Origin of the sequence: Polynucleobacter bastaniensis, from assembly GCF_018882205.1 — a bacterium.
In the GTDB taxonomy this organism is placed as follows: domain Bacteria; phylum Pseudomonadota; class Gammaproteobacteria; order Burkholderiales; family Burkholderiaceae; genus Polynucleobacter; species Polynucleobacter bastaniensis.
Window position 1 is genome coordinate 1 of record NZ_JACVOU010000005.1, and the last position, 57,671, is coordinate 57,671.

At 44.3% G+C, this 57,671-nt stretch carries 55 protein-coding genes and 2 tRNA genes (1 of these 57 running past the window's edge); 21 read left to right on the forward strand and 36 right to left on the reverse strand.

What is annotated here, in order from left to right; translation table 11 throughout:
* Window positions 1-75: 75 nt before the first annotated feature.
* The 3 genes from ICN22_RS09345 (at window position 76) to ICN22_RS09355 (ending at window position 2,113) form a co-directional block, all read left to right on the forward strand.
* Window positions 76-1,217, forward strand: a protein-coding gene (locus ICN22_RS09345) for an IS3 family transposase (protein ID WP_216169371.1) whose coding sequence is annotated in 2 segments (ribosomal slippage) — window positions 76-343 and window positions 343-1,217 — 1,143 coding nt in all. Because the reading frame shifts where the segments join, the coding sequence is not laid out codon by codon here.
* Between the two features lie 38 nt (window positions 1,218-1,255).
* Complete coding sequence (locus tag ICN22_RS09350; protein ID WP_216170492.1) at window positions 1,256-1,693, forward strand: hypothetical protein; 438 nt, start codon at window positions 1,256-1,258, stop codon at window positions 1,691-1,693.
* Window positions 1,694-1,846: 153 nt separating this feature from the next.
* Window positions 1,847-2,113, forward strand: a complete 267-nt coding sequence (locus tag ICN22_RS09355) for a hypothetical protein (RefSeq protein WP_216170493.1) — start codon at window positions 1,847-1,849, stop codon at window positions 2,111-2,113.
* Between the two features lie 357 nt (window positions 2,114-2,470).
* On the opposite strand, the gene ICN22_RS09360 is transcribed toward ICN22_RS09355, so the two are convergent.
* Window positions 2,471-3,580, reverse strand: a complete 1,110-nt coding sequence (locus ICN22_RS09360; protein ID WP_216170495.1) for an acyltransferase family protein — start codon at window positions 3,578-3,580, stop codon at window positions 2,471-2,473.
* A gap of 376 nt (window positions 3,581-3,956) precedes the next feature.
* Window positions 3,957-4,033 (reverse strand) — tRNA-Arg (locus ICN22_RS09365).
* A gap of 80 nt (window positions 4,034-4,113) precedes the next feature.
* Between ICN22_RS09365 and ICN22_RS09370 the strand changes: the two genes are divergently transcribed.
* Window positions 4,114-5,160, forward strand: a complete 1,047-nt coding sequence (locus tag ICN22_RS09370) for a site-specific integrase (protein WP_216170497.1) — start codon at window positions 4,114-4,116, stop codon at window positions 5,158-5,160.
* A gap of 175 nt (window positions 5,161-5,335) precedes the next feature.
* Here the strand turns inward: ICN22_RS09370 and ICN22_RS09375 are convergent, their stop codons facing one another.
* The 5 genes from ICN22_RS09375 to ICN22_RS09395 form a co-directional block, all read right to left on the reverse strand.
* The gene (locus ICN22_RS09375) at window positions 5,336-6,835 is read right to left on the reverse strand and encodes a hypothetical protein (protein WP_216170499.1); all 1,500 of its coding nucleotides are present in this window, start codon (window positions 6,833-6,835) and stop codon (window positions 5,336-5,338) included.
* 576 nt (window positions 6,836-7,411) lie between these two features.
* Window positions 7,412-10,399: a DEAD/DEAH box helicase gene (locus tag ICN22_RS09380; RefSeq protein ID WP_216170501.1), complete on the reverse strand. Its 2,988-nt coding sequence runs from the start codon at window positions 10,397-10,399 to the stop codon at window positions 7,412-7,414.
* 24 nt (window positions 10,400-10,423) lie between these two features.
* Complete coding sequence (locus tag ICN22_RS09385) at window positions 10,424-11,098, reverse strand: hypothetical protein (RefSeq protein WP_216170503.1); 675 nt, start codon at window positions 11,096-11,098, stop codon at window positions 10,424-10,426.
* Window positions 11,074-11,562: a high-potential iron-sulfur protein gene (locus tag ICN22_RS09390; RefSeq protein WP_216170505.1), complete on the reverse strand. Its 489-nt coding sequence runs from the start codon at window positions 11,560-11,562 to the stop codon at window positions 11,074-11,076. The genes ICN22_RS09385 and ICN22_RS09390 overlap by 25 nt, the downstream gene beginning before the upstream one ends.
* 15 nt (window positions 11,563-11,577) lie before the next feature.
* On the reverse strand, window positions 11,578-12,033 hold the full coding sequence (locus tag ICN22_RS09395; RefSeq protein WP_216170507.1) for a hypothetical protein: 456 nt from the start codon (window positions 12,031-12,033) through the stop codon (window positions 11,578-11,580).
* Window positions 12,034-12,221: 188 nt separating this feature from the next.
* On the opposite strand from ICN22_RS09395, the gene ICN22_RS09400 reads away from it, so the two are divergent.
* Window positions 12,222-12,578: a hypothetical protein gene (locus ICN22_RS09400; protein WP_216170509.1), complete on the forward strand. Its 357-nt coding sequence runs from the start codon at window positions 12,222-12,224 to the stop codon at window positions 12,576-12,578.
* Window positions 12,579-12,839: 261 nt separating this feature from the next.
* On the opposite strand, the gene ICN22_RS09405 is transcribed toward ICN22_RS09400, so the two are convergent.
* Window positions 12,840-12,916: transfer RNA gene (locus ICN22_RS09405), tRNA-Pro, on the reverse strand.
* Window positions 12,917-12,976: 60 nt separating this feature from the next.
* Between ICN22_RS09405 and ICN22_RS09410 the strand changes: the two genes are divergently transcribed.
* Both ICN22_RS09410 and ICN22_RS09415 read left to right on the forward strand, forming a co-directional pair.
* The gene (locus tag ICN22_RS09410) at window positions 12,977-13,342 is read left to right on the forward strand and encodes a hypothetical protein (protein ID WP_216170511.1); all 366 of its coding nucleotides are present in this window, start codon (window positions 12,977-12,979) and stop codon (window positions 13,340-13,342) included.
* A 90-nt stretch (window positions 13,343-13,432) separates the two neighbouring features.
* A complete protein-coding gene (locus tag ICN22_RS09415; RefSeq protein ID WP_216170513.1) occupies window positions 13,433-15,535 on the forward strand; it encodes a TonB-dependent receptor in 2,103 nt (700 codons plus the stop codon).
* A gap of 8 nt (window positions 15,536-15,543) precedes the next feature.
* Here ICN22_RS09415 and ICN22_RS09420 read toward each other — a convergent pair whose 3' ends face one another.
* The 5 genes from ICN22_RS09420 to ICN22_RS09440 form a co-directional block, all read right to left on the reverse strand.
* On the reverse strand, window positions 15,544-16,071 hold the full coding sequence (locus ICN22_RS09420) for a chromate transporter (protein ID WP_216170515.1): 528 nt from the start codon (window positions 16,069-16,071) through the stop codon (window positions 15,544-15,546).
* Window positions 16,068-16,640 (reverse strand): chromate transporter, encoded by a 573-nt coding sequence (locus ICN22_RS09425; RefSeq protein ID WP_216170517.1) that lies wholly within the window; start codon window positions 16,638-16,640, stop codon window positions 16,068-16,070. The genes ICN22_RS09420 and ICN22_RS09425 overlap by 4 nt, the downstream gene beginning before the upstream one ends.
* A complete protein-coding gene (locus ICN22_RS09430) occupies window positions 16,637-17,464 on the reverse strand; it encodes a CYTH domain-containing protein (protein WP_216170519.1) in 828 nt (275 codons plus the stop codon). The genes ICN22_RS09425 and ICN22_RS09430 overlap by 4 nt, the downstream gene beginning before the upstream one ends.
* A 58-nt stretch (window positions 17,465-17,522) precedes the next feature.
* Complete coding sequence (gene ppk2, locus ICN22_RS09435; RefSeq protein WP_216170521.1) at window positions 17,523-18,428, reverse strand: polyphosphate kinase 2; 906 nt, start codon at window positions 18,426-18,428, stop codon at window positions 17,523-17,525.
* A 65-nt stretch (window positions 18,429-18,493) separates the two neighbouring features.
* The gene (locus ICN22_RS09440; protein WP_216170523.1) at window positions 18,494-19,282 is read right to left on the reverse strand and encodes a lysophospholipid acyltransferase family protein; all 789 of its coding nucleotides are present in this window, start codon (window positions 19,280-19,282) and stop codon (window positions 18,494-18,496) included.
* Between the two features lie 84 nt (window positions 19,283-19,366).
* Here ICN22_RS09440 and ICN22_RS09445 point away from each other — a divergent pair, with 84 nt between their 5' ends.
* From ICN22_RS09445 to ICN22_RS09460, 4 genes are read left to right on the forward strand one after another with little or no spacing between them, the layout of a single operon-like run.
* Entirely contained in the window at window positions 19,367-20,176 is an 810-nt protein-coding gene (locus ICN22_RS09445; RefSeq protein WP_216170525.1) for a UDP-2,3-diacylglucosamine diphosphatase, read from the forward strand.
* Window positions 20,173-21,201, forward strand: a complete 1,029-nt coding sequence (locus tag ICN22_RS09450) for a glycosyltransferase family 4 protein (RefSeq protein WP_215306682.1) — start codon at window positions 20,173-20,175, stop codon at window positions 21,199-21,201. Before ICN22_RS09445 ends, ICN22_RS09450 begins: the two co-directional genes overlap by 4 nt.
* 9 nt (window positions 21,202-21,210) lie before the next feature.
* Window positions 21,211-21,612 (forward strand): diacylglycerol kinase, encoded by a 402-nt coding sequence (locus ICN22_RS09455; RefSeq protein WP_216170527.1) that lies wholly within the window; start codon window positions 21,211-21,213, stop codon window positions 21,610-21,612.
* Between the two features lie 20 nt (window positions 21,613-21,632).
* Complete coding sequence (locus tag ICN22_RS09460) at window positions 21,633-22,568, forward strand: GNAT family N-acetyltransferase (protein WP_255533923.1); 936 nt, start codon at window positions 21,633-21,635, stop codon at window positions 22,566-22,568.
* Window positions 22,569-22,571: 3 nt separating this feature from the next.
* Here ICN22_RS09460 and ppx read toward each other — a convergent pair whose 3' ends face one another.
* Window positions 22,572-24,083: an exopolyphosphatase gene (ppx, locus tag ICN22_RS09465; RefSeq protein ID WP_216170958.1), complete on the reverse strand. Its 1,512-nt coding sequence runs from the start codon at window positions 24,081-24,083 to the stop codon at window positions 22,572-22,574.
* Window positions 24,084-24,208: 125 nt separating this feature from the next.
* The gene (locus ICN22_RS11170) at window positions 24,209-24,421 is read right to left on the reverse strand and encodes a GDCCVxC domain-containing (seleno)protein (RefSeq protein ID WP_304610405.1); all 213 of its coding nucleotides are present in this window, start codon (window positions 24,419-24,421) and stop codon (window positions 24,209-24,211) included.
* Window positions 24,422-24,532: 111 nt separating this feature from the next.
* On the opposite strand from ICN22_RS11170, the gene ICN22_RS09470 reads away from it, so the two are divergent.
* Window positions 24,533-24,952 (forward strand): hypothetical protein, encoded by a 420-nt coding sequence (locus ICN22_RS09470; RefSeq protein WP_216170529.1) that lies wholly within the window; start codon window positions 24,533-24,535, stop codon window positions 24,950-24,952.
* Window positions 24,953-24,979: 27 nt separating this feature from the next.
* On the forward strand, window positions 24,980-25,948 hold the full coding sequence (locus ICN22_RS09475; RefSeq protein ID WP_216170531.1) for a hypothetical protein: 969 nt from the start codon (window positions 24,980-24,982) through the stop codon (window positions 25,946-25,948).
* 7 nt (window positions 25,949-25,955) lie between these two features.
* On the opposite strand, the gene ICN22_RS09480 is transcribed toward ICN22_RS09475, so the two are convergent.
* The 3 genes from ICN22_RS09480 to ICN22_RS09490 form a co-directional block, all read right to left on the reverse strand.
* Window positions 25,956-26,972: an alpha/beta fold hydrolase gene (locus ICN22_RS09480; RefSeq protein ID WP_216170533.1), complete on the reverse strand. Its 1,017-nt coding sequence runs from the start codon at window positions 26,970-26,972 to the stop codon at window positions 25,956-25,958.
* 162 nt (window positions 26,973-27,134) lie between these two features.
* Window positions 27,135-28,880: an alkaline phosphatase gene (locus ICN22_RS09485; protein ID WP_216170535.1), complete on the reverse strand. Its 1,746-nt coding sequence runs from the start codon at window positions 28,878-28,880 to the stop codon at window positions 27,135-27,137.
* A 131-nt stretch (window positions 28,881-29,011) separates the two neighbouring features.
* Complete coding sequence (locus ICN22_RS09490; protein ID WP_216170537.1) at window positions 29,012-29,509, reverse strand: arsenate reductase ArsC; 498 nt, start codon at window positions 29,507-29,509, stop codon at window positions 29,012-29,014.
* 349 nt (window positions 29,510-29,858) lie between these two features.
* Here ICN22_RS09490 and ICN22_RS09495 point away from each other — a divergent pair, with 349 nt between their 5' ends.
* The 3 genes from ICN22_RS09495 (at window position 29,859) to ICN22_RS09505 (ending at window position 32,314) form a co-directional block, all read left to right on the forward strand.
* Window positions 29,859-30,689: a hypothetical protein gene (locus ICN22_RS09495; RefSeq protein ID WP_216170539.1), complete on the forward strand. Its 831-nt coding sequence runs from the start codon at window positions 29,859-29,861 to the stop codon at window positions 30,687-30,689.
* Window positions 30,690-30,896: 207 nt separating this feature from the next.
* The gene (locus tag ICN22_RS09500) at window positions 30,897-31,907 is read left to right on the forward strand and encodes a CorA family divalent cation transporter (protein ID WP_255533924.1); all 1,011 of its coding nucleotides are present in this window, start codon (window positions 30,897-30,899) and stop codon (window positions 31,905-31,907) included.
* A 182-nt stretch (window positions 31,908-32,089) separates the two neighbouring features.
* Complete coding sequence (locus ICN22_RS09505) at window positions 32,090-32,314, forward strand: hypothetical protein (protein ID WP_216170541.1); 225 nt, start codon at window positions 32,090-32,092, stop codon at window positions 32,312-32,314.
* 15 nt (window positions 32,315-32,329) lie between these two features.
* Here ICN22_RS09505 and phoR read toward each other — a convergent pair whose 3' ends face one another.
* The 11 genes from phoR to ICN22_RS09560 form a co-directional block, all read right to left on the reverse strand.
* The gene (gene phoR / locus ICN22_RS09510) at window positions 32,330-33,577 is read right to left on the reverse strand and encodes a phosphate regulon sensor histidine kinase PhoR (protein WP_255533925.1); all 1,248 of its coding nucleotides are present in this window, start codon (window positions 33,575-33,577) and stop codon (window positions 32,330-32,332) included.
* Between the two features lie 112 nt (window positions 33,578-33,689).
* Window positions 33,690-34,403 carry a phosphate regulon transcriptional regulator PhoB gene (gene phoB / locus ICN22_RS09515; protein WP_216170545.1) on the reverse strand — a complete coding sequence of 238 codons (714 nt, stop codon included), beginning with the start codon at window positions 34,401-34,403 and terminating at the stop codon, window positions 33,690-33,692.
* A 21-nt stretch (window positions 34,404-34,424) separates the two neighbouring features.
* Window positions 34,425-35,132 (reverse strand): phosphate signaling complex protein PhoU, encoded by a 708-nt coding sequence (gene phoU, locus ICN22_RS09520; RefSeq protein ID WP_216170547.1) that lies wholly within the window; start codon window positions 35,130-35,132, stop codon window positions 34,425-34,427.
* Between the two features lie 12 nt (window positions 35,133-35,144).
* Entirely contained in the window at window positions 35,145-35,936 is a 792-nt protein-coding gene (gene pstB, locus ICN22_RS09525) for a phosphate ABC transporter ATP-binding protein PstB (protein WP_216170964.1), read from the reverse strand.
* Between the two features lie 56 nt (window positions 35,937-35,992).
* Complete coding sequence (gene pstA, locus ICN22_RS09530) at window positions 35,993-36,859, reverse strand: phosphate ABC transporter permease PstA (protein WP_216170549.1); 867 nt, start codon at window positions 36,857-36,859, stop codon at window positions 35,993-35,995.
* Window positions 36,856-37,845, reverse strand: a complete 990-nt coding sequence (pstC, locus tag ICN22_RS09535) for a phosphate ABC transporter permease subunit PstC (RefSeq protein WP_216170551.1) — start codon at window positions 37,843-37,845, stop codon at window positions 36,856-36,858. The genes pstA and pstC overlap by 4 nt, the downstream gene beginning before the upstream one ends.
* Window positions 37,846-37,931: 86 nt before the next feature.
* Complete coding sequence (pstS, locus tag ICN22_RS09540) at window positions 37,932-38,954, reverse strand: phosphate ABC transporter substrate-binding protein PstS (protein WP_216170553.1); 1,023 nt, start codon at window positions 38,952-38,954, stop codon at window positions 37,932-37,934.
* Between the two features lie 115 nt (window positions 38,955-39,069).
* On the reverse strand, window positions 39,070-40,413 hold the full coding sequence (glmM, locus tag ICN22_RS09545) for a phosphoglucosamine mutase (protein WP_216170555.1): 1,344 nt from the start codon (window positions 40,411-40,413) through the stop codon (window positions 39,070-39,072).
* 52 nt (window positions 40,414-40,465) lie between these two features.
* Window positions 40,466-41,338, reverse strand: coding sequence for a dihydropteroate synthase (gene folP / locus ICN22_RS09550; protein ID WP_369411588.1), 873 nt, complete (start codon window positions 41,336-41,338; stop codon window positions 40,466-40,468).
* Window positions 41,339-41,342: 4 nt separating this feature from the next.
* The gene (ftsH, locus tag ICN22_RS09555) at window positions 41,343-43,220 is read right to left on the reverse strand and encodes an ATP-dependent zinc metalloprotease FtsH (protein WP_216170557.1); all 1,878 of its coding nucleotides are present in this window, start codon (window positions 43,218-43,220) and stop codon (window positions 41,343-41,345) included.
* 127 nt (window positions 43,221-43,347) lie between these two features.
* Window positions 43,348-44,022 (reverse strand): RlmE family RNA methyltransferase, encoded by a 675-nt coding sequence (locus ICN22_RS09560; protein ID WP_216170558.1) that lies wholly within the window; start codon window positions 44,020-44,022, stop codon window positions 43,348-43,350.
* Between the two features lie 138 nt (window positions 44,023-44,160).
* Between ICN22_RS09560 and ICN22_RS09565 the strand changes: the two genes are divergently transcribed.
* A complete protein-coding gene (locus ICN22_RS09565; RefSeq protein ID WP_216170560.1) occupies window positions 44,161-44,787 on the forward strand; it encodes a YhbY family RNA-binding protein in 627 nt (208 codons plus the stop codon).
* 107 nt (window positions 44,788-44,894) lie between these two features.
* On the opposite strand, the gene ICN22_RS09570 is transcribed toward ICN22_RS09565, so the two are convergent.
* The 7 genes from ICN22_RS09570 to gloB all read right to left on the reverse strand — a co-directional run bounded on the left by ICN22_RS09570 (window position 44,895) and on the right by gloB (window position 54,723).
* Window positions 44,895-45,380 carry a DUF4149 domain-containing protein gene (locus ICN22_RS09570; protein WP_216170562.1) on the reverse strand — a complete coding sequence of 162 codons (486 nt, stop codon included), beginning with the start codon at window positions 45,378-45,380 and terminating at the stop codon, window positions 44,895-44,897.
* A gap of 17 nt (window positions 45,381-45,397) precedes the next feature.
* A complete protein-coding gene (gene greA, locus ICN22_RS09575; protein WP_215306640.1) occupies window positions 45,398-45,874 on the reverse strand; it encodes a transcription elongation factor GreA in 477 nt (158 codons plus the stop codon).
* Window positions 45,875-45,893: 19 nt separating this feature from the next.
* Window positions 45,894-49,157, reverse strand: coding sequence for a carbamoyl-phosphate synthase large subunit (gene carB, locus ICN22_RS09580; RefSeq protein WP_216170564.1), 3,264 nt, complete (start codon window positions 49,155-49,157; stop codon window positions 45,894-45,896).
* Window positions 49,157-50,350 (reverse strand): glutamine-hydrolyzing carbamoyl-phosphate synthase small subunit, encoded by a 1,194-nt coding sequence (gene carA / locus ICN22_RS09585; RefSeq protein WP_216170968.1) that lies wholly within the window; start codon window positions 50,348-50,350, stop codon window positions 49,157-49,159. The genes carB and carA overlap by 1 nt, the downstream gene beginning before the upstream one ends.
* 244 nt (window positions 50,351-50,594) lie before the next feature.
* Complete coding sequence (locus ICN22_RS09590) at window positions 50,595-52,478, reverse strand: propionate--CoA ligase (RefSeq protein ID WP_216170566.1); 1,884 nt, start codon at window positions 52,476-52,478, stop codon at window positions 50,595-50,597.
* A gap of 35 nt (window positions 52,479-52,513) precedes the next feature.
* On the reverse strand, window positions 52,514-53,914 hold the full coding sequence (locus ICN22_RS09595; protein ID WP_216170568.1) for a transglycosylase SLT domain-containing protein: 1,401 nt from the start codon (window positions 53,912-53,914) through the stop codon (window positions 52,514-52,516).
* A complete protein-coding gene (gene gloB, locus ICN22_RS09600; RefSeq protein WP_216170970.1) occupies window positions 53,914-54,723 on the reverse strand; it encodes a hydroxyacylglutathione hydrolase in 810 nt (269 codons plus the stop codon). The genes ICN22_RS09595 and gloB overlap by 1 nt, the downstream gene beginning before the upstream one ends.
* A 35-nt stretch (window positions 54,724-54,758) precedes the next feature.
* Between gloB and ICN22_RS09605 the strand changes: the two genes are divergently transcribed.
* The 4 genes from ICN22_RS09605 to ICN22_RS09620 form a co-directional block, all read left to right on the forward strand.
* Window positions 54,759-55,544 (forward strand): class I SAM-dependent methyltransferase, encoded by a 786-nt coding sequence (locus ICN22_RS09605; protein WP_255533926.1) that lies wholly within the window; start codon window positions 54,759-54,761, stop codon window positions 55,542-55,544.
* A gap of 4 nt (window positions 55,545-55,548) precedes the next feature.
* On the forward strand, window positions 55,549-56,004 hold the full coding sequence (gene rnhA / locus ICN22_RS09610; protein ID WP_216170572.1) for a ribonuclease HI: 456 nt from the start codon (window positions 55,549-55,551) through the stop codon (window positions 56,002-56,004).
* A 120-nt stretch (window positions 56,005-56,124) separates the two neighbouring features.
* Complete coding sequence (locus ICN22_RS09615) at window positions 56,125-57,486, forward strand: efflux RND transporter periplasmic adaptor subunit (protein ID WP_216170574.1); 1,362 nt, start codon at window positions 56,125-56,127, stop codon at window positions 57,484-57,486.
* A protein-coding gene (locus ICN22_RS09620) for an efflux RND transporter permease subunit (RefSeq protein ID WP_216170576.1) crosses the window boundary here: on the forward strand, window positions 57,483-57,671 show its 5' portion. The gene runs 2,910 nt beyond the window's last position; 189 of the gene's 3,099 nt are visible here — the first part of the coding sequence; the start codon lies at window positions 57,483-57,485; its stop codon lies beyond the right edge, outside the window. The genes ICN22_RS09615 and ICN22_RS09620 overlap by 4 nt, the downstream gene beginning before the upstream one ends.

Consider the following 57,671-nt stretch of genomic DNA (forward strand, 5'->3'; position numbering starts at 1 on the left):
TGAACTGACCTGATTTTTAGTACCACCCTAGAAGAGAGGATTTTTGATAATCTTCACCTTAAAGGAGTGCTAAATATGGCAAAAGGTCAGCGTCTTAAACCCGAGCAAATCGTCACCTTATTGCGTCAAATCGATGTTTTAACCACCAATGGCAAAACCCTAGCCCAGGCTTGTAAAGAAGTGGGTACGGTTGAGCAAAGCTATTACCGTTGGCGCAAGATCTACGGCGGTATGAAAGTCGATCAGGCTCGTAAGTACAAAGATCTAGAGCTAGAAAATACCCGCTTAAAGAAGCTTGTTGCCGATCTCTCCTTGCGCGAGGTCATGCTTAAGGAAGTCATTAAGGGAAACTTCTAAGCCCTGCTAAACGCAAAACAGCTGCTCAGGTGTTGATGAATAAATACTCAACATCAGAGCGCTTAGCTTGTGAATTAGTGGGGCTATCCAGAGCAGCTTATCGTTATATGCCACTGCCTAAAGATGACGAAGAGCCCCTACGGGCTGAAGTCATCCGTATGGCGAGCACCTATGGCCGATATGGTTATCGATTTATTGCTGGGATGATGCGTAATGCCGGCTGGGGACAAGCTACGACAAGCAAGGTAGCTCGTATCTGGCGGCAAGAGGGTCTGAAGATCCCACAAAAGCAACCTCCTAGAGGTAGGCTCTGGTTTAACGATGGCAGTTGTATGCGGCTTCGAGCCAACTATCCCAATCATGTTTGGAGTTATGACTTTGTGTTCATTAGAGATGCGTATGGTGGCAAGATCCGGATGCTCACCCTGATTGATGAGTTCACTAGAAAGTGTTTAACGATCCACTGCGCTAGAAGAATTGGATCGATCCAGGTGATTGAACAACTGGCCAACGCCATGATTGACAACGGTATCCCGCAATATATTCGATCGGACAATGGCCCAGAATTTATTGCTAAAGAGCTACGTAGTTGGTTATCTGGGGTTGGAGTGAAAACCGCTTACATTGAACCGGGTAGTCCTTGGGAGAATGGCTTTTGTGAAAGCTTTAATGGCACCTTCAGAGACAATTTATTAGATGGAGAAATCTTCTATAGCCTAAAAGAAGCCCAGATCATCGTGGGGGAGTGGGTCAAGCACTATAACCAAGTCAGGCCTCATAGCGCTTTAGGTTACAGACCACCAGCACCTCAAACCCAAGTGCCCAAAATAATCCAGAATCAACCCATGTTGCTGCAATGATTTACTATAGAAAAACTCTCTTTGGTATTGGACCTAAATTGACAGCAGTTCACGCTGATGATGATGGAAAGCGAATTCTTAAAATGAATAAACGAAGGGTTGAGCTAACCTTCAATGAAATCTACTTCCAAAGTGTTACTCATAGCAAGTTGGCAATTGATGAGTTTGGAGACGAGGTTTCTCTTGATTACAGATATGTGACCCCTATGCGTTCAGACTACGGAACAAGAATTGCCCAAAAAATGAAACCTCTTGAGGCGGAGGTCATGAAGGCTATAAATAAGCTGGAATGGCCGTCAAAAAATGAGATACAAAATGAGATGGGTGGTAAATCCACCAAACTTAAAACGGTTATAGATTCGTTGATTACAAGAGGTGATTTAGAAGAAGCCCATCTTCCGCCAACAGAAAAAAGGAAAGGTAGAAAAACTTATATAGCAATTAAATCGGATGATATGGGAGCTTCCAATGATTGAGAATATTGAGTCAACTTACTGGATTCTCTTAGAGAAAATTCTAGTAATCCAGAAAGAATACTTTCTTCCTTCTTTCTGTCATGGAAGTGGATTGAAACCCAATAATCCAGTTTGCACTAGTAATCCAGAACTAACATTTGGGGAGCATTCAGCATGACTCGCACAAAAGAATCCCCTATACAACAAGCACCCATAACGATAGTTGAGGATGCTACCCCTCGTATTAATCTTGCAACTAGCGATGATGTCAGGCGTGAAATGGCAAAAGTCTATAGGGAGTCTAGGGTTGGAAAAATAGCCACTTCAGAAGCGACTCGATTAGTTTATATGCTCACACAGATACTTAAAGCCCATGAGGTATATGTTTTAGAGCAGAAGCTCCTAGCCCTCGAATTAGCCCATCTGGAGGTAAATAGATGACCCTTAAAAGTCGACTACAAAAGCTGTCCGATAAGCTAAAGCCTGTAACAACCAAAATCTTCTATATGGGTTGGGCAGACTGCACATGGACTCAATCTGAAGGCCTTGTTAGGCAGGCTAACGAATCTAAAGAAGACTTCTGCAACAGGGTCTACCAAACTACTAAGAAACAGTACCTTTGGTTTGATTAGGCCCAAAGAAATATCATCGCAGCATTCATCCGGATGTAATCATCTTATTCTGTTCAGTCCAATAAGATAATCTACAAATTTTTGCTTCAATAAAAAATTAAGAGCGTCTCTTGCAAAAAAAATTAATTGATATAAAACTACCACATAGTTTTCTTAGCATTTCGTTCTAAAATTTAAATTTCAGAAAATATCTTTCAAAGATTTTGAAGCTTATTGGGGCGATTGCCAATGAAATTGAAAGATATGCCAGCAAGGTAATCTCATCCGAAATTTTAAAAAATATGCTATTCAATTTAGCTAGTATTGAATGCCAAACATAAATTCCATAACAATAAAATCCGGACCAACTAAAGAATGAAAAACATCTAGCTAAATTACTGGACCCCCCTTTTTCATCAAGGCCCAGTAAAGTCAAAACAATTAGCATTGCCACTACAGAACCAATACCCATAGGAAGTACGATGCCAAACGAAGATGCAATTTTAGAGATAAAACCCCAGTCCCAGAAAAATCCTCCAGTAATACCATGGGTATCTAGTATTTTTCTTAATACGCCGCCAAAGCCTAGGTTTTGCATTTCCCAGACAATGAATATGAAAGAAAAAATAAGGGCTACTTTAACAATTGATGCATAACGAAACTTTAAAGGCTTAATAAAGGCCACAGAAAAACCAAAAATAAAAAGTCCAATATTGCTAAATAGTGTCCTTGGCTGTATGGCCATATCTCCTGATTTCATGGCCCACCAGCCACTAAATAAAAAAGCAAATATGAACAATGGCAATAGTAGAAATCTTGCTTTAAAGAAAATTATCGGCATTAAAAAAATTGCAAATAAATAAAAATGGAGTTCTGTAGCTACTGACCACAACGGTCCAGATAGAGACATGTCATTGAAGTGAGAAATAAATAAAAACTGCTTAATAACAGAGGTTGGAACATCTTCAGCAATAAAAGATGCAATTAAGCCAATAATGAGGGCTAAATAAGCTAATGGCAAAATCCTAAGTGCTCTATTAAGTAAAAATTTTACGTACCCTTTATAACTAGGAGAATAGTGTTGCTGTAGAAAGCTTTTGGCTATTAAATAGCCGCTGATAGAAAAGAAAATCCATACCCAAAAAGCACCATTTATGTAGATTGGTAAGCCACCTATCCTCAAAACTGTATTTTCAGATATTGAATGCCCCCAAATAACACCCAAACAAGCAATGCCACGCATGACATCTATTGAATTGCTGAGGCTAGGTGTAATAGCGTAAGTAGAATTATTCAAAAGATTCCAGCCAAATTAAAACAGGCAATAAGTGATAAGCAGACTTCTTATCTAAATTCTAACTAAAAATGCGATTTCGCCAGCCTCCCAAGGTGATAGCACCTCCTCGATATTTCATATCAACCCCTTCAGCACCCACTTAAAGATTTACTCAATGTAAGCCTTGTGAGACCAATTGTGGAAACAAATAGAAAAAGAGGTAATTAAGCCCTTTGATAAAGAATCAATATCTATCAAGTTAATAAACTTTCGAAATCTATACATTTCCCAAACTAATTTTGGTCCCCTGATGGTCCCCCAAGTAGGGTATAAATACTCCTAGGTACGAGTACCGAGTATTAGAGCGCTGTTAAAAGCATTAGTTTATATGAATTTTTGGCCTGCCCAGCACGATTCGAACGTGCGACCTACGCCTTAGAAGGGCGTTGCTCTATCCAGCTGAGCTATGGGCAGAATATATAAATCAATAAGTTGCAAGCAACTATGAACGCAAGAGTCTCGGATTGGTCCCTTTTTGGTCCCCGAGGTAAACAATGGCGTCACTTCAAAAGCGAAATGGCTCTTACCGAGTCCGCATTAAGCGAGTCGGTCAAAACACCCTTTCCAAGACATTTTACAACCGTTTAGAGGCGGTGCAATGGGCTAAGCAAACAGAGGCTGAGCTGAGGTTGGGGCTGTATGTGGAACCAGATGGACCCGCAAAGCCTAGCTCTGAGGTGCTATTTGAGCGGGCAGCCATACACTATATGAAGACCCACTCTATTCACAAGAAAATAGTCCGTTGTGAAACATCCCGCCTACGCATTCTCATTAAACGCTGGGGACATTTACCAGTTGAGCAAGTAAATAAATTGGCGGTTCTTGCCTTGAGAGATGACCTACTCAAACTAGGCCGCTCTGGGGAGACTATCAACCACTACTTCAATACCATCTCAAAGCTCTTCCAAATGCTAGAGGGTGACTGGGACTTACCCATACCAAATCCCACCAAAGGGATTAAGAGAATGCCAGCTCCACAAGGCAGAACTAAAAGAGTTTATGGGCAAGTTGAAAAAATACTGATCTCAACCTGTAATGAATTGGGATACAGTCTTTTGCGTTCCATCATTGAATTTGCTATTGCCACAGGTATGAGACGTGGAGAATTGATGGGCTTACATTGGACCGACATTGATATTCCTAACCGAAGAGCTTATTTGCATACCACTAAGAATGGGGAGCCACGCAAAGTTCCTCTGACCTTGGATGCAATAGCTATCTTGGAGTCGTTAATGGCAATGGGTACAAAAGAGGTATTTCCGATGAGTATGAGTGTGCTTCGTAATCAATTTGAAAAAGTGAGGGTCAAGGCACAAGAGGCTTGGTCAGAGGTGGGAAACAATCCATTTGATGGTCTACGTTTCCATGACTTACGGCATGAGGCATTGAGCCGCTTATCTGATTTAGGTCTTAACGTTATTGAGTTATCCCATATTAGCGGGCATAAAACCGTAGCAATGCTCAATCGCTATACCCATCCATCGCATGAAGCCATCCTCAAAAGACTGGATGCTGCTGAAAAAATATCCGTGAAAACATGATTGACCTTGCTATAGTTCTTCCCACCATAGACCATCTGTTATCAATGAAGGATTCGCCAAATTTAACATTATTCCTGTAACTCATTGAATTTATTGATATTTACTGAAATTTATTGGAGTTTTCTTCACATAATGGAGGGAAGCTGGGATGCCGATATATGGTGTTTTTGGCTTCTCAGTTCTTTTGCTGAAATCTCCAGAAGGTACTCAAGAACTCATCATGCTGGGAATCTTGGGACTGATTCTTCATATAGGTGAGATCAAGCTGACCACTCGGGTAGTAGACTGGCTCAAAGTCAGTTTTAAATTGCTCGGGATCTTTAAGCTGTGGAATTGAACCTAATACCGCCTCATAGGCTTCATGCATGGCAAGTTCTAATACAGGTAGGTGATGTTCTTGGCATATGAATGAGTCATGGACAGGTAAACAAAGAATCTCTTGGCCTAACAATCTCATCATCACCATTTCTGCAATTTGGGAATCAACAAACTGATATCGCAGGCCAAACCCTTTACCCTTAATTTCCTTAATAATCGGATGCTTTTTAATCACACTTGCCTCTAGCTGGGCAGTATTCATTTCCATAATTTTAATTTGCCGACTATTGAGCTTAAAGTTGCCCCTATCATCGTTAATCATGGCATTGATATAGGTTTTAATGACTTTTCTTTTAGATTTATATGGCTCAATGTTCTTGTTATATTCCCTCCCCTCATAACGAAGTCCTAAGTCATATAAGTCACCCTCTGGCAATGGCAAATTAGCATCCCGATACATCATTCTGGGGTGCAACTCTGAATAATCCACCTCCACGGTGGGCAAGCCATTGATTGTGATATATCTTCGGTATTCACTAGGGATAAATTGCCACCAGCCACCGTAAAAGCGACCCCCTTTTTGAAAGCTTCCTCTGGAAAAGATTCGTCTTAATTGAACATGGAGATAGTTAAATATCCGTGGCTTCTTTTTGTTGTCCCCAAAAGCCCAGTCAAGTTGATATTTATTATTTGTCATCCTCTTTATTAAACCTTCATCAAGATGATGCCTATCAATGGATAAGCAAAGCGCATGTTGAACAATGAATCTGTTATAAAACTCAAGATTCTTGCGCCACCTACGAATATCGTTATTGTCTTTAAAGATGCATTGAGTTTTTGATTTGGTTTTAGGATCAAAATTCTTGAGGACGATTACATCTTGATTTTTAGGGGTAATCTTTCTCCATACATATTTGATCCGTTCAAATTCCTCAAGGAGTCCACCTACAGCCTTAATAGTCGTTGGAATATTCTCCCCATTCCTATTTTTGAAGCCTCTTTTACGCTCAATCCATCCCAAAGATTCTAGGGCATCCAATATCCTTAAAACAGCTGTATGACTAAATTCATTCAATTGGTGAGGCTTACTCCCATATGCACCATCGCTTGTTGGGACAGAAAGTCTGCATTGCTGGTGTCTACTTCCGAATACCTGATAAAGACCCTCAATGATTGAGCGTGCAGCAAATTCATGTGCAATCTGCATTTTTAATTGGGGCTTATTCTGAATTACTAATCTACTCTGCAACCTCTCAATAACCATGGATATCTTGTCATCAAAAAAACTATCTTCTGGCATATGAATATGCTTCAAATGCAAGTTATACGTTTTATTTTTCCAAGCTGTATTAGTCATGAGTTGAATTAAGACATAACTACCTCATGAGATCAATGGGAATAGAACGGGTACAAAATGGGAATACAACTAGGGCGATATGTATGGGGCTATTTTTCAACATCCATAGGGTAGCGTTTTAAGCGGCAAAGATATATCCAAAAATAGCTAAACATCGTAATAACGACTACCTCTTGGTTTCAATCATTCCAAGACTAATTGCTAGTTGCTCTAGGAACTTAATATAGGCATTAGTGTCCACAGATCGTTGACGTTCTTCTTTGGTGCAGCCTTTACCTTGGAAGTTCCAATGGTCAGATCCTTTTGGTGATAGACCCCCATGTAGTCTGCATCGTCCATTGAACATCCCATGCTTTTGGCAATGGGCATCCTTACCCCTGAGCTTAGCTCCACACAACATTCTTAGGTCTCTTGGGTGGATTAGTTATAGCCAGCTCTTGGATACGCTGTCTAATCTGCCCTCTAGTGAGGATTTTAGGATTTCTGGGTAGAGCTTTAATCCGCTCTTGGATTTGCTCTCTGGTGAGATATGTTTTCATGACTAGCTTCCGAAGGTTGTTACAGCTAATATTTTATCTACTTTCTCACCCACTTCCAATCATGAATTGCTTCAAGTCTTTTAATCCGCTCTACAGAAAGCTTATTTTGAGATTTGGTAGACCGTACTTTGCTACACCAGCCTCCCAAAGGGTAGCCATCATCAGTTTTATATCTATTTGGAACGTCCGAGCTATTCATTTTTTGAACATATTTCAAAAGCTCATTAAAACCCTTTTCCCATATATCATTTTTGACATCCCACGACCATTCTGGAAGAGACTCCAATTTTTTTACTCTATCCACAGGAAGTTTATCCTTCCAGTTTCTTTGTGTAATTACCCATTTCCCTAAAGGATAATTGCTAGTTAAATCATAAGATTTTGGAACCAAAGATGTTCCATTTATTTTGACATATTTTTCTAACTCGGAAAAGCCAATCTCCCATTTATCGCTTTTCGCATTCCATGACCAACCTTTTACAAGTTGTAACTTAGAAATTCTATCTATGCTTAATTTGCCTTGTTTATATCTAGCCCTTTGAGTTCCAGCCCACATAAAAAGGTTTGTACCATTTAAAAGCATTAAGTCTTGAGGTATTTGCAATATTTCTTGATTTTGTTTTTCCGATAACTCTCTCAAGCTTAAAAAATTATCCTCCCAGCTATCATTTATAAAGTCCCAAGACCAGCCGTTCAAAGATTCTAATCTTCTAATTCGCTCTTCGCTAAGCTCAAGTTTTCTTACCCTTTGACCGCTAACCCAGTCCATGACTTTTTTCTCAAAATCAGATTCGTATTTACTAGGATTACGGGCAGTACCCTTAAGTTTTACGTATTCTTCAAGAATTTTAAACTTTGCTTCCCAAAGTTCATCCTTTGGATCCCATGACCAAGCTTTAATAAGCTCAAGTCTTGCTATCTTCTCAGCATTCAATTTACCAGAGCTATATAATCTCCTTTGACTAATCACCCAGTCTCTAAGGTTAAAAGTATTGAACTCTCGTTCATAGAATGTTAACTGACCCTTCTCCTCAATATATTTTTCAAGTAGCCCATACCAAAATTCCCATGAGGCAGTAACCTGCTCTACTAAATATGTACTAATTTCTTCGCCAAATTTTTTATCAATATCTACTGGCAAGTCAATAGTAATTTTTGAAAAAACATTCGGTGAGATCTTGCCTCCGCCTTTGCGTCCCAACTCTGTTCTGATTTCATTTAGCTCATCTGCCAATACATCATCATGTGACTTTAGGGCATTCAACACATCCCAAATAGGCTTAAAGTTACCCTCCTCTAGGGCTTGTTCTGGATCGTCACTATTGGCTATAAAGACTGGAAGGATAATAGTTCCAGCCTTCTTGTTCTCACTTAAACGAATCGCCCTCCCAACGGCTTGAATGATGTCAATCTGACTGCTTCTTGGATCTATGAATGCCACACCATCCAAAGATGGCACATCGACACCTTCTGATAAGCATCTTGCATTAGTTAGCAGACCCCTTTGGTCGTCCTTGAGGCTCTTTAATTGAGATAGCTTTCGCCTTCTTTTATCTGTAGGCATCTCGCCAGAGACAAAGTCAGATTTCAACTCACCACTTGGCTTATGCTTTTCATCAATCCAGCCAAGAACCTTATGAATATTCTGTGAGAAATCTTCAGCACGGCTAACCCTGCTATGAAAGCTAATTAACCTATGGAGGTCATAGTCTTTAATCGCCTTTAAAAGCCCGACCTGAGCAGCCAGAGACTCAGCATCCATTTCAATGTCACAGTCTGCCTTTAGTAGCTCCTTGTTCTCAATCCACGCTGAAATAGTTGGATCATCAACCCCAATAATGACTACCCGATAGTCAGTTAATAGACCTCGTTTGATCGCCTCACCAAAGCTCAGAGCAAATAACTGCTTTCCAAAGATTGCCTCATCATCCATTCCAACAACTTCAACACCACGATCCTCAGCAGCCTTCTTAACGCTGGAGGAGTAGGTTCTGGGAGTGGCGGTAGTGAATAGCCTCTTCTTAGCCCTAATCTTTTCTTCATCCAAGATGGTTGAGAAGTCACCTGATACCTTGCCAGCACAACGGTGAGCTTCATCAGCAATAGCTAAATCAAATGCAGGAACGGCTTTGTCTGATTGCGCTTCAGCAATGAGTGGTGACGATTGGTATGTTGAGAGGATCACCTTCTTGCCAGACCCATTAAGGAACGCTGTGATCTCGCCAGCATTAGAGGTAACTGGGAATGCAAGATCGGCAATGGAATGAACCGCTTCATCTGAACCTCTCCTACCTACGGATTCATCAGAACATACGCAAAGAACCTGAAACTCTTCATTGGCAGCCAATGTCCATTCATGTAGGGTCTGGGAAAGCAAACCAAGCGAAGGCAGGAGAACAAGCGTTGAATCAACACCGAGCTTTTCTTTAATCCACAGGGTTGTAAACGTCTTCCCAGTACCACAGGCCATGATCAGCTGACCACGATCTACATCCTTAAAGTTTAAAGCTACCGCATCTATAGCTTCAATTTGGTGTTCCCTTGGCTTAGGCTTCTCTTTTCGCTTTGCCTTTGGCAGATCATCTAGATTGGCTGGGTATTCAATGTCCGCATCTTCAAAATGGGATAGCAGGAAGCGAGTGACAGGCTTATCTTGAGCATCACAGACTTGTTTGGCATTAGGTCCAATTAAGTCTGTAGTGGCAATTAGCAGCCTTTTATCAATTCCATCTCTATTAGACTCACTAATGAAGGAATCAACATCGGCTTTAGTGATTGAGGTAGTGGCTGCATAACACTTAGCCTGAACAGCCCAGTTCTCACCATTTTTATGTTTAAAGACTAGATCAATACCGCAGTCACGACCCCAGCTATCTGGATATTCATCCCAAAGCCAAACCTGATCCACTTGGGTAGACCATTCAGGATCATTCTTGAGAAACCATTTAACAAAATGCTCAAACTGCTTTCCACGCTTACCATAATCAGGATCAAGGCTTAGGAGAAATTCATTAAATGTTGCCATCTACTTAATTGGAGGGGTCTTGCCCTAAAAACAATTCGTCACCGAACCCGCAGTTGTGCATGTCATCATTTTGTTATTTGGAAGCATATAGGTCCGAGTTTGCATAGGAGCAACTGGAGGTTGCAAAGGGGCAAGTCCATTTGCCTGTCTATAGGCATCTGCGGGACTCTGACCACTTGTCATCCTTTGACCCATATCCATTAACTTCATAGATGCATCAATTCTTCTTTGCTTATCAGCTTTATCATATGCTTGTTTTTGCTCAAGAAACTGCGCTTGGTTTTGTTGTGCTTGCTGACGGGCCTGATCAATTTGCAATCTACAAGAAGCATACTCAGGGGATTTAGGCTTAAAACCATACTTAATACAAGTTGCCCCGTCTGGATCTGCACCTGCGACAGCTGTATCTTTTCTCTCCATCAACTCCAAAACACAATTACCAAAAGATTCAGTTTTTCTCTTAAATCCCATATCAGAGCATGAAGCTTCTTCGGATGACGTAATGCTATTAGATTCCTGTATTTTCTTTGAATTAGGTCCAGAGCTTCCATTTACACAAGCATCAAGCTGGTCTTTAGTTGCTGAGTTACCTAGCTTTTCAAGACATTCAAAACGAGAAGGGCCAGCGTAAGAAAACTCTACGAAAGCCAGAAAACAGATGTTAACCAAAAATACTATTTTGAAAGTTGAAGTACGCATTTTGCATAACCCTCAGTTCCAGATTTAAATCCCAAATCTGCACATTGTGCTTTAGCAGCATCAATACTCATACTTGTATTACGCATATTTTGCGGAGCGGGATTGGCTGTCTGCGGTGCAGGAGCAGAGTAATTTTGTGGTGGTGCGGAACCTGAATACCCTGCCTTTCTAGCGTATGCAGAACACCACCCACTAGCACTTACATTTTTACCTGCGAATAGCGGGCAACCACCATATGAGGATCCTATGGAGCCTTGATATAAGGCACAGTTATAACATCCTTGATCTGTTGAAAACTTAGCATATTTTGCCCTATCAACATTCATCGCATTTTCTTTGTAGCCCAAAGCGTTTGCATTTATATCAGACTCAGAGAGCATTACTTGAGAATTGACATTTTTACTTAGGCAAGTTCCAAGCAGAGAAATTGAATAAATCGTAAAAAATCTTCTATTAATAATCACAGGATAGCCATCTTGTTACTTAGTAAATTTTAGTACGCAATTACCAAATTGCTCAGTACCTTGCTTGAATCCTAAATCAACGCATTTTGATTTAGCTTGTTCAATAGATAATAATGTTGTTACGGGAGGTTTTTGTACGGGGCTTGCAGGGGGTGCTGAATAACTTTGCATACCGTTACATTGATATTTCCAATAAGTAGTGCCTGCAAGCGGATTATCGGGCCTTGATTTTGTGGGTTGTCCTTTTAATCCACCATAGGAGGAGCAATTTTGCGAAGCTCTCTGCTCAACCTGAGGATAGCCAGTACCAGAAAAAGCAGCTAACTCACCAACATAACCATTGCTAGAAGAGGGTCCCTTCCATATCGCTCCAAACGTATTATGGTCTTGGATTCCCGAAATATACCCAGCACAGCCAAGCAAGGGTATTTGAATCAAAAGAATTGAGGCAAAGGAAGCAAGTCTTTTCATTTTTTAGTATTACCTTTTTTTAAACGATACCATTTTTTGCCTTCCAAATGTCCAAAATACTGTGCAAGACAAATATGGGACTCCTAAGCTTAATTTAGGGGTACGGGTACGGTGGGGTCTGGGTTCTAGGAAATCAGCAAGGGGTACCCCTTAATGCTAATCTGAGGATTACTTAATGGAAATGGACTATGGACTGGAATCTTACAAACAAGCAGAAAGATCAACTGCTAGAGTTATTGAATAGCTTAGGCAGCCATTCTGTCTATCCAGTCGCTTACGTTAAGGACAAACTTATTGGCTGTGGTGTGCCAGTAAAAATTAATGAAATTGATAATGAACTACTCATAGGCTCTATAAGAGTAAAAGAAATTGATCCTGAATTTGGAAAGCCGGGAATCTACCCTTCCCACATCCTACAAGCTGCTATAGATGACCATGGTTATAGGGATGAAATAGTCTCAGAAATGACTGGGCGAGGATTCTACTTCCGTGATTGCCTAGAGCAACTAGCATTTAAATGGGGTATCCGAAAAAACTACCTGTGAATATGGACAAGCAAATGATTCGCCCCTGACCAGAGAACGAACTTATTAATAATTTGGTCCCCGTTTGGTCCCCTAGTTTTAAAAAATTATTGTATAAACAGGTTTGGTACCGAGATTCTGTAATTTTAGAGCGGGCAACCTATTGATTTTGATGGTTCAAGGCGAAGCCGAACAGTCCTGATAGCCTTAGAAGGGCGTTGCTCTATCCAGCTGAGCTATGGGCAGTTATATGCTGGGTGTAACTAGAACAATAAGGGAAAGTGGTCGGAGTACAAGGATTCGAACCTTGGACCCCCTGCTCCCAAAGCAGGTGCGCTACCAGGCTGCGCTACACTCCGACGGAATCAATATTCTACACTGAGATGACCTACAGGGGCAAATACTGTAAGATTCGGGGCATGGAAGCCTTATTTTTAAGCAAATTCAGAAAGCAACTCAGGGGCTTCCTTGCCCTCAGTTTTCTGCTTGCCAGCTTACTGGGCACCCACTGGATTGGCTTTGCTCACGGCATTGCTCACTCCGGAATCCATCACCAAAATATTGAATTAAGTTGCACAGACCAAGCGCCAGCCCTTGGCCATAGTTTTTCTAGTTGTCATTTGCTTGATGCACTCACACTTGCTGGCTTTGTTGCCTCAACTCCAAACTTATTCCTTGGCACCAACCTCTTTCATGAGATGCAATTGGTATCCAATGATTCTTCACTAGCTCAAACTCAAATTGGGCTTTATCAATCTAGAGCTCCACCTAGCTTCATTCTGTAATTCATCATCACGCCAGGCTAATGCTTGGCCTACCGATTTATTCAATGCATCCACCTTACTAGGTGCATTTTTCAGAATGAAGGCTTTACTATGTGGCACCCCCATCATTGTTTAGGCAAGCAAAAACTCATTTTTATTCTTATCTCTAGCTTATTGAGCTCAGTCACTCTCGCTCAATCAGCTGCCCCAAGCTTGGAAATCACTGCCACAGGATCACAAGAGGCTACTCAAAGCATTCTGACGCCAACCAAGGTTTTGCAAGGCGATGAGCTTCTCAATAAATTAGGTGCAACTCTAGGCGCCACACTAGCCAATGAGCTTGGTGTCTCTGCTACAGGATATGGCGCAGGCTCATCTCGACCAGTCATTCGAGGTCTTGAAGGTGCACGTGTACAAATTTTGCAAAATGGTCTCTCCGTTGGCGATGTATCTAACATCTCACAAGATCATGCCGTGGGAAACAATATGCAAAATGCGCACCAAGTTGAGATTCTTCGTGGTGCAGCTGCCCTACTCTATGGCTCAGGATCAAGCGGTGGACTAGTTAATGTGATCAACGATCGCATCCTCACCAATTTGCCTGATAGACCAACTGGCGCTGTCAATACCAGCTATGAGACTGTAAATAATGGCAGATCTGGAGCATTAGAGGTAGATGGTGCTTTTGGCTCAATAGCAGTACACGTAGATACCGCAATGAATAATGCCAATAATTACCGCATACCAGGCAACTCAACACAATCGCAGGGTGAGCCTACTGGAGGGTGGACTGTTCCACCGGATGGAAACGGCGGCAATAACTATTCTGGTAACTTACCCAATAGCTTCAGTAAGCAGAATAATTTAGGTGTTGGCGTTTCTTATATAGGTGAATCTGGCTACACCGGAGTTTCTGTAGAGCGCTTAAATAATAACTACGGCATTCCGACGCCTGAAGGAGGATCGATTAACCAATCGCAAAATCGATATGACGTTCAGCATCAAACTCGAGATCCATTTGCGGGATTTTCATCTTTGAAATTGAGTGCAGCCAATTCGAATTACAACCATACTGAATTTAATAACGTGGGTAGCGCTGCTGCAGTTTGGAAGAACATTGCCAATGAGGCTCGCCTAGAATTGGCTCACAATCCGATAGCTGGATGGAAAGGTACTTTTGGAGCTCAAGTCTCTGCTGCCTCTCTCAATGCTACCGAAGTGGGTACAGGTAGTTATGCCATTGTTCCTCCAACCAAAACCAATTCTAATGCCTTATTTTGGATCGAGGAAGGCAAGTGGAATTCTTTACAAGGCAGCCTGGGGCTACGCTATAACAATGTTGCCCAGAATCCGAATTTGGGTACAGCCTTAGAGACTCAGCCTACAGTCGCCCCTGCCGGAACTACTCCTAGTATTACTCTGCAGAATCGCAAATTTAATCTCATGTCCTATTCTGCCGGTAGCTTATGGAATTTCATGCAAGGGTATGGAACTGGGGTAGCTTATACCGTGTCACAAAGAGCACCGAGTGCTCAAGAACTCTATTCTTATGGCGCACATGAATCCACTGCCACCTTTGATATTGGTAATCCCAATTTGGGTAAGGAGACCTCACATAACTTAGAGTTCAATATTCAGAAGACTAGTGGATTATTGAGGAGCAAGGCAAGTGTCTATGCCAACCGTTTTAATAACTATATTTATGGTTATTACACTGGTAGCACTATTAATAATGGTGGGCAAGGTGATGGCTTTAACGTAGTGACTGCGCAGCAAGCTGCAGCGACCATTAAAGGTATTGAAGGTGAACTTACCTACAACTGGAATCAGACTGGCTTAGGCAGTCGCGTATTCGGCGATGCTTCACAAGGGACTTTTGATGCGGGAGGTAATCTACCCCTACAGCCTGCACCACGCTTAGGCGCAGAGTTAGCACACCAAAAAAATGGCTGGCTTACGAGTACGACTTACATCTACAGCTATCAACAGAATCGCTTGGCAAGCTGGGAGCAAGGCCCTGCTCCAAGCTATAACTTATTAAATGCTGGCATCTCTTATACAGAAAAAGTAAGAGATGTAAATTGGACTGTGTATATGAATCTGAAGAACTTGCTCAATGAGCAAGTTCGGTATGCTACGACGCCAATGGCTGTCAGGTTATATGCACCTCAACCCGGTAGGAGTCTCATGATTGGCTTGCGAGGAACCTTCTAAGTTTTCGCCTATTTTAGATAGGCCATTAGTAAAGCTCCAAATCCTCCTGAGCCAAGAATCACTAATACTGGATTAATCTTGGTTCTGAGAATGAGATACAGAGTGACTAGGGCAAGAGCCAAGGTAATACTGCTCACTACAGATGCTTTGGCAACCGCGTAAACACCAGAAGACATTAGCCCAATAGAAATGGGCTCAAGCGCATTTTGAATAGATCGACGCCAAGGACTTTCTCCAAAACGATTCCATAAGCGCCCGACATAAAAACAAAGAACGCTTGAAGGCAAAAAGAAGGATAGCAAGACTACCCCCGCACCGATGAGTCCAGCAATTTGATAGCCAATGACTAGAACCATCAACATATTAGGGCCAGGCGCTAACTGGCCAATACTATAAATATGAACAAATTGGGTGTGGTCGATACCAAACTGATGTGCGAGTATGGTTTGCATCTCCGGTAACACGGCAGTACCGCCACCAACCGCAAGAATGGAAAGCAAAGCAAAGGTCCAAGCTAAGTGAATCAATAGGCTCATTGAGTTTGACCTGGTCGATACAGATAGAGTGATATCGGTGCCATGATGAGGATCACATATGGCAATGAAAGCTTAAAGATACTCATCAATATAAATGTGACAACAATAATGGCCAATGACTTCACATGACGCCAGTGAGCATCACCGATTTTGTAGGTAATTGCAGCTAGTAAGCCAGTGGCAGCTGCTGCAATCCCAGCTAAGATGAAATTGATTGAAGGATGGTCTGCGGCACTAGCGTAAATCATGCCAAACCCAAGCACGAGCAATGCGCCCGGAAATATTAAGCCTAAGGTAGCGATGATGGCACCTAGAGCCCCGCGCAGGTGATCTCCAGCGAGCACTGCTAAGTTCACGGAATTTAAGCCCGGCATTGTCTGACTAATAGCTAGATAAGCCATGAACTCATCCTCACTGAGCCACTTGCGCTTTTCAACCAAGAGAATACGTTCGTAGGCGATGATGCCCCCGCCAAAGCTGACAGCGCCAATAATCAAAAACTGAATAAATAGATCGCCTAAGCTTGGAGACTTCGCAAGCTGCACATCATCTTGAATCTGAGAGCTCACTCAGGTTTTCCGTATACCAAAGCTGTTTTAGTACTACCAATTTCCAACCAGCTAGCGAGCTCAATTTGTAGTTTCTTAAAAAATTTATCGGCACGTCGATGAGCCTTTTCTTGGCCTCGGTTTGCATCGTTGACTCGATAAGAAAAAGCCAACTCTCCAACAATCGGATCTCCCACACTCTTCATCCAAATCGCAATCTCACAATGTGCTTGTACGCCATCACCAAATACTAAGTTGCCTATTGGTAAACAGGCCTCAAGAATCTTATTGGTACGACCACCCACAATTCGAATGGGTGATTTTTTATCGATCGGTAAGGCCGTCAAACCGGGAAAATACTTAGCAACACTAGCTAAGGATTTTTCAAACAGACTGTCAATAGGCACTGCATCCAAAATTGCGTTGTTGGAGTAAATCGCTCTGCTTGTACCGATCGTATCGCCTCGTAGAATCTCTTCCTTTAGGCGTAAACGTGATTTGATTGTTTTCTTAGGTGATGGATCAAATTCATGGGACTTCTGTAAATCACCCGTACGGCACTTTAAAGTTACCTCACACCAATCATCTACCCAAATATTTTGACGAGACTCACGGACACGCAAAATAATATTGTTTCGTCTGAAATCCTCACCTGGGGTATCGTAAAAGTAAATATTACGTAAACCAGTTGTAGCGTTATCTAAGTGAAAAAATTCCACCTTGCTTTTTTTGCAAAACTGAAGGATTTGATCGCTCAAAGTAGTAATGCGGCTGCGCCTATCCAAGCCCTGAGGCTTAATCAGAAGCTTGAATTCTCTATTGGTAATGCCTTGCTTTGGTTTCAAGTGCTACTCCCCTTAATAAATACTGAGAGATTAACACTTCGAGGTCTATATTAGAAAGTCAATAGATCTCGGGAACGTACATATCTTTTGGCACCGGTCCACGGAGATAGTCAGGGTTGTGAACCCGTTCTGGCAGAGTAATCTCAGGATGCTCAATTTCCTTGTAGGGAATTTGAGTCAGCAGATGCGAAATACAATTAAGACGGGCTTTTTTCTTGTCGTTTGCAGCCACAACCCACCAAGGCGCCTCAGGAATATTCGTGCGCTCTAGCATGGTCTCTTTTGCCTTGGTATAGTCCTCCCAACGACGGCGAGCATCTAAGTCCATTGGACTCAGTTTCCATTGCTTTAATGGATCATGAATCCGTACCATGAAACGGCTATATTGTTCATCGTCTGAGATAGAGAACCAGTATTTAATCAAAATGATTCCAGAACGGATAATCATGCGCTCAAACTCAGGGACTGTACGTAAGAACTCCTCGTACTCGACATCAGTACAAAATCCCATAACTTTTTCAACACCAGCACGGTTGTACCAGCTTCGATCAAACAAGACGATCTCACCACCAGCAGGCAAGTTTGATACGTAGCGCTGAAAGTACCATTGGGTTTTTTCACGCTCGCTAGGTGCAGTCAATGCGACGACTTTGCAAACGCGGGGGTTAAGACGTTGCGTAATTCGTTTGATCGCGCCACCCTTACCTGCAGAATCACGACCTTCAAATAAAACAGCGACCTTGAGTTTGTTTTCTACTACCCAATCTTGGAGTTTGACCAACTCACCCTGCAGGCGAAACAATTCCTTAAAGTAGACATTTCGAGGTATGACAGAGGCGCTTCCGCTATCAGGTGATAAGCGATCATCATCGAGCTCCATTTCGAGCTCTTCATCCATGCTATCAAGAATGTCTTCTCGAGCACTCTTGTACCAATCATCTATTTCTTTATGCTTTGATGTCATAACTCTTTCCGATACTGATAAGTCGTTGTACCCCTAGGATATGACACTTTTATTACATATGCTGTTTATAAGGTTTTAGTAATTGCTTCCTGGCAATAGAGAGCAAGTTCCTTGCGATCCGGATTACTTGAATTACTCGTTAAATACGGCTCTATTAGGTTTAAATGCACCTCTATATCCTGGCGGCTAGAAATGACATTAGACATCGATTCCAGCAGACCCATATCGCCAATAAAGGCAGCGGCATCGCTCCTCAGACCCGTTGATCTCGACCGGTAAGTAATAGCTATCGGCAAGACTGGTGCATGAGCCAAGATGGCGGATTCAAATAAATTGGGCTTAAACGGCAATACTGATTCCCCAGAGGTAGATGTACCCTCAGGAAAGATACAGACCGACTCTACTTTGAGGGCTTGGGCCATCTGGTCTACTACCTGCCTCGCATGGCGCGCACTATCTCTACGAATAAAGACGGTGCCCAGCTGCTGTGCCATCCATCCAAATACAGGCCATCCTCGCACCTCCGATTTAGCAACAAAACGGACCGGTCTAAATGCATTAATCACATGAATATCCAACCATGAGATGTGATTTGATGCCAGCAAATGGGGGCTAGAGTGCAATTTCTCGGCACCTATCACTCGTAACTGGATATGAAAGATTTTTAATAATCTCTTAGACCATTGTTGTATGTGGCGGTCCTTCTGATCTCGATTGAGGAAGGGGAAAAGGAAAGATAGCGTGCATACTCCGCAATTGACATGCAACAGGATTTGCATCCAAATCCAATAGCGAAGCCAAATACTCGGGGTTGAGGTGGGTTTTGGTGCGGGGCTTGATTGGAAATACTTCATGTTTAACCGTAATATAAATCAAGTCATCAAACTGTCGCAAAAGTGTCATGATGCCTTCATAATGAATCGGCTTAATACGTACTCATGACGCATTACAGAGCGATTTGGATTTCAGATATACACCTCGGAACATCAGGGTGTCAGGTAAATTACCTCCTCGATTTCTTAAAGCACAATGAAGCCGATCAGATTTACCTAGTAGGCGATATTATCGATGGCTGGCGCTTAAAACAGTCGTTTTACTGGCCACAGACCCACAATGATGTCGTTCAAAAACTACTACGCAAAGCCCGTAAGGGTTCTGAAGTCATTTACATTCCTGGCAACCATGACGAAGCGGCTCGACAATACTTTGGCATGTCCTTTGGTGATATCAAGGTTCAAGAAGAGGTCATACATACAACCTTAGATGGACGTAAGCTGTGGGTAACCCATGGCGATTTATTTGATGGTGTCATGCAATACGCCAAATGGCTCGCCTATGTCGGCGACTCTCTGTATACCTTTATTTTGTACATCAATCGCTATTTTAATATGTTGCGTGTCAGGATGGGACTGCAGTACTGGTCTCTCTCCCAATATCTCAAGCATCAAGTAAAAAATGCTGTCAGCTATATCGCAGACTTTGAGCACATCATGGCCAGAGAAGCCCGTCTAAGAAATTGTGATGGCGTCGTCTGCGGCCATATCCATAAAGCAGAAATTCGTGAAATCGATGGTCTGCTGTATTGCAACGATGGTGACTGGGTCGAAAGCTTATCAGCCCTTGTAGAAACCACAACTGGTGAACTCAAAATTATCTACTGGACACATATACACGGTGATCTAGTAGAGGCACCTGAAATTACTCACCAACCCGAGCTATCAACACTGATTAAAGAGGTTACCGTATGAAAATTATGATCATTACTGATGCATGGGATCCACAAGTTAATGGTGTTGTGAGAACACTCAAACAAACTAGAGCTGAACTTATTGGCATGGGTCATGAAGTTGAGATGATTACCCCGACTGGCTTTAAGTCCATCCCCTGCCCCACCTACCCAGATATTGCCCTGTCCTTATTTCCCGGCAAGGAAGTGGCTCGCCGCATTAAAGAATTTGCACCAGATGCAATGCATATTGCTACTGAGGGTCCTTTAGGCTTATCAGCTCGCTCTTATGCCGTAAAGAATAATTTGCCATTCTCTACGGCCTATCACACCCGCTTTCCTGAATATGTCAAAGCCCGTACCGGAATTCCCCTGAGCATTACTTATGCTTTTATTCGTTGGTTTCATGGCCCTTCGATGGCAGTAATGGCGCCAACCATTGTTGTTAAAGATGATCTTGAGAAGTTTGGACTTAAAAATGTCGTATTGTGGTCACGGGGTGTGGATTTAGACATCTTCAAAATGCAAGAATCTAAATCTCTCAATAGCGCTCACCCGATCTTTTTATATGTTGGTCGCGTTGCAGTAGAGAAAAATATCAATGCCTTCCTAGAAATAGATCTACCAGGCTCCAAATGGGTTGTTGGTGATGGTCCTGCAATGGCCAGCATTAAAGAAAAATACCCCAACATCAATTACCTAGGCGTATTACAACAAGAAGAGTTGGCCAAGGTATACGCTGCCGCCGATGTTTTTGTCTTCCCAAGCAAAACCGATACTTTTGGGCTAGTCATACTAGAGGCTATGGCTTGTGGCACTCCAGTTGCAGCCTATCCAGTGACAGGTCCAATTGATGTTTTAGGTAACTCTGCTGCTGGCGCAATGCACGAAGATCTTCAAATAGCTTGTATGCAAGCTTTGAAGATTCCTCGTGAATTAGCTCGCTCTCATGCTGAGAAGTTTTCTTGGAGAGCAGCTTCGGAGCAGTTTGCCAACCATCTAAAGCCCGTACCCTCCACAGCAGTTCATACCACTGCCCTCGCTTAAGAATTTATTTTGACAGCGCCCTATAACATTAAGCAAAACCCCCATAAAGGCAATCGGGGGCTCACGCGCGCGTGGCATGCAGCTAAGAATTCTTGGTGCGGCATAGTCTATGCATTTCAAGAGGAAAGTGCTTTTAGACAAGAACTGTTCCTGCTGATAGTGCTGAGCCCAATTGCCCTTTTCTTACCAGTTAATCCTCTTGAGAAATGTGCCCTGATTGCATCGCTCATCATGGTTTTAGTGGTCGAGCTACTCAATTCCAGTGTCGAGGCGGCTATCGATCGTATTTCATTTGATCATCATGATCTATCGAAAAGAGCAAAAGATTTTGGCTCAGCTGCAGTCATGCTCGCCTTACTGATTTCCGTTCTATTGTGGGTAACGATTTGCATACCTCTGGTCATCAATTAGTTTAATACTTAAGGAACACTATGTCTGATATTCCAAATCCCCTTGCTGCATTTGATCTTTTTAATTCTCGCTTTGAAGTAAAGCCAAAAAAGACTAAAAAGAGTAAAACTGAGGCATTTAAAAAACTCTTTTCTAAAAAAATTACGAAGAAATTATTTGGTAAGAAATTTGCTACTAAAGCTAGAGCTGAGCTGAGTTCTATAGAGCCTGTAGCTGAGAAGACATTAACCAAGCCAAAGCGCCCTGCATTTCAAATTACTTGGGCTAGTAATACGAGTGAGATTAAAGAGGCTCAGCGCCTACGCTACAAGGTGTTTGCAGAAGAAATGGGGGCTAATCTTCCAAGCAATCCAGAGAACCTCGATATTGATGAATTCGATGCCTACTGCGACCATTTACTGATACGTGATCAGGAATCATTAAGAGTTGTTGGCACCTATCGCGTTCTCCCTCCGCACAAAGCTTTAGAAATAGGACGCCTCTACTCAGATTCTGAGTTTGATTTAAGCCGCTTGGATCACTTGCGCCCTAAACTAGTTGAGCTCGGTAGATCTTGCGTACACGAAGACTTTCGTTCTGGCGCAGTCATCATGGCTTTGTGGAGCGGCTTAGCGCAATACATGCTAAAACACGATTATGAAATCATGCTTGGTTGTGCCAGCATACCTATGGCTGATGGCGGTCATTTTGCAGCCAGCCTGTACAACTCGTTAAGCAATGATCAGATGGCGCCAGTTGAGAATCATGCTTTTCCTCGCTTACCCTTGCCACTGGAGCGACTTAATGGCGGCTTAGATGTAGAGCCCCCACCCTTGATCAAAGGTTATTTGAAGTTGGGCGCTAAGATTTGTAGCGCACCAGCCTGGGATCCAGATTTCAACACAGCTGATGTATTGACTATGTTGCGCCTATCGGAAATCAATCCTCGCTACGCTAAACACTTCTTCGGGCAGTAAGAATTACTTTAAGCTAATGCTGTAAGGTCGGCCGATGCGTTCCCATTCGGCCGCTTCTTTTTGAAGGCTAAATTCCGTTAAGGGATGTTCTCTAGCCCAGTCTTTGGAGAGACTAACCAAATAGTCCCCATTGTGCTCAGAGACCTTTACTTTGGGTAAGTTGACATCACTGCGCCCACGGCAAAGTACTTGCGCAAGCCGCATGCAAAATAACATACGCCAATCAGAGAAAGAGACATTGTTGGCTAACTTCCCTAACTTACCGGTGTGGCCAATCAATAAGGCGGCTAGTCTAGCTTGATCGTTCTTTGAGAAACCCGGCATATCAGCATTACCAGCAATGTATGCAGAATGTTTATGATATCCGTTATGTGAAATTGATAAGCCGATTTCATGAAGATTAGCGGCCCATTGCAATAAAGCGATGTTATCCGCCCTACTCTCTTCCTCAGGTCTAGGTAACTGCGCTAAAAACTCAGCAGCTAGATTGCCAACACGCTTAGCTTGTTCTCGATCTACAGCGTAACGCTGCATAAATTGCTCAACTGTTACAAAGCGCATATCCTCATGCTGAGAGCGGCCCAATAGGTCATAAAGGACACCGATTCTCAAAGCGGCATCAGTGACCTCCATAGACTCAATACCAAGCTCATCAAATACAGCAATCATGATGGCAAGGCCACCGGGCCAAACTGAGCGCCTGTCGTCCTTGAGGCCTGGTAACTCGACCTGGTTGATATGCTCATATTTAAGCAGGTGCTTTTTCATGGCTCTTAAGCCATCGCGAGTAATCAACCCATCGGTACCATCTTTCTGGCCATTGAAGTTATTCTCCGCAATGAGTTCTGCTAAGGCGCGTGCGGTTCCTGAAGAGCCGATCACTTGTTTCCAGCCGGCATTCAGATACGCCCCAGAAATGACCTGAATTTCTCTTCTAGCCGCCAGCTCTGCCTCTTTGAAGGCATGAGAATCGACATTGCCCTTTGGAAAAAATCTGAGGCTATGAGAAACACATCCGATATAGAGGCTTTCCATCAACTTGGGCTCGTAACCTTTGCCAATGATCAACTCAGTAGAGCCTCCACCAATATCTACCACCAAGCGATTACCCTGCACTGCGGGCACTTCATGCGCAGCACCGATATAGATTAGGCGCGCCTCTTCTACGCCTGCGATCACTTCAATGGGGAAACCTAAGGCTCCCTCGGCTTCTTGGATAAAGTGAGGTGCATTCTTGGCCACTCGTAAGGTGTTGGTGGCAACAGCACGCACATTGGCAGGATCAAAGCCCCGAATACGCTCACCAAAACGCCGAATTGCCGCAATTCCTCGCTGATAAGCGTCATTGCCCAATAATTTATTGTCAGTTAAGCCAGCAGCCAGGCGGACAGACTCACGCAGCGTATCAATCGGACGCAGCTGTGTACCTGAAGGCGTCTTGACAACTTGGGCTACCAGCATACGAAAGCTATTAGAGCCAAGGTCAACTGCAGCGACTAGCTCAGTTGCATTCATTACAGATTTATTTTGATGTAAGGCCACAACATTTCCAATAGAAGCAGGTTTTCTTGAATGTGTCTATCTTATGAAACTCTAATGACACATTCGTGAAACAAGACCCTAGTCTACTGGGAAGTAGCTTAAGTAGCTAAATTTTGCTCTGGGCTAAAGCAATCCTGACTTCCAAAACTGCAGAAAATACAGCAGTCTCCTGATCTAGGCTTCAAAATGGTGCTGCAGCTAGGGCAGCGATATAAATGCTGAGAATAGCCTTGCGAGATCTCTAGGGTTTCTTGTGCACGGCAGTTGGGGCAAGTAATAGTTGTGTGTACTGAATTCACAGTGACGATCATGAACTGGAACTATTACAGAATGAAGACATTTATTCGGATCGACCAATCTTCACCGAACCGTCACACTTAAGGAGCATGATTAGGGTTTAGATTCACTACAGGAGATATGAGATGCTGTATCAAATTATCCCTCTTGAAATGGGCTCTCTAGTCCAAAGATATATCTTTCAAAAACAGAATAAAGAAATTAAATGTGGAACGGTTTGGAAGCTTGGCTCCATCACCACCCCTACCAAGCCAAAGTTCATCAGTCACTATCAAGCTCAAGTAGGAATTTGTATTGCCGACATTCCTGGGGCAGAAATCAGCAAGACTTATGATGGGGAGAAGGTAATCTACTTTTCTGAGACCATTGATGAAGATGAGCAAGATGAGCTTACGGATATTTTCTATGGAAAATCAAAAAAGTTTTCCGGGGAATACGCACATGTCTTTCAAGATCTGGGGTGGAAAGAATTAGGAGAGAATACCTATATCTTCGGTGAGCTAGAAATTAAAGAGATCAGCGATGAACCTCAGCAATATAAATAAACAAGCAAGCGGATAATTTCTAAACAAATGAAATCTTTCAAAACAATACGCTTAAGCGTATTTTTTCTCACTATCACCATAGCAAGCTTTTCAACGGTTGCCATCGGCCAGACATTTAAGTTCATAGCTCTGGGTGATATGCCCTACTCACCACCCAAAGATTTTCAACGCTTTGAAACCTTAATTACAGAAATAAACGGACTAAAACCCAGTTTCAGTATATTTATTGGGGATACAAAATCTGGCTCATCACTCTGTAGTGATGAGCATAACCAAATTATCAAATCCTATTTTTCAAGCTTTAATGCACCCTTGGTCTACAGCCCAGGAGATAACGAATGGACTGACTGCCACCGACCTTTAGCTGGTGCGTACGATCCATTGGAAAGACTAGAAGCTCTTAGGTCGGTATTTTTTAGCACTAATCAAAGCCTAGGTAAAAATACCCTACGTCTTCAAAGGCAATCTGATCTAGACCCTAAGTATTCCAAGTATGTGGAAAACGCTTACTGGGTTAAAAATAATTTTTTGTTTGTCAGCATTCATATACCCGGTTCCAATAACAATAACGAGGGTACAGAGTCAGCAATCAAAGAATATCAAGGTAGAAATCAAGCTAATCTGGCATGGATTGATCGGGCATTTAATTTGGCTACCCAAAGAAATTTGAGCGGTATCATATTTGCCTATCAAGCTGATATGTTTTACCAGCCTAGCCAACTGACAAGCACCGATAGTGGCTATCGCGATACATTAGAAAGCCTCATATCTAGATCGGAGATTTTTAATAAACCAGTGTTATTGATTCATGGTGATAGTCATCGACTCATCATTGACCAGCCCCTCTATCGTAAGAATCAAAAAAGAGTACTAGAAAATGTATTACGACTTCAGGTGATGGGAGCTGAACAAGTTCAAGCCGTTGAAGTTCAGGTTAATCCTGCGCAAGAACAGCCCTTTAGCTTCAAACCAATTATTCTCAAAAAAAATAACTAGCAAAATCTTATTTCAGTTTCATCTGTAATTGGATAAACTCACAAACTTGAGGCGTAAATGGAACTGGGTGCCCTGCATTCTCGACCACGAATGTGATTAATCCGGGTATTGCAGCCTTTGCAGAGATTACTCTCTGGCGCGTACATATCTTTGAGTCGGCTCCATAAATAAGCGCCACTTTTCCTTTGTAGCCCTCCATTGCCTCATGAAAGTTCATTCCCCATACATCGGCTTTGTAACTTAAATCGAAGTGGCCTGGTAACTGAACATCTGTAAATGCCCTCTCATCCACCCTCAGATCTTTTGCCAATTGTTTGACTTCCTTAAAACCTACTTCATTTTTCATTGATTTATATAAAGAATAGAGTGCGGTCCAATTCACAGTTAAGGCAATATCATTCAAAATGATTTCGGATATTCTTTTTCCCAGTGCTTTCGTTAAGTACATAGCTAGCACACCACCCATGCTGGTGCCCAAGATGGTGAATTGAGTGCTCGATGAATGGTTACTCAAAAGCATCTTTATTAGGCTTTGAATGTCTGATAAGTAAAGAGACATAGTGTAGTTTTGAAACAAAGCAATGGACTCAGAATCCCCTCTCCCAGGAAAATCAACGCTAACTACTTTGCAATCTTCAAATCTTAAAAAATGGGTATGCAATGCACTAAAGGAATCTTTGGTCTCCAAGAGGCCAGGCAAACAAAGTAATACTTTTTCTGCATCGATATTCCCGGAGATGCTATAGGCAAGCTTTCTGTTACCTCCTTCATCTGCGACATCAAAATACCGAGTTTCTGGCAGAGTAAGGTCTATCTTTGGCTTTGTAAGCACCTCAGGCCGAGTGAGCTCTTCTTCAGTATCTAACTCAAGTACTTCTGAGGGTGCATGGAAAAGATCAGGTACAAACCCAAACTTCTCTGCTGTGGTGACTGGGGTGATGTGTTTTATCTCTTGAGTGAACCCAAGGACCTTAGAAACTGTAAGCCTTAAATCTACCAGCGAATCGTATAACTTTCTTTTCATTCAGGCCAAGTCCATTCATAACAAGAGATTACTTGTCAGCATTCATTGTGAACTATAAAGGCATCGAACAATAGTAATGAATCAATAAAGTGCAAAAGTAGGTAGACTGAGTTCTGAGTTCCATTAAAAGTAACTAATCTTAGATATCGTTCATTTGACTTACTAACGCTTGGTATAACCTAGCCCAAGAGTTTCAACCATTACCTTGAATACCTCTGTGTTATCCATAAATCCACGGAACTTTTCTGATCCGGGCCCCATAGCATTGAGCACTGCATCATCAGCTGTGTGAACACCCATCTCTTGATGCGAAGGCAAGTTACCAGTCATGTGAATAGCATCTTCTTGTAGCTGAATATATTTAGGGTTAGCAACATACTTGCCAGACTCATCTTTCACTGCTGGCTTAAATGTGCCGTCTAGTTTTGGATGAAGCGTTTCATAGTGATCGGGATAGTTCCCATAAAAGAAGGCCAAACGTTTGCTCACATCAATCTGATTTGGATAACCTGCCACATCCGCTTTAGGATAGTTCGGGTAGCCAGCATCTGCATATACCCCAACCTTTTCCCTTAGGGGTCCTGGTTTAGCATCATTCACAACACCACTGATTGAGCCACTATGGGTATGGTCAGGGGTAACAATAATGAGAGTGTCTGGATTTTTCTTCGCAAAATCTTTTGCAATTTGTACGGCATTACTCAGCATGATGGTGTCAAAAGCAGCTCGCTCCCAATCCAGCGGATGATTAAACTTATCAATTAAGGCAGCTTCAACCATCAAGAAAAAACCATTAGGGTTTTTGGATAAGACATTGATCGCTGCTTGCGTCATCTCCGTTAAATCAGGCTGATCAGGATATTGCGCCACTGTATTTTTCTTTAAGAAAAGCCGGTCTAATGAACCATCCATATTATCTGGATGAAATACTCCAAATAGCTTTCTAGTTTCTTTAGCATTACCTGCTGCCAATAACTCTTGTTTATTTAAGGCGATTGAATACCCCGAAGAGTTAAATTGGGATACCAGATTTTTATCATCCTTACGCTTTGACCCTTTAGTAGACTGCGGGTAAAAGTAAGCGGAGCCTCCACCTAAAATGACCTCCGCCCCACTAGCAAATAGTTGATCGGCAATGTACGGTTTATCAGCGCGTCTTCTGGTGTGAGCCACCATAGCACCAGGAGTTGCATCCTGTAGCTCGGCATCCGAGACAATGCCAACGGACATTTTAGTTTTGCGCTTAATTAATTCAGAAATAGTTTCCACTTTCGGGTGGGATAGGTTGTCTGCCGCCCTTGAAACATAAACCCCCATAGCGTTCACTGCAGTCTTATGACCTGTTGTATAAGCGTTCATTGAGTTTGCAGAATCGGTAATGAGTGAGTCAGAGCCTGATGTGCCGATTAGCGCCATATTAGGCATGTCATCAAATGACAACTTACCCTGGTATTTACCTTCGGTTATCCCCTTAGATAAAACACGTGCAGATGTTCTGTTGGCGATAGTCATACCATCACCCACAAAAAGAATGATATTTTTTACTTTTCGAGGGCCGCTGGCATAGATGTCCCAAGTGACTTGGATACTTTCCTGACCCCCCTTAGCAATCAAAGAATACTGACCAGGCTTTGCTAGCTGAACGTCTCGATAAATCAGGGAACTTCCTTTACCTGATTCATTTGCGATATAGATTGGCTGTGACTTGATCTGCGCCTTGATAGGCGCATTATTGAGTTGAATATCCAAATCCTCTAATTTGTACTCTTGATCAAATTCAACTTTGATATCAAATGACGAGCCAACAAGAATCGAAGCCTTGTTGATGGGGTAAATAGCTGCTGCCTCAACCCAAACTGCCTGGAGAAGAAGGGAAATAAATAAAATTGGATAGGCAATTTTGCTCATAGGAATAGGTAAATTCTTATAGTGAGAGTTGTTGAATTATGATCGCCACTTTTGATGTCATTTTCATGACATCATGGGATTATCGGTCATTCGAATACTTGTAATGCAGACCATGCGGAGAGTGGCTTGAGCTAGCTACTGTAATGAATGCTATGAAGTTTATCTTGAATTTGTAGCTTATTGAGGGTTTCAAACGGCAAGTCAATCAGCAACTCAATTCGGTTACGCAAACCCATCTCAACCTGCTTAAATACCTGGGATATTTTTTCATCATCGCCAATTTTAGAATCGGCTGGATTGGGAAATCCCCAGTGGGCTGTTGAGGGATGTCCCGGCCAAATCGGGCACTCCTCAGCTAAAGCTGTGTCACACAAGGTAATAATGAAATCCATTTTGGGAGCGCCCTCGCGACTAAACTCATCCCAACTCTTACTTCTCAGAAGCTGAATGGGGTATCCCATGGATTTAGCCATCTCTAAGGCAATCTCGTGAACCAAACCACTTGGCTTCGCGCCAGCAGAATATCCAGTAAAGCGACCATGACTCAATGTCGTGGTCAGCGCCTCCGCAATAATTGACCGCGCAGAGTTTTCATTGCAAAGAAAGAGGATGTTGTAATGATTATCCATGGCTCAATGGCTAAACAAGTTCGTCGAGATTTAAAGTGTACTTTTGATCAAGGAGAAATACACTGGCATGGTGTTCACTCTTTTCATATTTATTACTCAAAAATTCCTGCTTAATATTGCTAACATCTTCCGTATGCACCCGTAAATTGGGCCGAAATAGAGTTGATAGATTGAGATCGCTATTTGTGTTCATAATATTCCCTCTTAAGCAATAGTTGTTGATATTAAGAAGAAAATATTTCAGATTCATTGCAATTTCAGAATTCATTTCCCAAAAAATCAGAGCTTCTTTTGACATTGATTTGTAATATTCTGCAATTAAAGTAATAGCTTTAGGCATTTAGCTTAAATGCGATCGATTGCCCTCCTCCTAATGCTGATCCCGCTGGCATGCAAAGCATTTGAACCACTGAATACGGACGATGCTGGTACAGTGGTTAAGGGTTTAAATCAAATAGAGCAGTATTTTTTTACAACTGCCTCACATGGCGGCGGATCAGTTAATCCTGCAGATGTGATTACTCCCGGTGAAGAATATTTCGGTGGCCAAGGTGCTAAGGCCTTCCCTTTTACATACACCCGTGGCGTTACAGATGATGTCGAAATATCTTTTGGCACTACCTACTTTGCATCCCCAAGGGGCAGCTTTTCGCCCCTATCTAACAAGGTAATCGCCATGAAATGGCGCTTTGCCGAGGATGATCAGTGGGGTTTAGCAGTTAAACCGAGTATCACGCTGCCTGGATCCCCACAGCAGCAACTTGCTGGATTAGGTCTCGCGTTACCAAATTATGGTGTAAATCTGATTGCTTCGCGATATTGGGATGTGGTGGAAATGCACTTCAATGGAATGTATAGCAAATCTCTCTACAACACTAATTACAAGCTAGGTGCTGGTACGGTAGAAAATAGAACCAATATCTGGTTCTTCTCTATGGCGCCTGTTTGGAAGGTAACAAATACAGTTAGACTGGCACTGGACTTGGGCCTAACAACCAATCCACCGAGCACAGAACAATATCTCAGAAACTACGCCTTAATTGCAGCCATCATCTCTGCAAGTGATAGCGTTGATATTGGCATCTCTTACATGAAAAGTGCTGCCAACATGGGGATCATTCTGAACAACTCAGGCATCAATGCCTCACGCTCAGAGATCGGATTTACTTGGCGCTTTTAACTACCCAAACGGTGTTGCATATTCCGGTTGCGATAAGCCACTCTGATGTCGTGCCAAATAATCAATGCTTTAATAAAAAATCGTTTCATATAAACCTCCATAGAATTGATTAGCATACTTTTCTTATCCTATCGCTTGAGTATTGCAGCTTGATGTCAAATACTTACAATGAACAAATATATTTTTAGCTACTTTAGGTAATTTATTTTGACTTTAATTCCCACACTTCCCTTCCCTATTAATGGCGTTGTTTTTGCTTGGGCAATGACAACTGATGGAAAGAATTATGAAATCCCATTATTTGATATTGCAGATGCATTAAATAATTCAGATTTATCAGTTTGGTTGCATCTCAATCTATCCAACTCTCAAGTACAGCGCTGGCTTAAAAATACTCCCCTTATCCCAGATCGGGTTGTGGAGATGATCGATGAGGGCGTAACGCGTAGTCGCTTAGAGAGAATTGAAAAGCTAGATGATTGCCTATTGATGGTGATGAATGATTTTGAACAAGAGTTTGGGGATGACCTTAGTAACGGTGACTTAGGCACCCTTTGGGCCATTCTTACCCCACGGCTCATGATCTCCTTACGAAATATCCCACTAAGAACAACTGATCGTTTGCGATCTGATTTACGCTCCGGATTACTCAACCCCCACTCTGCAATTGAACTCTTCCATGAGCTGATTGATTTACGTGCAGAGTATTTGCGTAGCCTCCTCATTAATCTATCCGAAACCATGGATGACTTAGAGGAGCTACTCCTAAAAGGTAAAGAGCTGCCTGAGCATGAATTTTTGGGCAGGATTCGAATTCAATGTAGCCGTCTGAGACGTCAATTCTCACCGGAACTCATTGCCTTACATCGCCTACAAAAACGCCTTCCTTACTGGTTCTCTGAGGACGATAAGTTCCGCCTCAATGAGGACTTAGAATTGCTCTCCTTCCTGGTGCAGGAAATTTCCAATCTATATGATCGCGCCAAAGTATTGCAGGATGAACAAGCTGCTCACGTTGCCGAATTCAATGCAAGAAACCTGCAAGTCTTGTCTGTGATGACCGTCATTTTCTTACCTATGACGCTCTTAACCGGCATTATGGGCATGAATATGGAGGATCTCCCAGGCCTCAAAGAATCCTTTTATATCGTGATGGCATTGATGGCTAGCGCTGGGGCTGCTGTATATATCGCCCTTAAAATCAGAAAAATCATTTAATGCTGAAGCGCTAGATTACTTAAAAAGCTAGCTTTGGGAGCTAGCAACCCAGTGGGGACGGGAATTACCAAGCAAAATTGCCTCCGATCCAGATTAAATGCCCTTCCGGATGCGAAAAAAGCAGTTTTGTCATATTACTTTGCTAGCATTTGTCCGTTCTTATTACTTTTACCCGGATATCCATGAGCCAATATAAATATGAAGATGCTGTAAAACAGCTACAAGAGTCTGGCGCGATTGGCCTACAAGACTTTAAAAATCTGACTTATGAAGACTTAACTGAGCTACTTGAGGAAATAAAGGTGTGGTGCCTGTATGCCAACGGTAAGTTAGATAAATTGCCGAAAGAATCTAAGAAGAAAAAAGAAAAGAAAGATAAGAAGGACAAGAAAGATAAAAAGGACTAAGCAATATTAGTGCCCTTAAGCTGAAATACGCTCCTTAGAAAATCGAAGAGTAAAAGTGCTGCCCTGTCCGGGCATACTAGTAATGATGAGTTGGGCTTGATGGCGGTTTGCAATATGCTTCACAATTGCCAAGCCCAAACCAGTGCCTCCAGTATCCCTAGATCGACTTCTATCCACGCGATAGAAGCGCTCAGTCAATCTAGATAGATGCTCTGATGCAATACCCGGCCCCGTGTCAACGACTGAAAACTCGCCTTCACCACGTTCATTTACACTCCATTGCACCTTAATCGAGGCGGTATCTGGTGTGTAACGAATAGCATTGGAGACTAGATTGCCAAAGGCAGAAAGAATCTCCCGCTCCTCTCCCATCAAGTTATTTGGATTCGAGATCTCAAAGCTCAGGATATGATGGCCTTGAGAAAGTGCCTCTGCATCATTCTTTAACAGTGCCATCAGAGTAGTGATACTGATTTCTTGTGTTGGGGCAGGCAAGGTGTTTGCCTCTAGATTAGCCAAAGTCAATAAGTCTTCCACCAAACTCTTCATTCGCTGAGCCTGAGACATCATCATTTCAAAATATTGACTTTGCTGGGATCTATCCAAGTCGAGCGACTGCATGGTCTCTAAAAAACCCATCAAAACAGTAATTGGCGTTCTCATTTCATGCGAAACGTTTGCTACGAAATCACGTCGCATTGCATCAGCCTTCTGAAGATCAGTTACGTCCTGCACAAGCAAGAGATGTCGTTGATCACCGAATGGGAAAATTTGTAACATCAAACTCAGATTAGAGTTTGACCCCATTCTCTCCATCAACAATGGATCCTCAAAGGCCCTCTTGTATAAATACTGAATAAATTCTGGGCGTCGAATCAAAAAATTAATCTTTTGAAGCGCATCACGCTTGAAACTCAAGCCAAAGAAACGCTCAGCAATGGCATTGCACCACTCAATATGATCTTCACTATCCAGCATCACAATGCCATTAGGAGAAGCCTGAAAAGCCTCAATGAAACGATTGTGCTGCTGCTCAATAGATAATATTTGCTGTTTGAGATTGCGGACTAAGCGCTGAAGGCGAAAAAAGATCTCTTCCCAATACCCACTTGGCAAAGGCATGGATTCGACTGAGTCGGATAAGGTAAATTTTCTTAAACGCGCTAAGTTAATGTAGGAATAAATCAAGGGCACTGCGAGCACAGATATAGCAGCTGCAATCCCCGAAAAGGGGCCTAAATTTGAGGAAGCTATGTACGCCATAAGAAAAGCCAGGCAAATCAGCACAATAAAGCGAGAAATAACGGATAACATTCGACAATCTTAGAGCATCCGCTCTATTGGATCCAAAAACCCAGTTAGGGCATGATTCTAATTAGGTCTGGGTCGGCATCTTGGTAATTCGATAACCGCTTCCACGAACCGTCTCTATGAAGCGATCAGAGTCCGAAGGAGATAGAGCTGCCCTTAACCTCTTGATATGAACATCGACCGTCCGCTCCTCGATATAGACCTCATTCCCCCAAACCTTATCGAGCAAATTTGCCCGAGAGTGAACCCTTTCAGGATTACTCATCAAAAACTGTAATAATCGATATTCGGTGGGACCCAAGGGAATAGATTGAGGCTCCATATTGGGCCAAACAGCCGTCACACGATGAGATAGGGGATCCATTCTCAATGGGCCCACAGCTAAGGGTCCAGCATCTTCTAATGGGGTTTGGCGACGTAAAAGTGCCTTTACGCGTGCGACCAACTCTTTAGGCGAAAAAGGCTTAGTAACGTAATCATCGGCACCAGAGTCTAAGCCGAGGACCTTATCGGACTCATCGCTCTTGGCTGTCAACATCAAGATAGGTAAAGAGCGAGTACGCTCATTTGATCTTAGCTCTTTAGCAAATTGAACACCTGATTTACCAGGGAGCATCCAGTCTAAGATCAAAAGAGAGGGCAGCTGATCTCGCATCATATTCATAGCGAGATCAGTCTGAAGAGCCCTCTCCACTTCATAGCCAGCATGAGTCAGGTTGATTGCAATGAGTTCAGCAATCGAAGGCTCATCCTCAACAACTAATATTCGGTGAGTCATCTGGGGTTCCGCTTAGATGAGTTACGGTTTATTTGCCTCGCGGACTAAATCCTCGTGAGGGATATGGCGAACATCAGAGCCTTTGGCAATGTAAATAACGAATTCAGCAATGTTTTTTGAATGGTCACCAATACGCTCAATTGCCTTAGCAATAGTCAACATATCCAAACCTGTTGAAATCGTATGTGGATCTTCCATCATGTAGGAAATCAGCTTGCGAACAAAGCCCCTGAACTCTTCATCAATTTGGCGATCTTCCTCCACCACTTCTGCAGCAGCAACGGTATCTAACCTTGCAAAAGCATCCAAACTACGGCGCAAGAGAGAGATTGCCATTTGTCCAGATAAACGAATTTCAGCAACGTTAATGTTGTGAATAGCTCCCGACTCAATTAAGCGCTTGGTTCTTTTAGCAACGCGCTCAGCTTCATCGCCAGCACGTTCTAAATTGGTGATTGCTTTCGATACAGCCATGACGAGACGAAGATCTCGCGCAGTAGGCTGACGACGAGCAATAAGTTCAGTGCAAGCTAAGTCAATCTGAATCTCGAGATCATTCACGAGCTTTTCGTTCTGGATAACCACGTCACAGGTATCAATATCCATTTGCGTGAAAGCGCGCATTGCCGTTGAAATCTGAGACTCAACGAGTCCACCCATTTCTAATAAACGGCTAGAAAGTGAATTTAAATCTGCGTCAAACTGTGACGAAAGGTGTTTATCAGGCATGTGCATCTCCAATTAACCGAAACGGCCAGTAATGTAATCTTCTGTTTCTTTACGCTTAGGCTTGATGAAGATTTCATCAGTCTTACCGTACTCAATCAAACTGCCAAGATACATATATGCAGTGTAATCTGATACGCGAGCGGCTTGTTGCATATTATGAGTAACAATCGCAATGGTGTATTCATGCTTGAGCTCATTAATCAGCTCTTCAATCTTACCGGTAGAGATTGGATCCAAGGCAGAGGTTGGCTCATCAAGCAACATAACCGAAGGCTTAACAGCCACACCACGGGCAATACACAAACGCTGCTGTTGACCACCGGAAAGTGATAAACCGCTTTGGTTTAACTTGTCTTTTGCTTCATTCCACAAAGCAGCTTTATTTAAGGCCCACTCTACACGCTCATCCATTTCGGAGCGGGAAAGTTTTTCATAAAGACGTACACCGAAAGCAATGTTTTCATAAATAGACATTGGGAATGGCGTTGGCTTTTGAAAAACCATACCGATTCTTGAGCGCAGTAGATTCACATCTTGATCAGGAGTCAAGATATTCTGGCCATAGAAGTTAATCTCACCCTCGGCACGTTGGCCTGGATAAAGGCTATACATACGATTCAAGGTTCTGAGCAAAGTAGATTTGCCGCAACCGGAAGGACCAATAAAGGCGGTAACTTTACCCTCTTCAATGTCCAAGTTAATATTTTGCAAACCCTGAAAGGATCCGTAGAAAAAGTTTAGGTTACGCACTTCGATTGCATTCTTAACCGCAGCTGGTGCGTTTTGGCTTGTCGTTTCGTTCATTACTGCTCCTTGACCATCGATCTTGTTTAAGTCAAACATTGTTTTCATATCACTCATTATCCCTGGACCTTCTCGCGAAATAGCACTCGAGCTAGGATATTAAAGCCCAGTACAGCAAACGTAATTAGTAGTGCACCACCCCATGCAAGCTCTACCCAATTATCGTAGGGACTCATTGCAAACTGGAAGATCACTACCGGCAAATTCGCCATTGGTGCATTCATATTGGTCGAGAAGAACTGATTATTCAGCGCAGTAAACAATAAAGGTGCTGTTTCACCACTCACCCGTGCTAAGGCCAATAAAATACCAGTCATCACACCGCTTTGCGCCGCTCTTAAAGAAATTTTAAAAGCCACTTTCCATTTCGGTGTACCCAGAGCATAAGCAGCTTCACGCAAGCTGCCTGGAACTAGGCGCAACATATTCTCCGTAGTGCGAACAACAACTGGAACCGCAATTAAAGTCAAAGCAAGCGTACCAGCCCAACCTGAGAAGTGACGCACTTGGGCAACTACGAGCGCATACACAAATAAGCCGATCACAATAGATGGGGCAGATAACATAATGTCAGTAACAAAACGGGTTATCCCGGCCACCTTACTTCTATCCCCATATTCAGAAAGATATAAACCAGCCAGCACACCTATTGGCGTACTGATAAATGTGCAACTGGCAACAATCATGAGACTTCCGAGAATCGCATTGGCCAAACCGCCACCTTCAGAACCCGGCGCTGGCGTGCTTTGCGTAAACAGAGAAATATCGAGGGCAGCAAAACCTTTGAACAGCAGCACACCCAAAATCCAGAATAAAAAGATCATGCCAATAGTCATGGCACCCATAGAAAGGGTTAGCCCGATCTTATTCGCACGTTTGCGTTTCGCAAAAAGGGAGAGATCAATATTGGAAAAATTACTCATGTTTTTAAACCCTGCTTCTTCTCCATACTGTTGAGCATCCACTTAGCCAATGCCAACACAATAAAGGTGATGATGAAAAGCGCCAAACCTAAGGCGAATAAGGAAGATAAATGATTGCCCGCTTCAGCCTCGCCAAACTCATTAGCAAGTGTGGAGGCAATGGAAGTACCTGGCGAAAATAAGGATGGCGATAAACGGTGTGCATTACCGATCACAAAGGTTACAGCCATGGTTTCACCAAGCGCCCTACCTAGACCCAACATCACTCCACCGATCACACCCGCTTTGGTATAAGGCAGCACGACATTCTTGACCACCTCCCAAGTAGTACAACCAATTCCATAGGCAGACTCTTTTAATACTGGCGGAACAATTTCAAATACATCGCGCATGACAGAAGCAATAAACGGCAAAATCATCATTGCTAAAATTAAGCCGGCACTCAGAATGCCAATGCCATTAAATGCACCTGAAAATAGAATACCCAAACCAGGAATCTGACCCAAGGTTCCGCCCAAGGCTGGCTGGACATATTCAGCGAATAAGGGTGCAAAAATAAACAACCCAAACATACCGTAAATAATGGAAGGTACAGCTGCCAGCAACTCCACCGCAGTTCCTAAGGGTCGACGGAGAGAGCTTGGACATAATTCGGTTAGGAAAACCGCAATACCAAAGCTCAGAGGAACGGCAATCAATAAAGCAATGATAGACGTGGCTAAGGTGCCATAGATCGCAATTAGACCGCCAAACTTACCCTGGACGACATCCCATTCTTCGCTAAAGAAAAAACCGATGCCGAAGGTACTCAAAGCGGGCCAAGCGTTAGTGATTAGCGAAATAATAATACCGAGCAAGGTGATTAAGACAGTCAAAGCAAAGAATTGAGTAATTCCATGAAAAAGGAAATCCTGAATACGCTGTACCTTAGCAATGCTAAGCGCCTGTGGCGTCGGAGCTGAGTGAGACTGGGTCGATTCAATCATGATTATGCTTATTTAAATATTGAAACAGCCCCACTTTAGATGGGGCTGTTATTTAGTAATGATTAAGAAATCTTAATCATCCAACCTTACTTAGTAACAACCTTAGAAAATACGTTCTTACGAATGAAATCAGTTGTTACGTCAGGCATTGGAACGTAATCCAACTCTAAGGCCATGTTCTTACCTTCTTTAAATCCAAAGTCAAAGAACTTCATTACTTCGGCAGCATTCGCCTTGTTGTCTGGGTTCTTGTACAAGAGAATGAAGGATGCACCAGTGATTGGCCATGACTTAGCACCAGAAGCATTGGTAATAAATGTACCCATGCCTGGAATCTTTGCCCAATCTGTACCAGCAGCAGCAGCTGCAAAAGTTACATCATCAGGCTGAACATAATTACCATCTTTGTTCTTCAAAGCGATGTGAGTCATTTTGTTTTTCTTGGCATAGGCATACTCAACGTAACCAACTGAGTTCTTCACGCGAGAAACGTTAGCTGCTACACCCTCATTGCCTTTACCACCAACAGATGAAGCGGCTGGCCATTTAACGGAAGCGCCTGCACCAACAGCATCTTTCCAGAGGGTGCTAGTTTTAGCTAAGTAGTCAGTAAAAATCGCTGTTGTACCAGAACCGTCAGCACGGTGAACAACGGTGATTGGGCCAGAAGGGATTTTTACACCAGGGTTCATCAAAGCAATACGCTTATCACCCCAATCAGAAATAACACCTTGGAAAATATCAGCCAAGGTTGGACCATCCAACTTCATCTCTCCAGGCTTTACACCATCCACGTTCATCACTGGCACTACACCGCCGATGATGGCTGGAAACTGAACCATGCCATCTTTTTCTAATTCATCAAATTTAACTGGATTATCAGTTGCACCGAAATCAACGGTCTTTGCTTTGATCTGCTTGATACCACCGGAAGAACCGATAGATTGGTAGTTCAGGTTAGAACCGGTTTTTGCTTTATAGGCTTCAGCCCATTTAGCGTAAATTGGGTATGGAAATGTTGCGCCAGCACCAGTCATGTCGGCTGCGAATGCAGCCGGGGCAAATGAAATCGCGCTAATAAGCAACGCTTTTTTCAAAAATGAGTTCATGTGAATCGTTCCTCAGATAAATTACGCAACATTGCGGTATGAGGACGATACGATGTATGTATGACTCTTTTATGACAAGTATCTAAATCGATATTAATACAATAAAATCAATAACTTATGATTTTGGTACTAGATCGGCAATACTTTTAGCCGCGCTCGTGGCCACATTATTGTCCTGAGCTTCAACCATGACCCGCAGGACCGGTTCTGTGCCGGAAGCGCGGATAAGCACCCTACCCGTACCTTGGAGATCGCTTTCGACTTGGCTTATCTGGGATTTGAGGGCGGTATCGGACTTCCAGTCATATCCGGACTTGAATTTGATATTGAGGAGTACTTGAGGGAAGAGTTTTACAGAGTCTAAGAACTGGACCAAGCCTTTTTTAGCCTGACTCATCGCTGCCAGCACCTGCAATGCGGCAATAATGCCATCACCGGTTGAGTGTTGATCTAAGCAAAGCAGATGACCTGAACCTTCACCACCAATAATCCAACCTTGTTGTTTGAGTAACTCCAAGACATAACGATCACCAACATTAGCGCGCTCAAAACCAATTCCTAAACCTTTAATGGCATTCTCTACTGCTAAGTTCGTCATCAAGGTGCCAACTACTCCACCAATGTCTTGGCCGCGATCAATCCGGTCTTTTGCCAGAACGTATAAAAGTTCATCGCCATTAAATAATCGGCCAGAGGCATCGACCATTTGCAAGCGATCGGCATCACCATCTAATGCAATACCGAGATCTGCGTTAGTTTCTTTTACCTTCGCAATTAATGCGGCTGGGGCTGTTGCGCCAAAGCCATCATTAATGTTGCGACCATCCGGATTTACTCCAATCGAAATGACTTCTGCACCTAACTCATGAAAGACATGAGGGGCGATATGGTACGCAGCACCATGTGCACAATCTACAACCAACTTCATTCCCTTAAGATTGAGCTCTCCAGGAAAAGTCGATTTACAGAACTCAATATAACGACCGGTAGCATCATCAATACGAAATGCTTTACCTAATTCTTTTGAGCTGACACAGCCCATCGGTTTAGTAAGCTCAGCTTCAATAGCCAATTCAAACTCATCACTTAACTTGCCACCTTCTGCAGAGAAGAATTTGATACCGTTATCTTGATAAGGATTGTGTGAAGCAGAAATGACTACACCTGCAGATAAACGCAATGCTTTAGTAAGGTAAGCAACCCCAGGGGTTGGCATTGGGCCACATAGCATGACATCAACACCAGCAGCAGCAAAACCCGCTTCTAAAGCCGCCTCTAATAAGTAACCTGATACACGGGTATCTTTACCAATCAGAATCTTGCAACGCTCTCCAGGCTTTGCCTGGCTACTCAGCACTATGCCTGCAGCATAGCCAAGGCGAGTAATGAACTCCGGAACAATCGGAAATTGCCCTACTTCACCGCGAATGCCGTCAGTGCCAAAGTATTGTTTTTTCATGGGCTTAATTATAAAACTTGTGACCTTTTATCTGGCAAGGTTTATCAAGTAGCTAGCCTTGAATAGCTTCCCAGAGCTTCAAGGAGTCGACAGTCTCCTGAACGTCATGGACGCGAATGATACGAGCCGCTCGATCGGCAGCCAGAATGGCGGCTGCCACACTAGGCGCTACGCGGTCATTAGTGTCGCGACCGGTTAATTTACCCAGCATCGATTTACGTGACATCCCTGCCAGCACCGCATAACCTAACTGTGAGAATTGATCAAAATGGGCCAACATCTTAAGGTTGTGCTCTAGGCTTTTACCAAAGCCAAAACCAGGGTCAATGGCGATTCGGTTTTGAGCGACGCCCTTCTCTTGTAGTAATTGTGAGCGCTCTTGCAAAAACTGTTTTACTTCTTCGATGACGTCTTGATAATCAGGATCAAATTGCATAGTTTGTGGATCGCGCTGCATATGCATGAGGATAAGACCGCACTGCTTATTTGGATTGAGCTGATCACTCTCGATGATGACCTCTACCGCACCCTCTTGTCGCAATGCCCAGATGTCATTGACGCAATCGACTCCAATACTAAGAGCTTGGCGCATGGTCTCGGCTTTATAGGTATCAATTGATAATGCGACACCACAATCTTTTAAAGCTTCTATGACTGGTAAGACGCGATCTAATTCTTCTTGAAGGGAGACGGGTTCAGCACCAGGGCGAGTCGACTCACCACCGATATCAATGAGGTCTGCACCATCGGCGATCATGCGCTCTGCTCGAGCAATAGCATCACTTGGGGTTCTAAACTTGCCGCCATCCGAAAAGGAATCTGGCGTGGCATTCAGAATGCCCATCACTAACGGGCGCTGACGTTTGCTAAAGTCAAAAAGAAAACGCCCGCAACACCATGTTGCGGGCAGAGTTTGCTTACTCACCTTGCTAAGCAGTTGCTGGGGCAGCCCCGGCAGCAGGACCCGGCGTACCAGCAGAGTTACCAAACTGAGTTGCTGGTGGTGGCTTCGGAGCGCGTGGTGGGCGACCTTCCATGATGTCGGTAATCTGCTCAGCATCAATGGTTTCCCATTCAAGCAAAGCAGCAACCATCGCTTCAACCTTGTCACGGTTTTGCTCGAGGATTGATCTTGCCAATGCGTACTGGCTATCCACCAAGGCACGAATCTCTGCATCCACCTTTTGCTGAGTCAACTCTGAAACTGTCTTCGAGCTATTGCGCCCAAAAATACTTTCAGACTCGGTATCGACATAGACCATCGTACCCAGGCTATCACTCATGCCATAACGGGTGACCATATCACGTGCCATTTTGGTAGCACGCTCAAAGTCATTTGAGGCGCCAGTGCTCATTGAATGCAAGAACACTTCTTCAGCAGCACGGCCACCAAACAAAATAGCTAACTCTTCCAACATGCGATCTTTGTATAGGTTCACACGATCAAACTCAGGCAACTGCCATGTCACACCTAAAGCCATGCCGCGCGGCATGATGGTGACCTTATGGACCGGATCTGCCTTAGGCAAGACCTTGGCAACTACCGCATGTCCAGACTCGTGATACGCCGTGTTGCGACGCTCTTCTTCACGCATCACTGCAGACTTGCGCTCAGGACCCATATAAATCTTGTCTTTTGCATCTTCAAAGTCTTTCATATCAACGGCACGCTTATTGCGACGTGCTGCAAATAATGCAGACTCATTAACCAAGTTAGCTAAATCTGCGCCCGAGAAACCAGGGGTGCCGCGTGCCAATACCGCTGCATCCACATCGGGATCAATGGGAACTTTGCGCATATGCACTTGCAAGATTTGCTCACGACCACGAATATCTGGCAAACCAACGTGTACCTGACGATCAAAACGTCCTGGACGCAACAAGGCCTTATCCAATACATCGGAACGGTTAGTAGCTGCAACCACGATGACGCCGCTATTGCTTTCAAAACCATCCATCTCAACTAACATTTGGTTGAGAGTTTGTTCACGCTCATCATTGCCGCCGCCCATACCGGCACCACGATGACGACCAACCGCATCGATCTCATCAATGAAGATGATGCAAGGAGAATTTTTCTTGGCGTTCTCAAACATGTCACGCACGCGTGAGGCGCCAACACCAACAAACATTTCTACAAAGTCTGAACCAGAGATGGAGAAGAACGGCACTTTTGCTTCACCTGCAATCGCACGCGCCAACAAGGTCTTACCAGTACCCGGAGGGCCAACAAGTAATACGCCATGCGGAATGCGACCACCAAGCTTTTGAAACTTTTGCGGATCTTTAAGGAAGTCGACGATCTCGAACACTTCTTCTTTTGCTTCATCGCAACCAGCGACATCAGCAAAAGTAACCGTATTGCTATTCTCATCAATCAAGCGTGCTTTGGATTTGCCGAAGGAGAATGCACCACCCTTACCGCCACCTTGCATCTGACGCATCATGAAGAACCAGAAACCAATAATCAATAAAGTAGGTCCGAGGTAATACAAAGCAGAAACCAACATATTCGGTTCGTCATCTGCTTTACCAGTCACCTGAACACCAAACTTCATCAAGTCGCCAACCATCCAAATATCCCCTGGGGAAATGATTGAATATTTGTTGCCGTCGTTTGGAGTCACTTGCAATGTGCGACCTTGCACGTCCACTCGCTTGACTTTGCCTGCCTTGGCATCGTCCATGAATTGAGAATACGTGACTTGATTCTGGTCCTTTGGCTTGTCGAACTGTTTAAAAACAGTAAACAAGACTAAACCCACAATGAGCCACACGCCGATTTTTTGCAACATATTGCTATTCAAAAGGAGACCTTTGCCGGATTAATCCGGGAGTTAAAGCGGATTGCTATACCTAAGTATTTGATTCTACTACTAGGCTTTTTCAATAGCGAAGAGCTAATTTATTTTATAAACCCCTTCTTTTGGGGGGTTATTTGAGTGATTTAAGGTCTCGGCCGAGCAAAAAGATTTCTGAAGACTTGGCTCTAGAGGCTTTTGGCTTTCTGGAAGCTACTGTTTTAAAGACCTTTTTAAAGGATTCGACGATCTGACTATAGCCGCTGCCGTTAAAGCACTTAATCAATAGAGCCCCATCAGACTTGAGGTGCTGAACCGAAAAATCCAAGGCAATTTCGGCCAAAAAGGCCATTCGGGCAGCATCTGCAACCCCTACTCCGGATAAATTAGGGGCCATATCGGACATCACAAAGTCGACTTTTCCATCTGCATTCGCGGGTAAAAGCGCCTCTAGCGCCTTTAAACCCTCATCCTCACGAAAATCTCCCTGAATAAAGGAAACGTCCGCAATATCCTCCATCGGCAGAATATCGATCGCAATAATGATTCCGTCCGGCTTGCCAGATTCAATATTGGGGTTATTTTTACCAAGTTCAGTCAAGCGATTACGAGCGTACTGAGACCAGCTCCCGGGAGCGCTCCCGAGATCCACAATGGTCATACCCGCCTTGATGAGTCGGTCCTGCTCATCTATTTCGCTCAACTTATAGACTGCTCGTGCGCGATAACCTTCTTTTTGGGCCATCTTCACATACGGATCATTGAGGTGATCCTGCAACCAACTTTTATTAAATTTATTCTTTGCCACAACTTACCCACTTTCGTCGTCTATTTTCCTTGTTTATGCTGTACAAGGCAAAAAGAATCGACTGGAAACATCTTGATATTGACTCATACAAGGCCGAAAGCCCTGTTTTACATGCCCTAATGCTCTATCATCATGCCCATGACAGCACTTACTATTACTCCCGGACAACGCAAATCCCTTAAAGCTGACGCTCATGGGCTCAGCCCAGTCGTCATGGTTGGTGGCGATGGCTTGAGCCCTGCGGTGATTAAAGAGGCTAAATCAGCCATCTCTCATCACGGCTTGATTAAAGTTCGTGTTTTTGACGATGATCGTGAAGCGCGTATTGCTATCTATGAAGAGCTCTGCGACAAACTGGGTGCTGCACCCGTTCAGCACATTGGAAAATTACTGGTGCTCTGGAAGCCGATTGATATTGTCGATGCAGCACTCGTCAATTTGAGCCGATCTAGCAAGCAAACCAAGAAAACATTACAAGCGCCGCGCACTAAGCGCCAACCAAATCGCGTGGTAGCGAAAGCTGGTGTTCGCACTAGCACTTCCGAGAGATCAGATCGACGCTCAGCAGCAAGTAAATCCCCTTTTGAAAGAGTAGCCGCAGTCAAAAACGCTGCCCCCAAGAAACGGGTTCTACGTGCTGATGCTGCTGAATCAAAAATTGGTTGGTCATCTCCGGGTTACCGCAAGGCAGTTGCAGCACCCGCTCCCATCAAGAAACGCAAAGTACGCATGAGCAGCACCAAGAAGAAATCATTGGGCTCTTGATCTTCAGAGGATTAAAAGTGCTGTAGTTAAAAACGTCGCTAGTCGGCGTTTTTTATTGCTTACTTTTTAACTTACTTTTGACTTACTCTTTGATCTATCTCTTTGATCTATCTCTTAGTCAGTCGCCAAGCTAAGAAGATTCCCAAAAGACTTTGCAGCATAAACAGAATGCTGGAGACGCCATGCAGCCTTCCGAACAAGGTGGCTGAGGGGGAGAGCATGACTGGTATGCCTTGAAGGAGGGCATCATCTCGCAAGGTATTCATCCAGGGAATCAAGATAAAGCTAGCTGAGATTGCACACAGCAACATTGCCAACAAGATCCAGCGAATGATCTTGAATTGATTGAGACCGCGATTCACGAGGAGATTGGCTAGAACCATCAGACCAATACACACAATCAAACTAAGATAAGCCTCTAATTTAAAGATGCTGCCAGCAACCATTCCGGCAGCTTGACGATCAGTCATTGTGCTGAAGATAGCTGGGGCGACTAAGTAGCCCACAGTGAGGAGACTACCTACCCATAAACCAGCAATCACAATAAAGAGTCTTTGAGCCACTAGGTGCTTTGGGGTCTCTAAAGTCTGCATATCAGCCCTGCTTTATATTAGATGTAACGAACCGCGAGAATCTCTACTTCGCGATTACCGCCAGGAGCCTGCACTGCAACCACATCGCCCTCTTCTTTGCTAATTAAGGCGCGAGCAATAGGTGAGCTAATCGAGATTTTATTTACCGCAATATCGGCCTCATCATCACCGACAATTTGATAAGTCAGCTTCGTGCCATCTTCTAGGTCTTCAAGATCAACGGTTGCACCGAATACGATACGACCATTCACATCTAAAGTTGCTGGATCAATGATTTGCGCTGCGGATAACTTACCCTCAAGCTCCTGAATCCGACCTTCAATAAAGCCCTGCTTCTCTTTGGCAGCATCGTACTCCGCATTCTCAGAAAGGTCACCTTGAGCACGCGCCTCAGATATGGCATTGATCACAGATGGGCGCTCTACATGCTTTAGGCGATGTAACTCTTCTTTGAGGAGCTCTGCGCCACGTTTAGTAATAGGGATTGTGTTCATGCTTCTTACCTCATGTAATTTAATTGAGAGTCTTGTGTAGATTTTGCAATGAATACACCTCAAGCGACTCTTTGTTGCCATTTTGCGAAGCCAATAAACCGTCCATCACCGCACGTGCCGCACTAATTGTGGTGTAGTAAGTCACATTATTAGCTTGAGCGCTAGTACGAATGGAGCGTGAATCTGCAATTGCGGTTCGCGTCTCATCAACAGTGGTAAATACCAGGGAGATCTCACCATTCTTTATCAAATCAACAATGTGTGGACGACCATCCTTGACCTTGTTAACTACGCGCACTGGTAAGCCAGCCGCCTCAATCGCTGCAGCAGTACCTTTAGTAGCAACCATAGGGAATCCCAGTTGATGCAAAAGCATAGCCACTTCAACTGCTTTAGGTTTATCGCTATCTTTCACAGTTAACAATACAGTGCCACTCTTAGGCAATTTAATTCCGGCACCTAATTGGGATTTGAAGAGCGCTTCACCGAAAGTCTTACCAACACCCATGACCTCACCAGTTGAGCGCATCTCTGGTCCTAAGATCGGATCAATACCTGGGAACTTGTTAAACGGGAATACAGCTTCTTTTACTGAGTAATAAGCTGGCTTTACTTCATTCAGAATGCCCTGCTGCTCCAGAGTTTGACCCACCATGCAGCGAGCTGCAATCTTGGCTAACTGCAATCCCGTTGCTTTTGATACGAATGGCACGGTACGAGAAGCGCGCGGGTTTACCTCGAGCACATAAATGACGTCTTTACCATCGACGTGCTGAATCGCAAACTGCACGTTCATCAAACCCACCACGTTCAGACCTTTAGCCATCGCCGCAGTTTGACGTTTGATTTCTGCAATCGTCTCATCCGATAAGGAGTATGGCGGCAATGAACAAGCAGAGTCGCCTGAGTGAACACCGGCTTGCTCAATGTGCTCCATCACACCGCCGATAAATACCTGCTGACCATCACTAATGCAATCTACATCACACTCAATCGCGTCATTCAAGAAACGATCTAGCAAGACTGGTGAGTCGTGAGAAACCTTGACCGCTTCACGCATATAGCGCTCAAGATCACGGCCATCATGAACGATTTCCATCGCGCGGCCACCCAATACGTAGGAAGGACGTACTACCAATGGGTAACCAATTTCTTCAGCAAGCTTCAGAGCCTCATCTTCTGCACGGGCGGTGCGATTCGGCGGCTGACGCAAATTCAACTCATGTAATAGCTTCTGGAAACGCTCGCGGTCTTCTGCTGCATCAATCATGTCTGGTGATGTACCGATGATTGGTACGCCATTGGCCTCAAGATCCAAAGCCAATTTCAAGGGAGTCTGACCGCCATACTGAACGATGACGCCTTTTGGCTTTTCAATGGCGACGATCTCTAAAACATCTTCTAGTGTCAATGGCTCAAAATATAGACGGTCAGATGTATCGTAGTCAGTAGAAACTGTTTCTGGATTGCAGTTCACCATAATGGTTTCATAACCATCTTCACGCATTGCTAAGGCTGCGTGTACGCAGCAGTAGTCAAACTCAATACCTTGACCGATACGGTTAGGACCGCCGCCCAAAACCATAATTTTGTCTTTAGTACTTGGCTGAGATTCACACTCGCCATGCTCTGCTTCGTAGGTTGAATACAGATACGCCGTGTTCGTAGAGAACTCAGCAGCACAGGTATCTACCCGCTTGTAGACTGGCACTACTTTAAGGCGGTGACGTGCTGCGCGAACGGAAGAAGCATCTACGCCCAATAATTTCGCTAAGCGACGATCTGAGAAACCTTTTTGCTTAATGAAGCGCAACTCAGGCGCTGACAAGCTATCGAGCTTGCGCTGCTTGAGCTCAGTCTCCATGGTGATGAGTTCTTCGATTTGCTCTAAGAACCAAGGGTCAACCTTAGTCTCGTTGTAAACCTCATCCAAGCCCATGCCCATACGGAAAGCGTCTGCTAAATACCAAATGCGGTCTGGGCCTGGCTCACCAATTTCTTGAATGATGTCGTCTAAGTCTGTAGAAACTTCATCAAGACCATCAACACCAACCTCTAAACCGCGTAGCGCTTTTTGGAAAGACTCTTGGAAGGTGCGACCAATGGCCATCACCTCGCCTACAGACTTCATCTGTGTAGTTAAACGAGAATCTGCTTGCGGGAATTTCTCAAAGGCAAAGCGAGGGATCTTCGTGACCACGTAATCGATTGATGGCTCAAAGGATGCTGGAGTAGCGCCACCGGTGATGTCGTTCTTCAGCTCATCTAAGGTGTAGCCTACCGCTAACTTCGCAGCAATCTTGGCGATTGGAAAACCAGTTGCTTTTGAAGCCAAGGCAGATGATCGAGAAACACGGGGGTTCATCTCAATGACGATCATGCGGCCATCAACAGGGTTAATTGAGAACTGCACGTTTGAACCACCAGTATCCACACCAATCTCACGCAAGACGGCAATCGAGGCGTTGCGCAAAATTTGATACTCTTTATCCGTCAAGGTTTGTGCAGGAGCAACCGTGATCGAATCACCGGTATGCACACCCATCGGGTCTAAGTTTTCGATTGAGCACACAATGATGCAGTTATCAGCACGGTCACGCACCACTTCCATCTCGAACTCTTTCCAACCTAGGAGAGACTCTTCAATCAAGAGCTCACGGGTTGGCGATAAATCTAAACCGCGTTTACAAATCTCTTCAAATTCTTCACGGTTGTACGCGATACCACCGCCTGATCCACCCATCGTGAATGAAGGCCGAATGACTACTGGGAAACCTAAACTGTCTGTCTCCTTCTGAATGCGTTGCTGTACTTCATGCGCCTCATCCATGGAGTGCGCAATCCCAGACTTCGCAGAACCCAGACCAATCTTGGTCATCGCATCTTTAAACTTCTGACGGTCTTCCGCTTTATCAATCGCCTCTGGCGAGGCGCCAATCAGTTCGCAACCGTATTTCTCGAGAACACCATGGCGATGTAAATCGAGTGCGCAGTTCAAAGCAGTTTGACCGCCCATCGTTGGCAAAATGGCATCGGGTTTTTCAGTGGCAATAATGCGCTCCACTACTTCCCAAGTAATTGGCTCGATGTATGTCACATCTGCCATCTCAGGATCAGTCATGATGGTGGCAGGGTTGCTGTTCACCAAAATCACTTTGTAACCTTCGTCACGCAACGCTTTACAAGCTTGCGCACCAGAATAATCAAACTCACAGGCTTGTCCAATCACAATTGGACCAGCGCCAATAATCAGGATGCTCTTAATGTCGCTACGCTTAGGCATTATTTGCCTCCCTTATTACCAACAGCGGCAACATTCATGAGCTCCACAAAACGATCAAATAAATAGGCAATATCGTGAGGGCCTGGTGAGGCCTCAGGATGCCCCTGGAAACATAAAGCGGGCTTATCTTTCCAAGCCAAACCTTGTAGTGATCCATCAAATAAAGAAACATGCGTGACACGAATGTTGTCAGGCAAAGTATTGGCATCAACAGCAAAACCATGATTCTGAGAAGTAATTGCTACGCGTCCCGTATCCAAATCTTTTACTGGGTGGTTTGCGCCATGGTGACCAAACTTCATCTTCAAGGTTTTAGCACCAGCAGCTAAGCCCATAATTTGGTGACCCAAGCAAATGCCAAAAGTCGGAATGCCCTTTTCGATAATTTCTTTAGCAGCAGCAATCGCGTAATCACAAGGACCGGGATCTCCAGGGCCATTTGAGAAGAACACACCATCTGGATTCATTGCTAACACTTCGGCGGCGGTAGTTTGCGCAGGAACAATGGTTAACTCACAACCACGCTCAGTAAGCATGCGCAAGATATTGCGCTTCACACCAAAGTCATAGGCAAGGACTTTTTTGATTGGCTTACTGACATCTAAAGAGCGATAGGCAGGTTTGTCATCAGGGCCATGCAGGTCCCATTCAGCTTCACGCCATTGGTGTGGGGTTTTTGTTGTTACCACTTTAGCCAGATCTAAACCAGCCATACCCGGGAAGGCTTTGGCCAACTCTAAGGCCTTCTTGCCTAGGGTCTCTACGTTATCACCCAGCTTGCCAGCCACAATCGCGCCAGACTGAGCGCCCTTATCGCGCAGGATACGAGTGAGCTTGCGGGTATCGATACCAGAGATGCCTACTACCCCTGCTTTTGTGAGGTAGCTATCCAGAGTTTCTTCAGAGCGGAAATTCGAGACACGCTTAGAAAGATCTTTCACAACCAAGCCAGCCGCATGAATCTGATCGGACTCAGCGTCTTGACTATTTACCCCAACGTTGCCGATATGTGGATAAGTTAAGGTAACAATTTGGCGTGAGTAGCTTGGATCAGTGATGATCTCTTGATAGCCAGTAAGTGCGGTATTGAAAACAACTTCGCCGGTAGTTTCGCCAGGGGCGCCAATACTAAGACCTGAAAATATAGTGCCGTCAGCTAAAGCCAACACGGCGGGAGGAAAAGAAGGAAGCAAGGGTGACAAACCATCTCCAGTCCCTGCTCCATCCGACGCTCAACACCCCAAAAAGACCAACCCAGGACTGTTTGTGCGGGAGGTGAGTGTCTTTAAGCGCTAGGGTAATTTATTAAGTTTTGAACCTCTGAATCATACCAGTTTTGCCTATAAACCCTTGGATTCCCAGGCAATTGGGCTTGCAAGGTAATCAGCCCCTGAGTCACACGACCAAGGGGCTTATTTTTGATGCACCAGGCTAGGTTTAAGGCTTTGCGCTTTGCTCGATGATGGTCTTAATTTGAGCTAAAACGGTTTGATCTTCCATCGTGCTGATATCACCAGGATCGCGCCCTTCAGCTATGGCCTGGAGAGCACGGCGAACGATTTTGCCCGAGCGGGTCTTAGGCAAAGCTGTAACTACATAAACTCGACCTGGGCGAGCAATCGCACCTAAAGTAGTGTCTACGGTTTTCATGCACTCTGCCTCTAAGGTGGCAATGTTCGAGGAGTCCCTTGGAATTACAAAGGCGATTGCAGCTTGTCCCTTAAGCTTGTCCTCAATACCCACCACTGCCACTTCAGAGATATTCGGATGACCAGAAATACTTTCTTCGATCTCACGGGTGCCCAAGCGATGACCAGCAACGTTAATCACATCATCGGTTCGACCTAAGATAAAGAAGTAGCCATCCGCATCCTTGATACCCCAGTCAAACGTAGAGTAAATCATCTTGCCAGGGATAGTTTCCCAATAAGTACTCACAAAACGCTTATCGTCACCCCAGACTGTTTGCATGCAGCCTGGAGGTAAAGGACCTTCAATCGCAATCACGCCCTTCCGATCTGGACCCAACTCTTCCGAAGTAGCATCATCCAATAGCTTCATGTTGTAACCGAATGATGGGACACCAGGTGAGCCAAACTTATGTGGCATCACTTCTACGCCACGCTGAATTGCCAACATCGGCCAACCTGTTTCTGTCTGCCAGTAGTTATCTACGATCGGCTTCTTGATCGCATCATGTATCCAGGTTGCCGTTGGCTCATCCAAAGGCTCGCCTGCTAAAAATAAAGCACGCAAGCTCGAGAGATCGTATTTAGTTAAGAAGGCAGGATCTTGTTTCTTGAGAACACGAACTGCAGTTGGTGCAGAGAACATGACTGAGACTTTGTACTTCTCAACCAGTTTCCACCAAATCCCTGCATCAGGACGTAAGGGTGTGCCTTCGTAAAGAATGGTGGCCATGCCATTAATCAATGGTGCGTAAATGATGTAGCTATGACCTACCACCCAACCAATATCTGAGGTACAGAACATGGTCTCACCAGGATTACCGCAGAAGATGTGTTTCATGGTGGAGGCCAAAGCCACTGCGTAACCACCGGTGTCGCGTTGCACACCCTTAGGCTTACCGGTAGTGCCAGAGGTATACAAAATATAGGAGGTGTGGGTTGCATCTACCCACTCAATCGGGACTAAATCATTGAGGTGTTTCTGGCGCTCAGTTGTGTAATTCAAATCGCGACCAGCCACTGCGGTAAACTCAGTCAGGCCACGATTGACGATCAGAACTTTTTCAGGCTTGTAGCTTGCGAGCTTGATGGCCTCATCGAGCAAAGGCTTATATGGGACTGCCTTACCACCACGCGCGCCCGCTTCCGCAGTGACAATCATTTTCGGTTTAGCATCGTCAATGCGTGATGCCAAACTATGCGATGCAAAGCCACCAAACACCACTGAGTGAATTGCACCAATACGTGCACAAGCGAGCATTGCGAAACAGGCCTCAGCAATCATCGGCATGTAAATCAACACGCGATCGCCCTTTTGCACGCCGTTCGCTTTGTAGATGGCAGCAATACGATTAACTTCTTCGTATAGCTCTTTAAATGTATATGCTTTTTCTAGATTAGTTTCTGTTGAAACAGCGACTAGCGCGATTTGGTCGGCGCGATCTTTAAGATGACGGTCAACTGCGTTGTAGCAGAGGTTAGTCAGTCCACCCTCAAACCATTTAGCAAATGGAGGGTTTGCGTAATCCAGAACTTTATTAAATGGTTTTTCCCAATGAATGAGTTTTGCCTGCTCTCCCCAGAATCCATCTGGGTCTTTAATGGAGCGTTCGTGTTCCGACTTGTAGGACATGGTCAACCTAAATGAGTAAATTAAAGTGTCTGGACTTACTGAATCTTGCTAGTTCCCTTGCTAGTGGAAGTTTTGGGAGTCGAGCTAGTTGTATTCGAAGATCCATTTTTCGCAGATTTTGCAAGTCCTGTCGATGCGGATTTATGCTGAGTTGCAGCATTATTTGCAGAAGAATTACCCTTAGTGGCACCTTTTCCAGTCTTTGCCGCTGCGCACTTAGTCCCTTTTGCACAATTTTTAGGCGCTGACTTATCCAAATTGAGACTGCCGTTTTCAGCTAAAGCCACTGAGATATCGCCAGGACGCTGGTGAGTTTTAGGCACTAAAACTGTTGAACCCGCCCGAATTCTCATACCTTTGGGGATGCCATTAACTGTTCTTAAAGTGTCTACATCAACACCAAGCGTTTTTGCGGCTTGGTCGACTGATTCAGTTCTCGTCACTTGTACTGCCGACCAAGAAGATAGTGGCTTAGTGTATTTTTTGAGGTTTTCCTGGAAGACCTCGGCATGGCCAAACGGCAATAAAATTTGCTGATTAGCGTTACTCAAGATGACCGGCTTATTAAATGAGGGGTTCAGACTATGAAACTCGTCCTCCGGAATTTCACTCAGCTTAATTACTAAGGCCACGTCGATATCTGACCCCACATCTACGGCAACAAAGTAGGGATGATTTTCTAGATCCGGAAGAACAATGCCATAGGCTTTGGGATCTAAAACAATCTGCCGGTAGGCCATGAGCTTTGGCACATAGTTGCGGGTCTCATTAGGCATCTTGAGACTCAGGTAATCCGTGGGGAGTCCAGCAGCAAGATTACGTTTTTGCGCTTTTGAGACATTGCCTGCACCCCAGTTATAGGCCGCTAGAGCAAGATCCCAGCTGCCAAATTGTTTGTGTAGACGCTGCAGATAATCTAATGCCGCATCAGTTGATTGCAAGACATCCCTGCGCTCATCTCTAAAGACGTTTTGCGTTAAGCGAAAATCTTTACCAGTTGCAGGCATAAATTGCCACAAGCCCATCGCCTTTGCACTAGATTTGGCATGTGTCACAAATGCACTCTCGACAAACGGAAGCAAAGCGATCTCGGTTGGCATCTTGCGTGCATTCACCTCTTGTACGATATAAAACAGATAGCGTGATGAGCGAGCCATTGAGCGATGAACATAGTCTGGGCGCGCACTGAGCCAACGCACTTGTTCGATCTCCAGCGGCGTATTCATGGGCTCCATCTCAAAACCATCCCGAATCCGAATCCAGAGGTTGCTCGATGGCGCATACAGATCGCTGACAGATTGATTTTTGAGGTTTACCCGCTGCGCGTTAGAGGCCCGCGGATCCTGACGCGTCGGCACATCGGAGGACCAATCTCCAGTGCTAGCACAGCCCGTTAACAATGTAATCAGCAATATCACCGCATAGCGCCACAACATCAGAACCGATCCTTCCACGCCCGAATTACCGCCAATACATGGGCAGGCGTAGGCAGAGATTTTTCGCCGGAGACCTCAAGAGCGGCATCAATCACAGCCTTTTGATCACATCGCATGAATGGATTGACTTGCAATTCTTGTCCGATGGTCGTTGGTAATGTTGGAAGGTGCTGATCGCGCAGAGCCTTAGCAGTTTGAGCCCAAGTAATCAGATTGGCATTATTGGGCTCAACCGCCAGCGCAAAGCGAATATTGGATAAGGTGTATTCATGGGTGCAATACACCAGAGTGTTTTTGGGTAAGGCAATGAACTTCGCGAGAGACTGGCTCATCTGCGTTGGGGTGCCCTCAAACAATCGACCACAGCCAGACGCAAATAAGGTATCACCACAGAACAGCATAGGCTCAACTACATTGGCCTGCATGTTCGCAAAGTAAGCAATGTGACTCAAAGTGTGGCCAGGCACTTCGTAAACCTCCAGGCTCATACGTGGGGCAGCGATTTCAACTTTGTCGCCTTCCATCAGGGCATGTGTACGACCCGGAATATCGATCGCAGCTGGGCCATAAACTGGGATAGTCGAACCAAGGGTATTGAGTAAAGTAACAATGCCACCGGTATGGTCTGCATGGTGATGGGTAATTAAAATACCAGTCAGGGTCAGTTTATTTTGATCAAGATATTGCAGTACGGGGGCAGCATCACCAGGATCGACGATCAAGGCAGACTCGCCATCATGGATACACCAGAGGTAATTGTCATCAAAAGCCGGTATCGGCCAAACTTGCAATAAAGTATTCTTCACCATAGTCCATGATACCAAGCCCACCCACCCCCTCTCAGATGCCCGCACCACCATGGAGTTCGTGGGAAAAGTGGCTTCAGTCACCTCCAGGGCGCTATGTACTCGCCTGGGAACAAAAATGCTTTAATCAAATCGTAGCCGACGTCTTTGGTTTTTATGCCGTACAAATTGGTTTGCCGCAAATCAACACCTTGGCAGAAAACCGGATGCCATTGCACGCGCTACTGATTAACGCTCATGATCGCCAAAAACAGGCTGGGCAGTTTAATTGGCATCAGATTGAGGGCAATGCCAATGAGTTGCCCTTTGCTTCTGAATCCATTGATTTGTTGGTGATGCCACATGTCTTGGAATTTGCCGCTGATCCTCATCAAATTCTGCGAGAGGCTGAGCGCGTCCTTCGCCCTGAGGGCCGCTTGATTATTTCCGGATTTAATCCAGCTAGTCTGTGGGGTATGCGCCAATATCTCAGCAGATTAATCGGCACCCCCTATTTACCAAGGGATGGTCAATTTATTGGCCTTCTCAGAATTAAGGACTGGTTGCAGCTCCTGAACTTCTCGCTGGATAGAGGCCATTTCGGTTGCTATAAACTCCCCTTGAGTGGTGAGTCAGGCATGGCCAGAATGGACTTTATGGAGCCAGCTGGCGACCGCTGGTGGCCTATTTTTGGGGCAGTCTTCTTAGTTTCGGCTATTAAGCGCCAGCAAGGCATCCGCCTGATCGGACAAGTCCAAGGTCTGCGCATCCCAGCGATTACTCAATTGAACCCTGTAGCTGAAAGTCGCCAGCAGTTGGCAAACCAGCAAGACCGAGTAAATTAACGCCATGTCCCACGCCAAACCACTCCCTCATATTGTTATTTACACCGATGGCGCCTGTAAAGGCAATCCGGGTCCTGGCGGCTGGGGTGCCGTTCTTCGCTCAGGCGGCCATGAAAAGCACCTTCACGGTGGTGCCGAACACACCACCAACAATCGGATGGAAATAAGCGCCGTCATTCATGCGCTGCGAGCCCTGAAGCAGACTAGCTCGGTAGAGCTATGGACCGACTCTCAATATGTACAAAAGGGCGTGACTGAGTGGTTGGAGGGGTGGAAAAAGAGAGGCTGGAAGACCGCTAGTAAAGATCCCGTCAAAAACGCTGATTTATGGCAAGAATTAGATGCCCTTATTCCCGACCATCAGATCTCCTGGCATTGGGTTCGTGGACACAATGGCCACCCTGGGAATGAGCTGGCAGACCTATTGGCAAACAAAGGTGTAGAAGAATTTCTGCCCTAATTGGGATCGAGGTGCTGCCGCCCCATGTTGATGAGCCTTGTGAGAGAATAATCTCGTTCAAGGGCGACAAAGATGACTCCCTACTAAACCGATATAAAACTAAGAAAAAATACCTAGACTGTGTCAAAAATTGAATTAGCCCTTGATAAAGCAGTCGCTTCACTGCCAAAGCTCAAAAACTGGGTGATGGGCCGCCTGTGTGCACTGTGGAAAAAAACTTCCCCATACCTACGCCTTGATAAGCTCAAAAAATTAGACTTCACTACCGTTAAAGCATTTACCCTGAAATACAAATGGCGTATTTTGCTTGTACTTGTCGTGTTGTACGCTGGATCTAAAACCTATGACTATTTCTTTCCCGCCCCCGAGAAAAAAGGTGGGGTCGTTACCATCACTTCAGTTGTAGTCGATAAAAAAGTGGTTCCGCTCATTATTGAAGCCACTGGCACAATCGTGAGCAATAGCATTGTAGATATCCGCCCAATGGTAACCAACACCGTTGCCAAGATTCATATTAAGGATGGAGAAGAAGTTAAAGAGGGGCAACTCCTGTTTACTTTAGACAACCGTAATGACAAAGCAAATTACGAAAGATTAAAAGCCTTAGCTGATGACGCGCAGAACCAATACTTGCGCGCCAAAGAATTAGTTGCTAAAAACTTTATCTCTAAGGCAGGCTTAGAAACCTCTCTCGCGAATGCGAAGGCTGCTCAAGCTGCAGCTCGTTCTGCAGAGGTTCAGCTCTCTTTTGATTCCATCCGCTCTCCAATTACTGGTCGCGCAGGCATTGTGAATGTCTTCCCAGGGTCTCTGGTGCAAGCAAGTAACGTCGTCAGTACTGCAACGAGCTCAACCGCAACCACTAGCGTTGGCTCTATGGTCACCATTACCCAACTTAATCCGATTAACGTCCAATTTGTGATCCCAGAAAAAGATATCCCCCTTTTGCTGGAGAATCAACTTGATGGTGAGCCACTCGCCGTGAAAGTCACCGTGGGCGATTCTGGCAAAAGAACCTATCAAGGCAAAGTCTTGGTGATTGATAACCAAGTAGATCCCTCTATTGCAGCAGTTCGAGTCAAGGCGCAAATCCCGAACGACGCTATGACTTTGCTGCCTGGACAATTTGCACGCGTTTCTCTAGTGGCTAGCGATTTAAAAGATGCGCTTGTAGTTCCCTCACAAGCTATTGTGATTAATCCCCGTGGCAGGTTGGTCTACACAGTAGATAAAGATGGCAAAGCAGTATCCAAGCCAGTTAAAGTCGTTTATGAATACCAAGGTAATTCCGTTGTTACCGGTATTGAGTCGGGCGATCGAGTGGTAGTAGAGGGCAAGCAAAACTTAAGACCTGGCGGTAAAACCAAGGAGGCTAAGGAAGCGAAAGGTGCGAACTCAGCGGCGGCAACCCCTCCCCCTGATCCCTCAAAGGCTTCAGAGACTAAAGCTCCAGCCACCCCTTCTGCAGCAGATAAGAAATGACCCTATCTGAGTTATGTATTCGCCGTCCGGTAATGACGGTACTGCTTTCGGTGTCAACAGTAATTGCTGGGGTAATCGCTTATCTCAGCATTCCAGTCGCGGCATTGCCTAGCTTTAACACACCGGTTATTTCTGTGAGCGCATCTTTACCAGGAGCTTCACCAGAAAATATGGCCTCGGCTGTA

Excerpts from the sequence above, each read along its gene's own strand:
- ICN22_RS09355 (WP_216170493.1), top strand. The coding sequence starts at position 1,847 with ATGACTCGCACAAAAGAATCCCCTATACAACAAGCACCCATAACGATA.
- ICN22_RS09370 (WP_216170497.1), top strand. The coding sequence starts at position 4,114 with ATGGCGTCACTTCAAAAGCGAAATGGCTCTTACCGAGTCCGCATTAAG.
- ICN22_RS09375 (WP_216170499.1), bottom strand. The coding sequence starts at position 6,835 with ATGACTAATACAGCTTGGAAAAATAAAACGTATAACTTGCATTTGAAG.
- ICN22_RS09380 (WP_216170501.1), bottom strand. The coding sequence starts at position 10,399 with ATGGCAACATTTAATGAATTTCTCCTAAGCCTTGATCCTGATTATGGT.
- ICN22_RS09385 (WP_216170503.1), bottom strand. The coding sequence starts at position 11,098 with ATGCGTACTTCAACTTTCAAAATAGTATTTTTGGTTAACATCTGTTTT.
- ICN22_RS09395 (WP_216170507.1), bottom strand. The coding sequence starts at position 12,033 with ATGAAAAGACTTGCTTCCTTTGCCTCAATTCTTTTGATTCAAATACCC.
- ICN22_RS09400 (WP_216170509.1), top strand. The coding sequence starts at position 12,222 with ATGGACTGGAATCTTACAAACAAGCAGAAAGATCAACTGCTAGAGTTA.
- ICN22_RS09410 (WP_216170511.1), top strand. The coding sequence starts at position 12,977 with ATGGAAGCCTTATTTTTAAGCAAATTCAGAAAGCAACTCAGGGGCTTC.
- ICN22_RS09415 (WP_216170513.1), top strand. The coding sequence starts at position 13,433 with ATGTGGCACCCCCATCATTGTTTAGGCAAGCAAAAACTCATTTTTATT.
- ICN22_RS09420 (WP_216170515.1), bottom strand. The coding sequence starts at position 16,071 with ATGAGCCTATTGATTCACTTAGCTTGGACCTTTGCTTTGCTTTCCATT.
- ppk2 (WP_216170521.1), bottom strand. The coding sequence starts at position 18,428 with ATGACATCAAAGCATAAAGAAATAGATGATTGGTACAAGAGTGCTCGA.
- ICN22_RS09440 (WP_216170523.1), bottom strand. The coding sequence starts at position 19,282 with ATGAAGTATTTCCAATCAAGCCCCGCACCAAAACCCACCTCAACCCCG.
- ICN22_RS09445 (WP_216170525.1), top strand. The coding sequence starts at position 19,367 with ATGACGCATTACAGAGCGATTTGGATTTCAGATATACACCTCGGAACA.
- ICN22_RS09450 (WP_215306682.1), top strand. The coding sequence starts at position 20,173 with ATGAAAATTATGATCATTACTGATGCATGGGATCCACAAGTTAATGGT.
- ICN22_RS09460 (WP_255533923.1), top strand. The coding sequence starts at position 21,633 with ATGTCTGATATTCCAAATCCCCTTGCTGCATTTGATCTTTTTAATTCT.
- ppx (WP_216170958.1), bottom strand. The coding sequence starts at position 24,083 with ATGAATGCAACTGAGCTAGTCGCTGCAGTTGACCTTGGCTCTAATAGC.
- ICN22_RS11170 (WP_304610405.1), bottom strand. The coding sequence starts at position 24,421 with ATGATCGTCACTGTGAATTCAGTACACACAACTATTACTTGCCCCAAC.
- ICN22_RS09470 (WP_216170529.1), top strand. The coding sequence starts at position 24,533 with ATGCTGTATCAAATTATCCCTCTTGAAATGGGCTCTCTAGTCCAAAGA.
- ICN22_RS09475 (WP_216170531.1), top strand. The coding sequence starts at position 24,980 with ATGAAATCTTTCAAAACAATACGCTTAAGCGTATTTTTTCTCACTATC.
- ICN22_RS09480 (WP_216170533.1), bottom strand. The coding sequence starts at position 26,972 with ATGAAAAGAAAGTTATACGATTCGCTGGTAGATTTAAGGCTTACAGTT.
- ICN22_RS09485 (WP_216170535.1), bottom strand. The coding sequence starts at position 28,880 with ATGAGCAAAATTGCCTATCCAATTTTATTTATTTCCCTTCTTCTCCAG.
- ICN22_RS09490 (WP_216170537.1), bottom strand. The coding sequence starts at position 29,509 with ATGGATAATCATTACAACATCCTCTTTCTTTGCAATGAAAACTCTGCG.
- ICN22_RS09495 (WP_216170539.1), top strand. The coding sequence starts at position 29,859 with ATGCGATCGATTGCCCTCCTCCTAATGCTGATCCCGCTGGCATGCAAA.
- ICN22_RS09505 (WP_216170541.1), top strand. The coding sequence starts at position 32,090 with ATGAGCCAATATAAATATGAAGATGCTGTAAAACAGCTACAAGAGTCT.
- phoR (WP_255533925.1), bottom strand. The coding sequence starts at position 33,577 with ATGGCGTACATAGCTTCCTCAAATTTAGGCCCCTTTTCGGGGATTGCA.
- phoB (WP_216170545.1), bottom strand. The coding sequence starts at position 34,403 with ATGACTCACCGAATATTAGTTGTTGAGGATGAGCCTTCGATTGCTGAA.
- phoU (WP_216170547.1), bottom strand. The coding sequence starts at position 35,132 with ATGCCTGATAAACACCTTTCGTCACAGTTTGACGCAGATTTAAATTCA.
- pstB (WP_216170964.1), bottom strand. The coding sequence starts at position 35,936 with ATGAACGAAACGACAAGCCAAAACGCACCAGCTGCGGTTAAGAATGCA.
- pstA (WP_216170549.1), bottom strand. The coding sequence starts at position 36,859 with ATGAGTAATTTTTCCAATATTGATCTCTCCCTTTTTGCGAAACGCAAA.
- pstC (WP_216170551.1), bottom strand. The coding sequence starts at position 37,845 with ATGATTGAATCGACCCAGTCTCACTCAGCTCCGACGCCACAGGCGCTT.
- pstS (WP_216170553.1), bottom strand. The coding sequence starts at position 38,954 with ATGAACTCATTTTTGAAAAAAGCGTTGCTTATTAGCGCGATTTCATTT.
- glmM (WP_216170555.1), bottom strand. The coding sequence starts at position 40,413 with ATGAAAAAACAATACTTTGGCACTGACGGCATTCGCGGTGAAGTAGGG.
- ICN22_RS09565 (WP_216170560.1), top strand. The coding sequence starts at position 44,161 with ATGACAGCACTTACTATTACTCCCGGACAACGCAAATCCCTTAAAGCT.
- ICN22_RS09570 (WP_216170562.1), bottom strand. The coding sequence starts at position 45,380 with ATGCAGACTTTAGAGACCCCAAAGCACCTAGTGGCTCAAAGACTCTTT.
- greA (WP_215306640.1), bottom strand. The coding sequence starts at position 45,874 with ATGAACACAATCCCTATTACTAAACGTGGCGCAGAGCTCCTCAAAGAA.
- carB (WP_216170564.1), bottom strand. The coding sequence starts at position 49,157 with ATGCCTAAGCGTAGCGACATTAAGAGCATCCTGATTATTGGCGCTGGT.
- ICN22_RS09590 (WP_216170566.1), bottom strand. The coding sequence starts at position 52,478 with ATGTCCTACAAGTCGGAACACGAACGCTCCATTAAAGACCCAGATGGA.
- ICN22_RS09595 (WP_216170568.1), bottom strand. The coding sequence starts at position 53,914 with ATGTTGTGGCGCTATGCGGTGATATTGCTGATTACATTGTTAACGGGC.
- gloB (WP_216170970.1), bottom strand. The coding sequence starts at position 54,723 with ATGGTGAAGAATACTTTATTGCAAGTTTGGCCGATACCGGCTTTTGAT.
- ICN22_RS09605 (WP_255533926.1), top strand. The coding sequence starts at position 54,759 with ATGCCCGCACCACCATGGAGTTCGTGGGAAAAGTGGCTTCAGTCACCT.
- rnhA (WP_216170572.1), top strand. The coding sequence starts at position 55,549 with ATGTCCCACGCCAAACCACTCCCTCATATTGTTATTTACACCGATGGC.